Genomic DNA, 55983 nt, shown 5'->3' with positions numbered 1-55983 from the left:
TCTTCACCACGACGTTCGACGGAACGGTTCACGCGCTGAACACCCGGACGGGCCAGGAGGCCTGGCAGGCGACCCTGCCGGCCACGTCGAACTCGCCGGTGGCGATCCACGGGGACACCGTGCTCGCGGCCGGCGGCTGGCCGCAGGGCCCCGGCCAGACGGCCGAGATCGTCGCCTACCGCCTCGGCGCGACCGGCCTCTCCCGCTGATCGGCGCACGCCGTCGCAGCGGATACCGGGCCCGCTGCGACGGCGTGCGACCGCGCTTCGCTCACCCCGCTTGCCCGTCGGACGCGGCGGCGACGCCCCGGTGGTCAAGGCGACCGCCGGTGCCCTGAGTCGACGGGTGTCATCTCCCGGCCGCGCCGGGTTTCCCGCTGATGGACTCCTGATAGATGTCCGCGTAGGTGCGCGAGTCCTTGACCAGGTCGTCGCAGAAGGCGGCGACGTCGCTGCCGATGAGTTCCAGGACTCCCTTGCCGGCCGCGACGCCCTCCTCGAAGAAATCGACGATCCCTGAGAGCAGGGACCCGCCAAGCAGGTCGATCGGTCCAACCTTGAAGAGGTACCTCTGAATCTCCTTGTAGACGATCTGGTAGTCCGGCGGGAGCGCCTTGACCCGCGCCGTGTGCGCCCGCCACTGCTTCTTGCCCTCGATGATGTCCTGGATGCCCACGTCAGCCTCCTAGCCGACCCAATTTCCTTGCGATGTTCCTGTTCAACTGCTCGCGCCACCGGTCGCGATGGCTCCGGCCCCCTTCTCCGCCGGCCAGCGCCGCGCAGAAGCCCTGGATGTCGTCGCCCAGCACCTCGTGAATGCTCTGCCCATCGGCCGCCGTCTCTTCGAGCAGCCCCAGAGCACCATCGAGAATCGGCATCAGGTTGCGACCCGTGAAGTCTCTGTAAGGGAAGAGGTGGGCCTTGATCTGTTCCCACGCCGCCCGGTAGTCGGCCGGCAATGCCTCGGCCCGGGCTTCGAACGCCTTCCATTCCCTGGTGAGATCGCTGCCGGTGATGGTCTCCCAGAAGTTCATCTCCCGCCCTCCTTGAGCTTGTCGATCCGCGATGTGATGTACTCCCATTTCGCCCAGAACGTCGTGAGTTTCTCGCGCCCCGCGTCGTTGAGCGCATAGAACTTGCGCGGCGGACCCAGCCCGGACGGTCGTTTCGTCACCTGGACGAGCCCGTTCTTCTCCAGTCGCAGCAGGATGGTGTAGACCGTCCCCTCGACGACATCGGCGAAGCCGAGTTCGTTCAGCCGACGCGTGATGGCGTACCCGTAGGTTTCCTCGCTGCCGATGATTTCAAGCACGCAGCCCTCAAGCGTGCCCTTCAGCATCTCCGTCAGGTCGTCCATCGTGGGTCCTCTTCACTCTCTTGGTACTCGGTGCTACCGAGTACCACTACACGGTACCACGGAGTAGATGGCCAATGGCAGGCAAGTGGTGAGCACCGACCACGGAGGCGATTCGCATCATCGGCGCCGCGCTCGTCCTCAACGCCGTCATCGCCCGAATCCGACAATTGTCAGATACGCCCTGTTTCGCACTCGGGAAGATGCACGCCGAACCGGACCCCGTCCACGATGATCGGCATGTCCGCACTCAGGAAGATGTGTGCCGAACCCGATCCCGCCGCCGTTGGAGCGATACATGTGCCCGATCCGGCATGCGGCGGCCACGCCGGGTCGGTGTCGTGCGACCGCCGGACAGGTGAGAGATCACAGCCGGATGGCGCTCTGCCGAGCGCTTCAAGCCACGCCGACGTCGCGACACCGGAGAACGGAAGATGTCTGCCGCGGACGGCAGGACGGCCGAGGGGCCGGTGCGCCGCGGCCATCGGACCCTCCGGTCCTCTGTGAACAGCCCGGTCCGGGGACGCCGGACGCCACGTGTCACCGGATGAGCCACCGAGGGGCCGGCCGTGTTCCGGCATCCCCGTGAACCGTGGTGCGGACCACGGCCCACGCGCTTCTTGACATCCTCCCCTTCCTGAAGGAAGGGGACTCTCACGGTCACCCGTGAGGTTTCCCGCTTCACCGCCGGTCGCCCGCCCGGAAGGATTTCCGTTGAGGTCCTACACCAGCTCCACAGGCGTTTCACGTCTCCGCCAGCCCGGCGGCGAGGGTGTTGCCGATCACGCAAGCAGCGGCTCGATCATCGCCACCGCCGAACAGGTCACCGAACCGCGCGCCGCCACGCCGCGTTCCCTCTCCCGCCCGAAGGCGCGGGTATCCACGCTCAAGGAGATGTGATGAGCCTTGACGATACACATCAGGGGAAAACGCAGGGTGTCATCGCAGCGAGCGGCGAGGCCGCACACCCGATGACATCGAACAGACGAAACCTGGTCGCCGGGAAGTTCGACGGGGCCCGACGCCGACCTCCCGGCGACGACTGCCTGCCGGAACTGCTCTGGGAGCAGGCACGGTCACAGCCCGACCGTACGGCCTGCGTCTACGGCGACGAGCGCCTCACCTACCGCGAGCTCACGAAGCGCAGCGCGGACCTGGCCACCCACCTGCGCCGTCTCGGCGTCGCCGCCGACGACTGCATCGGCCTGTTCCTTGAGCCGTCGATCGAGCTGATGACGGGAGTATGGGGAATCCTGTGCTCCGGCGGAGCCTACCTGCCCCTTTCCCCGGAGTATCCGGAAGAGCGGCTGCGCTACATCATCGAGGACTCCCGGACCACGGTCGTCCTGACCCAGCAGGGACTCGTGGCACGGCTGACGGAGCTGGCACCGCAGGGAACGAAGATAGTCGTCCTGGACACGGCGGACGCGTTCGCGCCCGCCGCGCCGCCCGCCGCGCCGCCCGCCGAGTCGCCCGCCGAGTCGCTCGAAGGGGCCGCCGCCCGGGAGAGCGGCACCGGCATCCGCCCCGGCGATTCGGCGTACGTCGTCTATACCTCCGGCAGCACGGGCAGGCCGAAAGGGGTGGTGATCGAGCACCGCGCCATCGTCAACCAGATGCGGTGGCTGAACACCGTCCACCGCATCGACCGGAACCGGATCATCCTGCAGAAGACCCCCATGAGCTTCGACGCGGCGCAGTGGGAGATCCTGGCACCCGCCTGCGGCAGCACGGTCGTCATGGGAGGCCCCGGTGTCTACCGTGACCCCGAGCAGCTCGTCGACACCGTCGTGGCCCATGGCGTGACCACGTTGCAGTGCGTCCCGACCCTGCTGCAGGCGCTGCTGGACACCGAGCGGCTGGGCGAGTGCACGTCGCTCACCCAGCTCTTCAGCGGTGGGGAGGCCCTCTCCCGGGCCCTCGCGCTGCGCTGCCTGGAGGTGTTGCCGGACTGCGAGCTGGTCAACCTGTACGGGCCGACCGAGTGCACCATCAACTCCTCCAGCTTCATCGTCGACCGGGACTCCGTCGCGGACGGCGTCCAGACGATCCCGATAGGCACGCCGGCGCACGACACCCGGTTCTACGTTCTCGACGGCGATCGTTCGCCGGTGGTCCCCGGCGAGGTCGGCGAGCTGTACATCGGCGGTGTCCAGCTCGCGCGGGGATATCTGCACCAGCCTGACCTGACCGCGGAGCGGTTCGTCGACAACCCGCTCCACACGGATCACGGGTTTTCCAGGCTCTACCGGACCGGCGACCTGGCCTACTGGAACGCCGACGGCACCCTCCAGTTCGTCGGCCGCGTCGACAACCAGGTGAAACTGCGGGGTTTCCGGATCGAGCTGGACGAGATCAGGCTGGGCATCGAGAGACACGACTGGGTCAGGAACGCGGCGGTCGTCGTCAAGGACGACTCCGTCACCGGCTTCCAGCAGCTTGTCGCCTACGTCGAGCTGAACCCCAAGGAAGCGGCTCTGATGGACCAGGGCGAGCACGGCACCCACCACCTGTCGAAGGAGAGCAGGCTCCAGGTGATGGCGCAGCTGTCGGACGGGGGGTGCCGGGACGACGCGGAGACCAAGGGCAAGACGGTGGTCGACCTGCCCGGCAGGACGCCGGCTCCGGAGCAGCGCAGGCGGGTGTTCGCCCGCAAGACCTACCGCTTCTTCGAGGGTGGCGATGTCACGAAAGACGACATAGTACGGCTGCTGGAGAGGAGCGGCTCGGGTGCCCGTCCGCGTGGCCTGGACACGCTCGGCTTCGCCGAACTCGGAGAGATCCTGCGATATTTCGGGCAGTTCTCCAGCGCCGACCGGCTGCTGCCGAAGTACGGCTACGCCTCCCCCGGTTCCCTCTACGCGACGCAGATGTACCTCGAGATCAGTGGTCTCGACGGCGTGCGGCCCGGATATCACTACTACCACCCCGTACGGCATCAGCTGATCCTGATACGGGAGAAGCCGGCCGCGGCGACGGCGCAGCTGAAGATCCACTTCATGGGGAAGCGCCGGGCGATCGAGCCGATCTACAAGAAGAACGTCCGGGAGGTCCTCGAAATGGAGGCCGGCCACATGGTCGGCCTGTTCGAGGAGATCCTCCCGGAACACGGTCTCGACATCAGGGCCCTCGGCTACGCGCCCGAAACGAGGGAACAGCTGGAGTGTGCGGACGAGGACGACTATCTCGGCACGTTCGAGGTGGTGCCGTACGCCGGACCCCGGCCGGAGGACTCGCTCGACGTCTACGTGCAGGCCCACCCCGGAAAGGTGGCGGGGCTGACCGAGGGGCTCTACCGGTACGCGGCCGGCGACCTGCACAGATTCTCCGACGACATGATCCTGAGGAAGCACGTCGTGGCCATCAACCAGGTGGTCTACCAGCGGTCCAGCTTCGGGGTCGCCCTGGTCGGGCAACCGGATCCGCACTGGCCCGGCTACGTCGACCTCGGCCGGAGGCTCCACCGCCTGCAGATGAACGACATGGGCTTCGGGTTCATGTCCTCCGGTTACAGCTCCCGAACCGGCGACGACCTGCCGTCGGCGCGGCGGATGGAGAGCATCCTGCGTGCCTGCGGCGGGGAACCGGGCCCGTTCTACTTCGCCGTCGGCGGTCGCGTCAGCGACGAGCAGCTACTGAGCACGGGGATGAAGGAGGACTCCGTCCACATGAGGGGCCCCACCGAGATGATCAGAGATGACCTGATCGGGTTCCTGCCGGACTACATGCTGCCGAACAGGGTCGTGATCCTCGACGGACTGCCGCGCACGGCGAACGGGAAGATCGACTCAAGGGCGCTGGAAGCGCGGGACCTGACCGACATGGTTTCCGCCGACGGGCCTTTCGTCGCCCCCCGGACGAAGGCCGAGGAGCGGATCGCCCGCGTATGGAGGAGGGTGCTGAAGCGGGAAAAGGTCTCGGTGCGGGACGACTTCTTCATGTCCGGGGGAAACTCGCTGGTCGCGATGGCGCTCGTCAGCGGGATAAACGAGGAGTTCCGCTGTTCGCTCCCGATGCAGGTGGTGTTCGGGTCTCCGACCGTGGAGAAACTCGCGATCGCGGTCGGTGCCGACGGCGGCGAGCCTTCCTCGCGTCTGGTCGGGCTGAACACCACGGGATCGAAGAATCCCATCTATTGTTGGCCCGGCCTCGGCGGCTATACCATGAACCTGAGACCGCTGGCGGAAAAGACCGGTTTCGATCGGCCTTTCTATGGCGTCCAGGCTTACGGGATAAACGAAGACGAGGTTCCGTATTCCACCGTCCAGGAGATGGCCGCGGAGGATGTCAGGGCCATAAAGCGGCTCCAGCCGGCCGGGCCGTACATGCTCTGGGGATACTCCTTCGGCGCACGTGTCGCCTTCGAGGCGGCCTGCCGGCTCGAACGGATGGGTGAACAGGTCGAGGGCCTGCTGCTCATCGCCCCCGGGTCGCCACAGGTCCGCGCGACCGACGACCCCGGCGGCCACGACGACCCCGTCTACGCCAACCGGAAGTATCTGACGATCCTCTTCTCGGTCTTCGCCGGCGGCATCGACGGGCCGCTGCTCGACGACTGCCTGAGGGATGTCGAGGACGAGGACGGCTTCATTTCCTTCGTGGGTGCGAATTTTCGAGGGCTCGACCCGGATCTGGTGCGAAGAATCGTCAGGACAGTGCGCAGAACATATCAGACGATATATCATCTCGGAGATCCGGCGGGGCGGCGGATCAACGCTCCGATCACGATACTGAAAGCCCGTGGTGACGAGCCTTCGTTTATCGAGAAGGGCGGCGGAAGTTTCTTTGAGTCGCCGACGGTCGTCAACCTCGAAGCCGATCACTACAGCATTCTCAAAGAGCCTGGCCTTGACGAACTGCTGCGAACCGTCCGTCACGCGCTCGGCGCGTGACGTTTTAGTCGACAACCTGTGCCGGGCGGAGATGTCCCACTCGCCGGGGCGGATATCGAGGAGCCGAAGATGCCGCATGTGAATATCAAGTATTTTCCGCTGCCGTTGAGCGGCGAACAGGAGTCCGCGCTGGTCGCCGCAGTGAGCGGAGCCGTACGGGACGCCTTCGGATGCGACGAGGGTGTCATATCGATCGCTCTCGAACCGGTCGCGGAAGAAGAGTGGAACGGGCGCGTCTACGTGCCGGAGATCGTCGAACGCGGGCACCTGCTGCGTAAGACGCCGAACTACTGATGACCGACGGCGAAGCGCTGATGCCGCGTGGAGGGCGGCCGCAGGGACTGCTGCGCCTCCTGGCGGAGGACCTGCGGACGATCGTCGAGCGGGACCCGTCCGTCCGCAGCCGGCCGGAGGCGCTGCTGCACCCGGTGCTTCCGGCGATGTGGCTGCACAGGGTCGCCCACCTGCTGTACCGGGGCGACCGGCGACTGCCGGCCCGGCTGCTGATGCTCTTCGCGCGCGGGATCACCGGGGTGGAGATCCACCCCGGCGCGGTGCTCGGGCGGAGGGTGTTCGTCGATCACGGCGCAGCCGTGGTGATCGGGGAGACCGCCGTCGTGGGCGACGACGTGACCATCTACCACCAGGTGACCCTGGGGGCGATCGGCTGGTGGCGCGACAACCGGCGGATCGGCGGGGAACGGCGGCACCCGGTGATCGGCGCTCGCGTGGTACTGGGCGTCGGCGCGACCGTTCTCGGGCCGGTGCACGTGGGAGACGACGCCGTCATCGGGGCGCGGGCGCTCGTCCTCGGGGACGTGCCCGCCGGCGCGCACGCCCTCGCCCCGGAGGGGGACGTGTCACCACGCCGCACCACCGCGCCGCCCGGCGCCGAATCGGTTCCCCGCCCGCGCCCACCTGTCCCGACCACCCGAAAAAAGGAATGGATCGATGAATCCCGACAGCACGGTCCTGATAGTCGGCGCCACCGATGAGACCGTACGCAAGGCCAAGGAGCTCGGCCTGAGCGTCCTGTTACTTCAGCACCCCACCAAGGTCAGCGCCGAGCAAGAGGAGCTCGCCGACGTCCTCCGCGTCGTGGACTACACCGACTGGGCGGCCGTCGAGCCCGTCGCCAGGCAATTGCGGGAGGCGCCGGGGTTCCGCGTCGCGATCTCCATCACCGAGCCCGGGCTGGAGAACGCGGGACGGGTCAACGACCTGTTCGGGCTGGACGGCACCGGCTACCAGGTCACCAGGAGGTTCCGCGACAAACTGGCCATGCGCCGGCACCTCGCGGAGCACGACCCGTCGGCGGTGGCCGCCGCGCCACTCCTGCGCCGTGCGGACCTGGACTCCTTCGGAGCCGTCCACGGCTACCCGTTCATCGTCAAGCCGACCGACGCGACCGCCAGCATCGGCGTCTTCCGGGTCGGCGGGCCCGAGGACACCGAGCAGGTCTGGGCCACCGTGGAGGGCCTGCGCGGCACGCGGACCGACCGGATCTCGACGATGTACCTCCTGCAGGAATTCCTGATGGAGGAGTATGTCGAGGGCCCGGAGTTCAGTGTCGAGGCGTTCAGCTTCGCGGGCCGCCACGTCGTCGTGGCGATCACCGAGAAGTTCGTGCACCATGATCGCTTCGCCGAGCTCGGCCATGCCCTGCCGGCCCGGCTGGAGGAGCCCGCGCAGGAGCGGATCCGCACGAGCGTGAGCCGGTTCCTGGACCAGATCGGGCTCAGGGACGGCGTCTCGCACACCGAGGTACGTATCGGCGCGCGCGGCCCGGTGATCATCGAGAGTCACAACCGGGTCGCCGGTGACGCGATTCCGGTGCTGGTGCAAGGCGCCTACGGCATCGACATGATCAAATACGCGCTGGGCTGGCCGTTCGGACTCGTCGCCGAGCTGCCCGACCGGCCCGAGGCGCACGCCGGGGCCAGCGTGCGGTCCCTGGTGAGCGAGCCGGGACGGGTCGAGTCGGTCGAGGGCGCCGACGAGGCCGCCGCGCAGGACGGCGTGCTGTACGTCCACCTCACCGCCAAACCCGGGGACACCGTGCACTCGATACGCGACAACTGGGACCGGCTCGGCCTGGTGGCGGTGACCGGCCCGGACACGACCGCGGCCATCCGGCGCGGCGCGGAGGTCATCGAGGACGTCATCCGGATCCGGGTGACTGGCGAGGACGGACGGACCTGGTTCGCGCACGCGGCCGAGGCCGGATCGCCGGCGGAGGTGCAGGCATGAGCGTCCTCATCGTGCACCGGAGCCCGCTGGAGCCGTTCCCCTATCACCGCTGGCTGCACGACTACGAAGGCCCGGTGGTGATCCTCGCCGCCCGCGACAGGTTCGAGCCGTTCGGCGAGCAGGTGCCGGTGGGGAACCTCGGCTACACGCACCTGGAGATCTTCGACGACGACGACCAGGTGGCCGAGCGGGTCGTACGGCTCGCCGCCGAGTACGGCACCACCCACCTGATCGGCGAACACGAGGCCGACGTGCTGCGCGTGGCCGCGCTGCGCGAGCAGCTCGGGCTGCCCGGTCCCCGGGTCGCCGACGTGCTGCCGTTCCGGGACAAGGCTCTGATGAAGGAGCACGTGGTGCGAGCCGGCGTGGAGGTCGCACCGCACACCGTGCCGCACACCGAGGCGGAGGTGCGGGCCTTCGCCGAGACCCACGGGTTCCCCCTGGTGTTCAAGAACAGGACCAGCTTCAACTCCATCGGCCTGCGCATCCTGCGCGACCCGGACGCGCTGACGGCCTTCCTCGCCGAGGCGTACGGCTCGCCGCGGGACGACCTGCTGCTGGAGGCGTACATCCCCGGCCGCATGTGCCACGTCGACGGGCTGGTGGTGAACGGCGAGACCGTGCTGGCCTGGCCCTCCCAGTACCAGTACGAGCTCGCCTCGTTCGGCACCGACACCGGTTCCCGGGTCGACCTGGCGCTCGACCCCGACGACCCGATCACCGACCGCCTGCTGGAGCTGACCGAGCGGACGCTCGCGGGATTGCGGCTGCCCGGCGGCCACCTGCGCGACCACGCCTTCCACGCGGAGGTCTTCCACACCCCCGACGACCGGTTGGTGCTGTGCGAGATCGCCTGCCGGTCCAGCGGCGGGAAGGTCCGCGAGGTCTTCCACACCCTGTTCGGGATCAACCTCGCCGAGTACTCCCTGCGAGCCCAGCTCGGCCTGCCGTTGCCCGAGGTGGAAAAGATCGTGCGTTCCGGGCGGCGGCCGACGCCGGCCCGGATGGCCGGTCAGGTGCTGATGATGAAGCGGCCGGGGCTGATCCGCGCGCTGCCCGAGGCCCCGCAGGAGCCCTGGGTGGAGCACTTCTGGCTCTTCGCCCGCACGGGCCAGGTGGTCCCGCCCGCCTCGGGATCCGCCGACTTCCTGACCGTCGCCATCGCCTCGGCCCCGACGCGGGCGGAGTGCGAGCGCAGGCTGCGCTCGCTCGGCGCGCGGCTGGAGGAGCAGGTGCAGGTCGTGGCGGTGCCGTCGTGAAACGCCCGTCGACTCAGGTGCGTTACATGGCCGGGATGGTGATCGACGCCACCGGCAACGGCATGTACCTGCCCCTGTCCCTGCTGTTCTTCCACCACGTCACCGGGCTGCCGATCGAGCGGGTCGGCGTCATCATGACCGCGGCGGCGCTGCTCAGCCTGGTCAGCAACCCGATCGCGGGCGTGCTCGTCGACCGCTTCGGCCCGCGAGCCGTCGTCGTGGGCGGCTACCTGGTGCGTGCCGTGGGTTTCGCGACCTACCCGCTGGTGGACTCACCGGTGACGATGTTCCTGGCGGTGGCGCTGGTGGCGCTCGGCGACGGTTCCTACCCGCCGTCGATCCAGTCGTTCGTCGCCGCGATCGCACAGGGCGCGGACCGGGACAAGCTTCTCGCCGCGCAACGCAGCCTGCGCAACGCCGGCCTCGGCGCAGGCGGCCTCATCGCGGGCGCCGCGCTCGGTCTGGGCAGCGACGCCGCCTACCGGGGGATCGTCCTCGTCAGCGCGGCCGCGTTCGTCGGTGCCGCGCTGATCCTCCGCACGATCCCGGTTCCCCCGGTGACCGTGCGTACGGAGACGACCGCCGCACCCCGGAAGGGGGGATACCGGCTCGTCCTGCGCGACGTGAAGTTCCTCGTACTGACCTTGCAGAACGTGCCCACCGCCTTCGGCTACATGGTGCTGTCGGTGGCGCTGCCCGTCTACGTCACCCAGGCACTGAACGCCCCGGAGTCGCTGGTCGGCGTACTGTACGCGGTCAACACCGTCGGCATCGCGCTGTTGCAGATCCCGGTGACGCGGCGGCTGATCCGCTACCGGCGCACCCGCACCACCGCGGTCGGCGCCCTGACGTTCGCGGTGTCGTTCACGGTGTTCGCCGCGCTGTCCATCATCCCCTCCGAGTCGGTTCAACTGGTCGGGGTCTTCGCCGCGACGGCGCTGTTCACGCTGGGAGAGATGCTGCACGGCGCACCGCTGTCGGCGCTGGTGTCGAGCGCGGCGCCCGACGAGACCCGCGGCAGGTACATGTCGGTCTACCAGTTCTCCTGGGCCATTCCGACCGCGCTGGCTCCGGCCGTGCTGACCGCGCTGCTGACCCTGTCGGTCACCTCCATGTGGCTCGTCCTCGCGGCAGGCGTCGTCTGCTCGGCCCTCACCCTGCTCCGCCTAGAACCCCGGCTGCCCGTTCAAGCAGTCCATCCGAACGTTCCGACCGTGCCGGAGTCTCAGGAAGGGCAGGTGCCCTTGGTAGTCGCGGAAAATTCGAGCGAAAGGTTGGCGTGAACTGATGGGCAGATCGAGTTGGCACGTCCTGCTGGGAGAGGACCCTGTCTTCGCGCTCCCGGAGGCCGCCGGCCAGTGCGGCTGGGTCAGCCAGTTGCGGCCGTTGATCGTCGAGATGAGCCGGCCGGGTGACGTCGTGCTCGACCCGTTCGCCGGCTGGGGGACCACGCTGGTCGCGTGCGCGGTCGAGTCCCGGAAGGGAATCGGCCTGGAAGTCTCACCCGAGCGCGCGGAACAGGCACGTCGGCGTCTGAAGGACTATCCCGATCAGACGATGTTGTGCGCGGACGCCCGCACCCCGCCGTTACCGGAGGAGTCGGTGGACTTCGTGCTGGCCGACCTGCCGTACTTCGGCACCGACCTGGACGCGGACTCCACCGTGGAAGGGCAGTTCTACGCGCTTCGCGACTACGACGAGTACCTGAGCGTGGTCGACGACGCCTTCGCCGCCGTGGCGAGGGTCATGCGCCCCGGCGCGCGGGCGGTGCTGGCTGTGCAGAACCGCCGGCTGAACGGCGCGTTCGTGCCGCTGGCCTGGGACGTCGCCCGGGTGCTCGGCCGGCATCTGACCCTGGGCGACGAGCGGATCCACTGCTACGACCGGCCGGTGAGCGACGACGACCCGATGGTGACCAACCGCTCGCACGAGTATCTGCTGGTCGCCGCGAAATAACGGCATCGCGCCGGGTGGCCGTGGAGTCGGGTGCCTCCGACGACCGCCCGGCGCGTCCGTGGGGCCTGCGCGGCCCTCCCGATCGGATCAGGCCGGCCACCAGCTGAGGTAGCGCTCACCGGTGTCCGGGAAGATCGTCACGACTGTCCTGCCCGACAGGTCACGGCGGCGGGCGAGCTCGACGCAGCCGTACGCGGCCGCTCCCGATGAGACGCCGACCAGCAGCCCGGTGGTGGTGGCGATGGCCCGGGTCATGTCGGCCGCGTCGTCATCCGACACGCTGATGACGTCGTCGATGATGGTGACGTCCGTGACGGGGCTGATGAAGCCGCCGTTGAGACCGGGAATCCGGTGCGGTCCGGGCGCGCCGCCGGACAGCAGGGGCGACCCCTCCGGCTCCACCGCGACGATGCGCAGTCCGGGGTTGCGCTCGCGGAGGTAGCGGCCCGTTCCGGTGAGGGTGCCTCCGGTCCCGACTCCGCATACCAGCACGTCGACGGCGCCGCCGGTGCCCTCCCAGATCTCCGGGCCGGTGGTCGTGTAGTGGGCCGCGATGTTGGCGGTGTTCTCGTGCTGGCAGGCGTACCAGGACCCGGGGGTGGCGGCGTGCAGTTCCTTCGCCCGATCGACGCATCCCTGGAAACCGAGGACGTGGTCGGTGAACTCGACCCGGGCGCCCAGCATGCGCAGGGTCAGCAGCCGCTCCCGGGACGCGTTGTCCGGCATGACGACGACGCACGGGTAACCACGGCTGACCGCCACCGCCGCCAGAGCGATGCCGGTGTTGCCCGAAGTGGACTCGATCACGGTCATTCCGGGAGTCAGCTCACCGGACGCCTCGGCCTCTTCGACCATGCGCAGAGCCACCCGGTCCTTGATACTCGACAGCGGGTTCGCCGCCTCCAGCTTGGCGAGCAGAGTGGTGGTCGAGGGCAGGCCGTCAAGGGCGAGGCGGAGCATGGGGGTGTTGCCGATGAGGTCGTCAATCTTGGTGGCGACGTCGCTGCCAGTCAGGGGTAGCATCCAGACTCCTCTGTGCGGGGCCGTCTTCCCGAGGCCGCGAGGACTGCGGGGAGCCGGTCGTGGGGGGCATGGCTGGTTCGAGGGTGCTCAGGCGGTGCGACAAGGTGCGGCGCGGCACGGCGCGGTCCGGCGGTGCCGAAGGCCAGGTCCGACGCCTGACCGCGATCGAGCCGCGGATCACGGGTGCTCTACCGGTGGGCGAAGTCGCACAACGGTACTCCGCCCGCACCGCCGGAGCATCCGCTGATGTGCTCTCTTGTCCGCCCGAAATCGTGCGTCTTGTATACGCTCCACCGAGGACAGCTGCTTGTCTGACCCGGTGACCCACGTGCTCGATCTGGTGGTGCGGTCCGCCAACCGCCGATGTCACTCGTTCCCGGAATGGCACGCGTTGGGCGCATGACGACATAGGACGGGGAGACTGCTTGCCGCGTCCAACACCACGCGATCATCCAGCGAACCGTCAAGCCTGACGACGTCCTGGCCGAACCGGCCGACGCCCGCGCACATGCCGCTGCCCTGATCGGGGACGTCGAGCCCCAGAACCACCGTATCCGACTCCTCGCTGACGCGCAGGCTGACGTCGAGCGCTTCGCCGCTACAGGAGCCGTACTCATAGCTCACCAGCAGCGTGCGTTCGTCGAGCACTTCGAAGTCCGTGACCCCGTCGCCTGAGATGTGGTTGCCGATGGCTTCTTCGACGGTACCGACCGCATCTTGATCGACCGCGACGTAGTCAATCGGGCCAGGCAGGTTCGAGAAGTACAGCCGCCACGCAGGCACGGTCGCCATACCGCGTACGGTCTTCAGCCGCATCGTTGTGAAGGCGGCGCCGGTCAGCTTGTACGCCTCCCCTTCGGGGAAGGTGTACTCCTCGGGCCAGGGGGAGAGAGCCAGCAGCGCCTCTCGCGGCCCGATCACGGGGACCCGCATCGTGGACCCGTCGTCCCAGCGGACCTGCGCCTCGGCCGGCGGAGCGGGGAGCGGGCCGGCCACAACCCAGCCGTACTCCTCATCGTGCTGGATGCGCTTGCGCACCTTCGGCGGCATCGCGCTCAGACTCCCGACCGGGACGAAACCCTTGCGCCAGATCTCCTCGGCGCCGCTGGTCCGCCAGATCCAGACGGCTTGCGCGGCGTGGTCTTCAAACGTGCGCGGTCCTATCAGGAGATGGCCACCGCTGAGGAGCAGCACCATCGCCAGAAGTATCATGACTAATCGCAGCATAAGGCGATCTTGACAGCGTGTCGCTTCGCCGCTGCCGACTTCAAGCTGCCGGATGTCCCTTGAATACGGGAGAAATCCCGGCCGGGCAGATGTCGGGGCATAACCCTTTCCCAAGGGGAGAAGACGTTGTCGGCACCGGAGATCAAACTGTCGCGCGCCCGGCCACCCGTACTGAGTCAGCCGGCTACTGGCCGATGTGCACGAGCCGGCTCATGCGACCCGCAGTCGGCTCGCCGATCGCGAGTGGTTCTCGTCACAGTCGGCAATGACCGTCCAGCAGATCGCTGCTCACATCGGCCATTGCAAAGTACCTAATTCCTACAGGTAATATCGGCAATACGTAAACATGGCTGGTGTGCTGCGCCTTCGCGACGGCGCGACAAGGCGCATCGATAAGGAGAACGTTATGTCCGTGAGTGATGACACCGCTCCGCCCCCATCGCCCACGCCATCGTACACAGCCACGCCTTCACCGACTCCCACCCCCAACCCGACGGACCCGAGCCCCACGCCAAGCCCCACGACACCGACGCCCACACCCACACCCACACCCACACCCACACCGAGCCCGACGGACCCGAGCCCGACACCTACTCCCACGCCCACGCCCACACCCAGCCCGACGGACCCCAGCCCCACGCCAAGCCCCACGACACCGACGCCCACACCCACACCGAGCCCGACGGACCCGAACCCCACCCCCACCCCCACGACACCGAGTCCGACGCCCACACCGACTCCCCCTGCTCCCGTGTTCCCCCCTCCCACCCCGTCACCGACCTCGCCTGGTCTTGCACGCCCAGGTGAGCCGAACACCGATGTCCACGGGAGCGACTTCATGAAGGCGGCCGACGGGTTCGTCGCCGAGCACAATGACCTGGAGAAAGATGTCCGCGGGATTCTCGACGCCATCGCTGCACTGGGCGACTTCATCGGCGTAGATGAGACGGGGAACACGTTCAGGAAGGACTATTCCACCGTATTCGAGAAAGTCACCACGTATGTCGACGCGCTATGCGACATATATCCGACGATCGCCGTACGGCTGGCCGGAATGAAGACCACTTTCGACGTCGCGAACTGGGCCAACATCCAATCACTGCCGAAAGTGTCCGAGCCTCCGGAATTCTCGGAATCGGACAAGAAGCTCAAATACTAACGTTTTTTGGAGACCTGATGACCACACCAGACGGCGGCGTCCCCTTCCTCGACGCAGAAATGAATCGCTTTCTCGCCCAGTTCCAGGCCGACACTCGGCCGCTGGAAGAATTGCAGGAGAGTCTCAAGGCCGTTCGCGGCCGAGGTGAGGCGGCTAATGGCCAGGTGAAGGCAGAGGTGCTGGCGAGCGGCGCGCTCGGCAGCCTGCAGATCGACCCTCGAGCGATGCGGCTCGGCGCGGACGCTTTGGCGGAGGCGGTGCTTGCCGCCGCGAGCAACGCTGCTGCGGACCTGACCACGCAGCTGGCGGGGATGATGATGGACGGCCTGACCCCGTTCGCCGACGAGGTCAGGCGTTTCAGCCAAGACTAACGGTCCGCTCCTCATTGGAAGTGCAGATTCCCACTGGCCCGGGGCGCCGAAAGCGGGAAGACCGCCCCGGCGGCCTCGGGGTCTCGACCGTCGGTCCGCGACCTCCGTTGAGGAACGTCGCGCTGTTATCTGCCCAAGCGCCTGAAATGGTCCTGGCCTGCGGCGACACCCAGCTTGGCGAGCATCTGCTCCCATGTGGGCACCAGGCTGAGCGGATCGTCGATCACGTCGCCAGGTCTGTTGAGTACGTTCCCAGTGATGGTGAAGACGGTGGACCCGGTCATGAACATGACGGCGTTCCGCGCCGCCTCGTTCTTCGGCAGCAGATTCGCGGCCTTCCCAAAATTAGCCGGATCCACATGGTAGAAGACCATGGCCGACGCGAAGTTTATTGCCATGTAGGTACCACGGTCACCCCACGACCCCATGTCCTCCCCTCTCTTCCAGTTGATCCCGTCAACGATCAACTGGTCGAGGCCCGTGTAAGCGGCGCTGCCCCCCAAGGCGTAGATGAACCGCTGCCCCATGGCATGGTTGAACATCTTGAGCAGCAGTCCTGCCTGCCGCTTGCGCATCGCCCAGTTGATCAGCACCTGGACTTTCTTGTCGACCGCCGGCCAGCAGCAGAACATCAGCAGCTCAACCCATTGGGTCATGGCATCCGTCTTGAGCTTGTGCTGAACCTGTTCCAGCATGTCGGCGTAGTCGTCGATCGCATCGGCCAGCCCGCGGATGTACGCGGAAACCAGTGGTGGGTATGGCGCGACTTCGTCCCTGAAGTAGGTTCTGAAGGCATCGATACCCGCGCCGGAGTTGGGCGGCCGCCACAGCCTGCTCGCAACCTCTTCCACATCGTCCAGGCTGACGTCCACCCGAGTGGCCAATTGCCGCAGCAGTTGCGCTGCCTCACGTGCCTTGGCCGGGTCGCCATCAGGGTAAACGACCGACAGCATCTGCCGGACCACGTTGCCGATACCCAAGGCGGAGAACAGCAACCCTCCCACCGGGAGGGACTTCGAGAGGGACTTCGGGAGGGACTTGAGGGATGGACTCACGTAGCGGACCCTTTCTCCACCACCGGACAGCTTGATATCCGAGGTTCGGTTGACCAATCATCCTGCCTATATCATCTGCCACGCTAGCCCCATAGCTTGTGCGATCCTCTCTTTTCGAGCAGAGCGAACAAACAGCCCCAGATGGGTCAACTCCACCAAGGCGTCGCCATGGCCGAAAGTGCTGGAACCAGAGCCGCACGCATGGAGAAACTAGGGGCAGCCGTCAGCGACTTCGAACCGCTGCCCTTCGACGGCGGTGCCGCCGCCCGCTACGGGACCCTGGTGGCCCTCACGATCGCCGCCGATCGCGACCCACGCCCTCGCAGAATGGATCTGATGATCGCAGCGGTGGCATCCACTCGAGGACTGCCGCTCTACACGCGCAACGACGCCGACTTCACGGGGCTCGACAGCGTAGTGACCATAGTGCCTGTGTGAGGTTCCCGCGGAACACACCAAGGATCTGAAACCGCCATTGCCGCCGAACACAATGAAAAGCGCCCCGAAGCATTCATGCTGTTCAGAAGGGGTGATCAGAAGTAGGGTCGAACTGCCGCCCTTCCGCTTTCGCGGACGTAACCTCCTCGTCGCACCCGATGTGAAATATCACCCCAACGCACCTCACCCGAGGCGTTCTTCTGAATCGCCGTGGCCGACCACCTCATCCGAGGCGTCGGGACGAGCATCGCCACGCCGGCCCGAACCGGCCGGACTGGACCCGCCGTACGGTGCCTGCGGTAAAGGATGATCGAAGGCATGCTTTCACCGCTTGTCCGCCGCGCCACCTATCTGCAGTGGGCCTTTCTCGTCCTCGGCGGAGCGTTGCTGATGCCGTACATGATGGCTGGTTCCCTGATCGGCGGGGTGATGGGGGTGTCGGCCGCGTCAGGCGACCCGATTCAGCCGCTGGTCTTCCTGGCGGTGCTGCCGTTGGTGGCAGCGACCGGGCTGGTTCTGCCCGTCCGGGTGCTGGAGGCGACGGCGGCGCGTAGCCTACTGGGCGCCGAGATCGCCCCACTGCCCGCCGAGTGGGCGTCCGGGAGGCGGAGTTGGAGTGAGCGGCGACGCACCGCCACCTGGTTCACCCTGCACCTGGGGGTCGGTGGCGTGATGGCGGGGCTGACCTTGGTGATAGTTCCATTCGTGGTCGTGGTGATCCTGCTACCGGTCACCGGTACCCCGTTCGACCTGGGGGTCGTGGAACCCTTACGGGCGGTCTGGTGGGGCGGCCCGTTGTTGGGCGTCGCCCTCCTGGTCGCGCTCGTCTACCTGATCGCCGGAGTGGGCGCGGTGCTGGCCCGGTCGGCGCCGAAGCTGCTTGGCCCCTCACCCGCCCAGCGGTTGGCGCTGCTGGAGGAGCGGGTCCGCCGCCAAGCGGTCCGCAACAGCCTGGCCCGTGAACTGCACGACTCGCTCGGGCACGCGCTGAGCGTGGTGACCATACAGGCTGGGGCGTCCACCCGGATCCTGGACCGCGACCCCGTGGCGGTCCGGGCCGCGCTGGGAGTGATCGAGGAAACGGCGCGCGCGGCGCTTGAGGAGCTGGACCAGGTGCTGAGGGTGTTGCGCGAGCAGGACCACGATCCGTCCACAGCCCCATCGCGGACTCTCGCCGACCTGGGCGACCTCGTAGACGCGACCGGTGCCGCCGCTGAGGTCGCCGGCGACCTTGCCGCCGTTCCCACCGTGGTCTCCCGGGAGATGTACCGGATCGCCCAGGAGTCGCTCACCAACGCCCTGCGCCACGGCAGCGGTCCGGTACGGCTGGCGCTGGCCGTGTACGACGACCATCTGGAGCTCGACGTGTACAACCCGGCGGGACGGACTCCTGGCCGGAGTGGCCGTGGCGTCGGTGGCATGCGCGAGCGGGTCACGCTGCTGGGCGGCGACTTCGACGCCGGTCCCGTGGGCGGAGAGTGGCACGTGTCGGTACGGCTGCCGCTCCGTCCCTGAAGGGCGGGGGGTTAGTGTCGGACGCATGCCGATTCGTGTGGTCATCGCCGATGACGAGGATCTGATCCGGACCGGTCTGCGGATCATCGTCGACACCGAGCCCGACCTGGAGGTGGTCGGTGAAGCGGCTGATGGAGCGGCGGTGGTGCCGGTGGTGCGCACGACGCGGCCCGACGTGGTGCTGATGGATGTGCGGATGCCCGCGGTAGACGGCATCCAGGCCACCCGGCTGCTGCTGGCGCTGCCTCAGCCGCCCAAGGTCGTCGTGGTGACCACCTTGGACAACGACGACTACGTATACGACGCGCTGCGCGCGGGGGCCAGCGGCTTCCTGCTCAAGCGCAGCCGGCCCGACGACCTGGTGCAAGCCATCCGAATCGTCGCCGCCGGGGAATCGCTGCTGTTCCCGACCGCGATCCGCGCGCTCGCCGCGAACCGTCAGACCCGGTACGCCGCCACCCGTGCCGTCCCCGGCCTCGGAAAGCTGACCGCACGGGAGGCCGACGTGCTACGGCTGATGGCCCGCGGCCGATCCAACACTGAGATCGCCGCCGAACTGGTGGTCGGGGCTGAGACAGTGAAGACCCACGTCGGCAGCATCCTGGCCAAGCTGGGAGCGCGCGATCGCACCCAGGCCGTCATCACGGCCTACGAGTCCGGCTTCGTCTCGCCCGGCTGAGCCCAGAGCACGATGAGATCGTCCGACTCCCCGGCACGGACACCCTTCCTCCGCCGCAGCGAAACCCTGCCAGAGGCGGCTCCGCCCGGACAGCCCGGCCGGAGCGATCAAGATGCCTGATGCTCCCCCTTATGGGGGAGAGGCTTCCCTCGCTCTAGCGATTCGGTGACCGATGCCCGGCGCCTACAGTCGAAAACATGATCGATTCAGTTCGTCCACGACGCTGGCCGGCGTACGCGCTGGCGCTGCTGTTTCTCAGCTACACCATGGGGAAGGCCGCCTTCGCCCTGCAGGCCCGGCTCGGGTTTCCGGGTGGCCCGCCTGTGTCAGACGCCGAGACCGCAAGTTACTTCCTTGCTCCTGCCGCGGCGCAGTGGCTCGCGGCCGCGTCCGGCCTGCTGGGCGCATGCGTCGTCCTCGCCACCGTCACGCCTTTGGGACGCAGGGCGCCGAGAAGCGTGACGCTGCCCGTTCTGATCGTGATGCTACTGGCCGTCGGCTACGGTGCCGGGGTCATGGTCGTGGACGGGTTCATCGGCATCGGCGTCGGCTGGCACTGGTACCACGGGGTGCTCGGCGTTGTCGTGATCGGGCTGTTCCTGGAAATGGTCCGCTCCTATGCTGTGGCGACGCGACGTGTCACGCGCTGACCAGGGGCGGATGGGGGCGTACGGAGCGGCCGCATGCGCTGTCGTCTACGGGGCAATGAAGCTGGCGCAGGCGCTGGGAGCCAACGCGCTGGCCGACAAGGACCCCCTGCCTCCGGAACTGCGTGAACGGCTGCTCGCCCGCGATCCCGTCTTCGTGGCGAGCCACTGGTTGCTGGCCGGTGCCGCGGCGATCGGCGTGATCGTCGCGTTGGCCACCGTACGGCCCTGGGGCGCCGCCGTCTCACGTCGGCTGCTGACCGCGGTGGCCTGGACGCTGGGCATCTTCATGATCGCCCGATCGGTGGGAGTGCTCGGGTTCGGCTTCGCAGGCGACGCGCTGCTGCTGACCGAGGTCCGTCCGGCACCTGCCGAGCACGTCGAACTGGTCCATACCCTGGCGCGCTGGGACCTGCTTGTGTGGTCGCCGTTCTTCCTGCTCTGGGGAGTTTGCTGGGCGACCGTCGGATGGCGGCTGCGCAGACGCTGCCGTCAGTGCTCAGCGGGGAACGATTTGTGCCCGCACGCCGGGTAGATCGTCGAACGCGGCAGACGAGTCCATCGTGATCACGGTTCTCGCGGTGGTCGCAGCCGTCGCGGCAATCAGCAGATCGTATGCTCCCCGCGTCTTTCCTTCTCGTCGCACATGTGCCATAAGACGAGCGTGGACCCTGGCCACATCTGTGGTGTACTCCTCGACCGGGATCAACGCAAGGACCTCGTCCACAAAGGCCTGCCGGCCGGGACGGCGTGCCGCGTCCGCCAACTCCACGCCGACGAGCAACTCGGCCACGGTGATCGCGGCAATCGCCACATCATCGGCATCCCCGATCACCGCGTCCACCGAAGCCCTGCCTCGCTCCGCGGCGATGAGCACGCCGGTGTCCAGGATCAGGCGTCGGGCCACGTTTCCCTCATCTCGTCGTCGGCCGTCTCCCGAGCTGCCGCGATGTCGGCCTCGAAATCGGCGTCCAGCGTTCCCGCGCTTCTGGTCAGAAAGGCCTTGACCATACGCCCTGGCGCGGTAGGCGCGGGGCCGATCATCGCGATTTGCCTACCCCCACGGGTGACCATGATTGTCTCCCCTCGCTCGGCCTCGTCCAGAACGGTCGCGAAGCTTCGAGATGCTTCGGTGGCAGTCATCACCTTCATGAAATCAGATTATCTGATTCTCGCTTACTCTTTGAGTAACCGGTAGGGCTACAGGGCCGTCGCCCTTGCTGTCAGCGTCGCCGTCACCAAAGATCAAAATCATTCGATGTGACCGAGCGCTTCGGTTGGCCTGAAAGGCCAACCGAAGCGCTTACACACGCCTGCCCCCGAGGGGCTTGCCGCTTTGTTCAATTGTGCTCGGGCTCCACCAGGAGCCCCAGTTCGGTGTCGGTGTCGGTCTCGGTCTTCTCCGGCGACAGGCGGGTGCGCAAGATCTCAGGGCCGGTGCGGGTGCGGTACGAGTTCGACGGGAACCACTCGGTGAACACGTCCCACAGCTTCTGGATGGCCTGCGGCGCCGGATGTACTCCGACAGCGGCATGCCCGCGAGCGCGGAGAACATCGGGTGATGGTGTTCGGCCTCTTCGCGTGATCTTGTCCGGCATGTCGTCGTGAAGCTGATGTGTTGTGGACAGCACTCGCCCGATGGTCGACAACGGCCGGCGCGGCGCTGCCGGACGTGCCGCTGCCCGGGCGCTGGTTCTCCGCCCGGTTCCGGGAACGGATGAAGCATGTCTACCCGGCGCTGCCGTCGGTGCCGTCCCCGTCCGGACCGGGGGTGTCCTGTCCCAGGCCCCGACGGATCGCGATCTCCACGGGTGAGTACGCGCCGTCGGCCCGCTCCAGTTCGTACGGCACGGCCGGCATCAGCGGCGGCTGGGCCATGAAGCGCGGCCGCACCCCATGGTGCGGTTGCGCCGCGTGCACCAGGAACGGATGGCACAGGAAGACGTCGCCCGGGGACCCGGTGGCGAGGGCGAGTGGCCGGTGGTCGGACGCCGCCACCAGATCGGGCGCAAGGACCAGCCCGCTCGCCCCGTCCTCCCCGTACTTCTCCAGCACCTTCGGCACGTCGAGGTGTGAGCCGACCCGGATCCGGGTCGGGGCGTCCTCCTCACCGACCTCGCTGAACAGGAACAGCATCAGCAGCGCCCGGCCCCGGGAGTGCAGATTTGTGAAGTACCAGCTCTCACCCTCCGGCAGATAGCTCCCCTCGATGTGCCAGCCCGCGTCGTCCGGCTCCTCCTCGTGCGGGAAGCGCAGCGGGAACGTGCCCAGCGAGTAGCGCGGCTCCCAGCGTCCCGCGCCGACGAGCAGGTCGTACGCGTGCTGCAGGAATGGGGAGTTGGGTGCGGCGGCGAACGGCCCCTGCGCCATGCCGGCCACCCAGTGCACGGGCTGCGTCCACGTCGCTGGATCGTCCGGGTCGCAGCCCGTCTCTCGCCACAGCAGCCGCGCGCAGTCCGCGGCCACGCGCGGCGCGACGGCGCCCTCCAACTTCACGAAGCCGTCGCGGAGGAAGCGGGATACCAAGGTCGTGTCATCCATGTCCCCATCGTGCGGCCACACCGGTCCCGATCACCCGACATTCTCCGCACCGCCTTTGTCGGGTGTTCACCGAGCCCCTTCTTGCCCCTCTGAGACCGGAAGCAACCGCCCTGCGGTCACAGGACCACATTGCCGACGACTGGCGAACACTCCGCGGATGAGTACCTCCGACCGAATCCAGGAAGCCTCATCAACATCTTGTGCCCGATCAAGTCGGGTACACGAGGCAGCCCGGAAAGTCGAGCGGCAGTGGTCGCGGCCCGGCTCGCTCTCCCTCTCAGCAAGCTCGGTGACGCTCTCGGGTAAGCCGACAGCTCATGTCTTCGTAGGCCATCGCCCCGACCTGGCGTGCGAGGCCATTGCTGTCATGGAGATCAAAAAAGCCCCGAACGGTGATCGTTCGGGGCGTCTTCCCTGCTCAGTTGCTGTGGTCAGGGGCGGGGTCGAACCGCCGACCTTCCGCTTTTCAGGCGGACGCTCGTACCAACTGAGCTACCTGACCTCGGTGGTGGATCGAACACCTACCAGAGCGGTCCTGACGGGACTTGAACCCGCGACCTCCACCTTGACAGGGTGGCGAGCACTCCAACTGCTCTACAGGACCTTGCTTTGGTCGGAAATTTTCGCTTCCGTCCTTCTTGCCTTGCTAAGCTTACCAGTTCTTCGGAGGTCTACGACCTGCCGTTTCCCTGGCGAGCCTTCGCTCGACCGTGCCCCCAACGGGATTCGAACCCGTGTCGCCGCCTTGAAAGGGCGGTGTCCTAGGCCACTAGACGATGGGGGCTCGGAATTCGCATTCCGTTCCATTGCCGTCTTCCGCTGGAGACCTCTGAAGCATAGGGGACTTTTGCCCCGATGCCAAAGCGGCTTTCCGGCTTAAGGCGACGTGGTTCCGCTGAACGATCCCGTCGGAGACGGGGCGCTCGTCGGCCCAGGAGAAATTGTACGGCCAGGGTCGGTCTCAACGTGACGTTCGATCTGAACCGACTGCTCGCCGAGGCCCCCCAGAGTGATGTCGTCCCAGGCCCGCAGGCGATGCGTCTTCCGGTCGAAGTACAGAACCGAGGCCGCGACGGGGGTGGGTTCGTCGTGCTCCAGGGCGCGCAGGCCGGCTCCACCGGTGGAACCCTGGACGAGCAGGCGGGTCCCCGAGGGGAGCAGTTCGGTGGATCGGGCGTGGGTGTGGCCCGAGAGGATCATCGGGACGGCGCCGGAGAACTCCCTGGCGATCGAGGGGTCGTGCACCGCCACGAGATCGACCGGCTTGAACGCCTGGCCGAGCCGTGTCGCGTGGGCATGGCCCAGCGCCGTGAGGGAGGTGGGATCGGAGCCGACGTCCACGCTTTTGTCGGGGGTGAAGCGGGGGTCGCCCAGGCCGTAGATGCGCAGCCCCGCCACCGACTTGACGGAGTCGTCGAGGACGACCGCGTTCTTCTCCTTGTCCACGGCTCGCTGGGTGGCCTTGGAGTCGTGGTTGCCCCTGACGAAGACGTACGGCACGTCGAAGCTGCTGATCTCCTCGACGAACCTGTCCTCGGGGCCGGTCCCGTGGTCGGTCAGGTCGCCGGTGTCCACGATCGCGTCGATTTTGAACTGCTTGGTGACCGAGTGCATGAGGTTCCATGCGATGGGGCTGAGATGGATGTCGGAGACGTGCAGCACCCGGATCGACTCGGGGTCGGAGTCGTAGACCGGCAGGGCGGACACCGTGTCGTAGAGCTGGGAGACGTTGTTGACCAGCTTGGCGAGCTGGACCCGGTAGGACTCGAACCTGGTCACGATCGACTCGGCGTCGCCCACCAGAGACGGCGCCCCGGCCAGCAGGCCGGTGTATTTCGGCTCCACCACCGAGTTGGGCCGGAAGGTCAACAGGGCGGCCACGCCCGTACCGGCGATCAGGACTGCGGCGCTCAGCAGGCCCGCCAGGGCAGGCCCGGGACGGCGGAAGACGATCAGCGAGGTGAGGAGCGCTCCGGCCAGACCGCAGAGGGCGGCACGCAGGATCAGTGTTTTGACCCCTTCGCGCAGTTCCTTCTCCAGCAGCGCGGGGAGCTGGTCGGAGAACCGGGAATCCTCCAGCAGCACGCCGGCCCGGTCGGTGTTGATGTTCTCAAGGGTGATGCGCAGGCCGATCGGGGCGTTGTGCGTGTCGAACAGGAGCGTGCCCAGCGGATGGGCGTCCACGACGGTCTCCCCCGACCAGGAGGGCTTGGCGGTCATGCCGACCTCGACGGGGCCGACGTTGGCGTGCACCGTGCCGCCGAGCGCGATGCCCAGCCAGGCCCCGCCTGCGGCGATGACGACGACCGTCAGGGTGCGTACGGTGCGCCCCGTCGCGAAGCGACGGAGTCTCTGGGTCCAGTGCGTGATGTCCATGCGGCTTCTCCCTTACCCGAAAGCACGGGCACAATGGCAGGTGTGATCGAGGTCTCGAGAGAGAAGTTCGAAGAGCTCGTGGCCGACGCCCTGGACACGATCCCTCCCAAGCTGACGGCAGTCATGGACAATGTGGTCGTGGTGGTCGTGGACGATCCACCGGAGCCGGATCTCCTGGGTCTTTACACCGGCGTGCCACTCACTGAGCGGGGGGACTGGTACGCAGGAGTGTTACCCGACCGGATTGAGATCTACCGCAACCCGATCTGTTCGATGTGCAACACCGAAGATGACGTGGTGCGAGAGGTGCGGATCACTGTTGTGCACGAGATCGCCCACCATTTCGGCATCGACGATGACAAGCTGCATGCCCTCGGCTGGTAGTCAAAGCCGTATTGCATATCAGATCTCCGTATGACCGATATTTACCAATTTATGGTTACGGCCTGCATGAGTTTGATGGCTTTCAGTTGCGCGTCGGCAATTCAACGGGCACCGTAGGTTACGCATCGAACACCTACAGTCAATGCTCCTGCAAGCCCCGCGGAGTCCTATGGCGGCCACCAGGCCCGGTCGACTACCCGGGCGGCACCGCCGCCCGACCGAACGCCAAGCTACCTATGGCGAGGTCATCGCCATCAGGGAGTTTCGCGCGCTCTGGATCGGCCAGGCACTCTCTCTTCTCGGCGACCAGCTCTCGCGGGTGGCGCTCTCCGTGCTCGTGTTCGAACGGACGGAATCACCACTGGCCACCGCGTCGGTCTATGCGCTGACCTACCTGCCGCCGATCATCGGCGGCCCGTTGCTCGCGAGTCTCGCCGACCGCTACGCGCGGCGGCACATCATGATCGTCTGCGATCTGGTCCGAGCGTGCCTGGTCGCGCTCATGGCCGTCCCCGGCACCTCGTTCACCGTGCTGTGCGTGCTGGTCTTCTGGGTGGTGCTGCTCAGCGCACCGTTCTCGGCCGCCAGGGCGGCGCTGCTCCCCGAGCTCCTCGAAGGCGACCGTTATGTCGCGGGCTCGGCTCTGCAGAACATGACCAACCAGGGTGCGCAGATGCTGGGCTTCGCCCTCGGCGGTGCCTTGATCATGGCGATGGGACCGTACCGCGCGCTGGCGCTGGACGCGTCCACGTTCCTCGCCTCCGCGCTCATCCTGGTCTCGGGAGTACGGCGGCGCCCCGCTCCTGCCGGCACCGGCGGCGACCGGCCCTCCATGTGGACCATGACCCGGGCCGGATCCAGGCTCGTCTTCGGCGATCCCCGGCTGCGGACGCTGGTGCTCTTCGCCTGGCTGTGCGGGTTCTACGTGCTTCCCGAGGGGATCGCGACCCCCTACGCCGCCACCCTGACCGACGATCCGCAGCAGATCTCGTTCGTCGCCGGTCTGCTGATGGGTGCGATGCCGACCGGGACGGTCATCGGCGCGTTCCTGTTCAGCCGGTACGTCACACCGTCGAGACGGCTCCGCGCGATGGGCGGGATGGCGATGCTGACCTGTGCGCCGCTGATCCTGTGCGCGATGGAGCCGCCGCTCACCGTGGTGCTGTTCTTGTGGTTCGTCTCGGGCATCGGTGGCGCCTACCAGCTCGCGGCGAACGCCGCGTTCGTGCAGTGCGTGCCCCCCGAACGGCGGGGGCTGGCCTTCGGGCTCGTGCAGTCAGGCCTGCTGGCCTCTCAGGGCATCGGCATCCTCATCGGCGGGGCCGTCGCCGACGAGATCGGCCCCGCGCACGTGGTGGCCCTGGCCGGCGCGGCGGGTCTGTGCGTCGCAGCCGCGCTGGCCATGGTCTGGATCGGGTCCTGCAAGGAGATCATCGAGAAGGTCCGCACAGAGGTGACCGTCTGAGTCATGCCTGGGGCTTCGAGTCACCGTCGTGCTGAGGGGAGGTGGTCTGCGGAGGCGTGGGGTACGGCTGGGCCGGATACGGCGTCTCCGGGTTCTGGTGGGAGGAGTACGGCTGCGCCGGGTCCTGGTAGGTCGGGTGGTGCGGAGCCCGGTCCTGGTTGGTGGCCTTGTTCCAGCTCTGCTCGGCCTTGGCCCAACCCTGCGCGGCCTTGGCCCTCGCGTCCTGCCAGACCGGGTTGTCCTTGTTGTTGTCGACCAGATCCTGGACGATCGACCTGTCCTTGCTCTCGTCGGGCAGGAGCAGCCAGCCGATCGCGTAGATCCCCACTCCGAGGCCGCCGAAGAAGGTGGCGATGGCGAGGGCCACCCGGATGATGTTGGGGTCGATTCCGATGTAGCGTCCCAGTCCGGAGGCCACGCCCGCGACGATGCGGCCGTCCCTGGTCCTGCGAAGCTGCTTGGTGCCCGAGAAGTCGTTTTCGCTCATGTCCTAAGACTGCCCGCTGAGGAGCTTCGGTCACATCGGGATTCTCCCTGGCCGCACCCTGACATACCACCCGGGAACACCGGCAATACCCTGACAGGGCCCGACGAGAGAGGAACATCCCATGGACGACCTTCTGCACATCGACGACGGACTCTCCGAGGAACAGCGACTCATCCGCGACACCGTGAAGGGGTTCGTGGCCGACAAGGTCCTTCCCCACGTGGGCGACTGGTTCGAGGAGGCCGTCTTCCCGGCCCGCGAACTCGGCCCGGTGCTCGGCTCGCTCGGCGTGCTGGGCATGCACCTCCAGGGATACGGCTGCGCGGGACTGGACGCCGTCTCCTACGGCGTCGCCTGCCGGGAGTTGGAGGCCGGGGATTCGGGCCTGCGGTCGTTCGTCTCCGTGCAGGGCTCGCTGGCCATGTTCCCGATCTGGAAGTACGGCTCCACCGAGCAGAAGGAGGAGTGGCTGCCCCGGATGGCCGCGGGGGAGGCGATCGGCTGCTTCGGCCTGACCGAGCCCGACCACGGCTCCGATCCCGCGAACATGCGCACCCACGCCAAGCAGGACTCCTCCGGTGACTGGATCCTCAACGGCGCCAAAATGTGGATCACCAACGGCTCCGTCGCCGACGTCGCGGTGGTCTGGGCCCAGACCGAGGACGGCATCCGCGGCTTCGTGGTCCCCACCGACACGCCCGGCTTCTCAGCGCCGGAGATCCACCGGAAGATGTCCCTGCGGGCCTCGGTGACCTCGTCCCTGTACTTCGACGACGTCCGCCTTCCGGCGGCGGCCGTACTGCCCGGCGTCCGTGGCCTGAAGGGTCCGCTGTCGTGCCTGTCAGAGGCCCGGTACGGCATCCTGTGGGGCGTCGTGGGCGCGGCCCGCGCCTGCCTGGAGTCAGCCGTCGACTACTCCAGGACCCGTGTGCAGTTCGACAGGCCCATCGGCGGCTTCCAGCTGACCCAGGAGAAGCTCGCCTGGATGTATGTGGGCCTGGGCCAGTCCCAGCTCACCGCTCTCCACCTGGGCCGCCTGAAGGACGCCGGCGCCCTCACCCCTCAGCAGGTCAGCTTCGGCAAGCTCGCCAACGTCCGCGCCGCCCTGGACATCGCCCGTCAGGCGCGCTCGGTCCTCGGCGGCAACGGCATCACCCTGGAGTATCCGGTGATCCGGCACATGAACAACCTGGAGAGCGTGCTGACGTACGAGGGCACCGAGGAGATCCACGTCCTCACCCTGGGCCGAGCGCTCACCGGCCTGGACGCCTTCCACTGACGCGGGGTCCGCTGAGGTTCCGGCGGCGCGGTGACCGCCGGGCAGACGCCTCGGCCACCGCTGAGGTTCCGCCGGCACGGCGGCCTCCGGCCAAGCGCCTCGGCCACCGTTGAGGTTCCGCCGGAACGATGACCTCCCGGGCAGGCGCCTCGGTTACCGCGGCCGGGCCTGCCGCTGCGGCAGGCCGCTGGGACGCCACTCAGGGGCCTGGACCGCCCTGTCGAGCTCGCTCTGCCAGGAGAGGCCCCGGCCCAGGTAGAAGCGGAACAGCTCGGCGGCGGCCTGGGCGTCGGCCAGCGCGGCATGGGCGTTCGAGAACGGGATGCCCGCCCGCTCACAGCAGGCTCCGAGGGTCCACTTCCCGTCAGAGACGACCTCCGGGGCGAGCCGCTGCGTGCAGAGAGTCTCGGTCAGCCAGTGGCTGCCCGGGAGGATTTTGAGGAAGCGCAGGTCGAAGGAGATGTTGTGGGCCACCAGGACCCGTCCGGCGATGCGCTGCCACACCTCGTCCAGCACTTCTTCGATCACCGGCGCGCCGGCGACCATCGCCTGGGTGATGCCGTGAACGTGCACCGCCCCGGTGCCCCGGCGAGGGTTGATCAGCGAGTGCCACTCGTCGACGGTCGAGCCGTCGGTGTCCAGGGAGATGAGTGCGATCTCACAGATCTGATCCCCCTTCGCAGGTGAGAAGCCTGTCGTCTCCACGTCGACCACGACATACCCCTGCCGCGCGGCCACGCGGGCGCCGCCGGCGGGCTCAAGCCCCGAGCTCGTCATACGGCCACTGTATGAGAGCCTGTTGCCACCCTGACTGCCATCGAGCAAACAGGTGGTCGCCCACAGGCCTGGCAACGGGCGTTAGTGGACACTATCCTCGGTACGCTGTCTTCAGCGGGGCGTTAGCTCAATGGTTAGAGCTGCGGACTTTTAATCCGTAGGTTCTGGGTTCGAGTCCCAGGCGCCCTACCACCCGCGAGCAGGAACTTAGGCCCTGACCTGGGCCTTCGTTCTTGCCGATCTTCACTGGCACATGCAGCTGGATGCAGTCGAATGCAGCTGCCTGCCAGTGGTCCCGGAATATACGCGGAATGGGACCACCGGCGTTTCCCCAGGTCAGCACGGGAGTTCCGGAAGCTCGCGGAACGATTCCGAGGGTGCGGGAGCCGACACGACAAAGGACCCCGAGAGCTACCGGGGTCCTGTCTGTTCCGTTGCCAGAGATGTCACGCCGTGAGCGCTTCCAAGATCGCTTGTTCGCCGCCTCGTGCTGTCCGTCGATGCGCTTGGCGTAGACCTTGAGCAGCACGTCCGCCCCGTGCCCCACCCGCTCCGCCACTTCCGGCGCGTGGACTCCGGCGTTGGGCCAGAGGGAGACCGCCGCATGGCGCAGGTCGTACGGCCTGCGCGCCAGCGGTGAGGCAACTTGGTCGGGAGTGAAGCGTACGACCGGGCTTGCCACCAGACCAGCAAGCGGCGGCGGCGCTGAGCGCCGCAGCGCAGGTGAGGTCCGGACACGACTCGCTGCCAACGCCACGTTCAATATGAAGTTCTCTGAAGCGCGCCGATTTGCGGAACCGTGTGCGCTCGTCGCATCCGGCCAGTTCCCACCTGGGCCGGGCCACCCGTAGGAGACCGGACCCGGACGGATCCATGCGGGACCAGGGACCTTGATCAGCCGCAGTGACCCAAAGGCGAGTACCACATTGTGCTGCCGTAGCTGCCGCCCCACGTGATGCACTCCCCTGGAGCGGAGAGCTTCACCGGGCCAGCGTAAATAAAGAAATTACCTGAGTCTTCCTTCCTGACCCCATTTTTTGCGACATAGGCATAGACCGCGATGTCGTTGCTGTAGACGTCCTTCCAGGTGACCACGCAGTTGGTGCTGCCGTTGTACATCAGATAGATGACGGCCTTGCCCAGGTCGTGCTGGTCGATCACGTGGTAAGAGGCGCCGCATACCGAGATCGGCGTTGCCGCCATCGCCGGGCTGCCGGTGGCGAAGGTTCCGGCGAGCGCGGCCACGGTGGCGACTGCCCTTCCTGTCAAAATGGACAGAGGTAGCAAACAGGTAGAAAACTCTGCGCTGAGGGCGGGGAAGGAGTCATCCCTTCGTGGGAGCACGTGAACAGGATCCGCAAGTCCCTGACCCCGAGGTGCGCGAGCGGGTCGGTGCCCGCCGCTACACCGCTGCTTACAAGGCCCGGATTCTGGAGGAGTACGACCGGCTCGATAAGGCCGGCAAGGGCGCGCTGATGCGCCGCGAAGGTCTGTACTCCTCGCTGATTTCCAGTTGGAGAACGGCACGTGACCATGGCGCCGAGCAGACGCTGGCCCGGCCGGTCGGCCGGCCGAAGGCCGACCCGCGGGACAAGAAGATCGACGCGCTGGAGGGGGAGGTCGAGCGGCTGCGTGCCGAGCTCGGCAAGACCCGCCAGGTGATCGAGGTGCAGGGAAAGCTCTTCGCGCTGCTGGATCAGCTCGCCACCGGCAGCGAGACGACGACGGGGCGGGGCGAGCGGTGAGCCAGATCATCGAGGCCGCCCAGGCCGAGGCGATCGAGGAACTCGCCCCGCTGCTCGGGCGGCGCAAGGCATGCCAGGCGGGCGGAGTAGCGCAGGCCACCTGGTACCGCAAGAACCGCCAGAGCTCTTCCCCAGTCCGTCCTGTCACGCCACGCAAGCCACACCCGTCGGCGCTGTCAACGGCCGAACGCGACCACGTCCGCACGGTGCTGAACGAGCGATTCGCCGATGCCTCCCCGGCGACGGCGTACTTCTCCCTGCTGGATGAGGGCCTCTACCTGGCGTCGGAATCGACGATGTATCGGATCCTGCGCGAGTACGGCGAGGTTGGCCGCGACCGGCGCCGTCAGGCCACCCATCCGCCCAAGACCATCCCCGAACTGTTCGCCGACGTCCCCAACCGGGTCTGGGCCTGGGACATCACCAAACTCCGCGGTCCTGACAAGGGCGTCTGGTACTCGCTCTACACGATCATCGACATTTACAGCCGCTACGTCGTCGGCTGGATGATCGCCTCTCGCGAGTCCGCCGACCTGGCCAAACAGCTCATCGCACAAACCGCTCGCAAGCACAGCATCGACGCAGGCACCCTTACCCTGCACGCCGATCGCGGCAGTTCGATGAAGTCCAAGACCGTCGCCGAGCTTCTCATCGACCTGGGCGTGGCCAAGTCCCACTCCCGGCCCAAGACCAGCAACGACAACCCACACGTCGAGGCGAGCTACAAGACCCTCAAGTACTGCCCCGATTTTCCCGGCCAGTTCGGCTCCATCGAGGATGCCCGACGGTTCTGCCAGGAGTTCTACGCCTGGTACAACCATGAGCACTACCACTCCGGGATCGGCTATCACCACCCGGCCGACGTGCACTACGGCCGCGCTGCCGCCGTCCGCGACCGGCGATCCGCCGTCCTGGCCGCCGCTCAATCCGCCCACCCTGAACGCTTCGTCACCGGCGGCACCCCCACACCGCCCGATCTACCCGGCCCCGCGTGGATCAACAAGCCCAAGGACGAGAACCAGAAGGAGACCACAAAGAAGCCGATACAGAATTAGCCCAGCTCAACTGCCTTGATCAAATTGACAGGTTCCGCTGCGAGCGCGGCTCCCTGCTTCAATCTGCGCACAGAAAACCTCCTAAGGGGTAGTCGTTCGGCGAAGCGAGATCTTCTACGGCCACGCAGCCTGCCGGTCGGCAGACGTCGAGGTACGCACATCCTTGCGGTGGCGCCCTGACAGAAGACGACCGGGCAGGGCCGGACCCGTGGCGGAGGTCGCCGAGTTCCACGGTCTCCGGGCGGCCGCACGTGATCTATTACATGCATGTTATATATTCGCGTTAGGTAATCGTCAAGCTATGTACGATTTGTTCTCATTGGCCGTCTCGTCTGTGCGAAATATCCGTTCGTACAGGTGAGAGCCCCTGACCCCTGCGGCTTGAACCCGAGGGGTGCCGTTCTCCTGCGAGTCCCATCTCCCCGGTCGTGATCGGCCGCCGTACAAGATCGGGGCGATTCGAGTCCCAGGCGCCTTGTCACTCGCGAGCAGGAACGTAAGACGTTGCCGGCTGATCGGCGGGCTCGACGAGCCTCGGTTCGGTCAGCGTGGGCAACGCTCTGAGCCTGATCGTGCGGTCCTGGCTTGTCGCGTGGTCGAGCCGATGGTTGATGCGGCCGCTGCAGTCGTGCGGGAATCGCGAGGCACCCGGGGGTCGTCTCCGGCCCGATCGCGGACCGCGTCGGCCCGGGGTACGAGTACGAATCACTCCGAGGGCTTGACCACGGTCGGGAGCCGAGATGCGCGGGCGGTGGTCTGGCGACTGGTTCGGTAGCGGCCCGGGGTGGTTCCGATGATGTCGGTGAACGCTGCGATGAAGCTGCTGGGGTTGGCCCATCCGCAGGCGTAGGCGGTTCGGGTGGTGTCGTGGCCGTCGGCGAGGAGCACGAGCGCGTGGTAGATGCGTAGCTGCGTGCGCCACTCATAGAAGGTCATGCCGAGTTCGTTGCGGAACAGCCGGCTGAGGGTGCGGGTGCCGGCTCCGATCGTCTTCCCGAGTTCGGCCAGCGTGGCGTTGTCCGCCGGCGTCTCGTACAGCATCCGGGCAATGGCTTGCAGCCGGTCGTCCCGTGGCTCCGGCAGGTGCAGTGGCTGTTCGTGTGCTTCGCGGAGTTCATCGACGAGGACGCGAAGGAGGCGAGAGCGCGCGGAGCGGCTGTAATCAGGCGCGGTGTCGTCGTGGTTGCGGGAGCCGGTCAGGGCGAGCAGGACTTCGCGGGCGAGGCCGGAGGCCAGGAACACGGCGGGATGGTCTGGTATGAGCCGGGCGAGGGATGGCGCGAGAAAGACGATCCGCATATCGGTGTCGCCGTGGGCGCGGTGGTAGTGCGTGAACCCGGCGGGGGTCCAGGCGACCCGGTTGGCGGGAACGATCGACGTGCCGCGCTCGGTGTGCACTGCCAGGACGCCGCTGGCTGCGTATACGAGGTGTCCCCGTGTGTGCGACTGCACCGTGCTTGCTTCGCCGGATGGCCACAGGTGGCGCCCGCCAGTGGGCCAGATATGTGACGTCACACCGGCGATCAGGGGAGGTTGGCGGCGAACAGGCATCGATTGGCATCCTATCGGTAGCACGCCACGCCCTGATCTGGCGACACTTTCTCCATGCGAAGCGGTCTTCAGTCGCGCAGAGTGCCCGACCGGACCACCTGTCATCGGGGCAGCGTGCCTCGATGCCGCGGCTTGAGAGAGAAGGAGAAACGCATGGCGACGTTCGTCCTCGTGCCCGGCGGTTGGCACGGCTCCTGGGCGTTCGAGGCGGTGGTTCCGCTGCTGGAGCGTGCCGGTCATGCCGTGCACGCTCTGACCCTGACCGGTCTGCGGCCGGACGACGACAACGCGACGGTCGCGACCGCCAACCTCGACACACACGCCGACGACGTGTTGCGGCTTCTCGATCGCGCTCACATCACCAGCGCGACGCTGGTCGGCCACAGCTACGGCGGGATGGTGATCGCCGCCGCCGCCGATCGCGCCGGCGGCCGGATCTCACGACTGGTGCATCTCGACGCCTACGTACCGCGCGATGGCGAGTCGTGCTGGTCGTCAACGACCGAGCGTTACCGGGAAGCGTTCGCCGCCGGCGCTGCGACCACCGGCTATGCCGTCCGACCGCCGGACGGCGGCGATCCCCGCCGCCGCCCCCATCCCCTCGCCTCGTTCGTGCAGACGATCCGGCTCACCAGCACGCTCGCCCCGGTCCCCCGTCGGGAGTTCGTCTACTGCTCGGGATGGGAAGACCGGACGCCGTTCGCCGAACTGCGCACCCGACTCCAGGCCGACCCCGAATGGCGGGTCCATGACCTCCCAACCGGCCACGACGCAATGCATGAGGCCCCGGAGGCCGTCGCTGCACTACTGCTCGGCGAATACATCGCGGATGCGTCGACGCACAGACGACAGGCTTGCCGTTGAGGCCACACAAGCCCGGTTCATCCGGCCCCCGATCGTTCATGCCGTCGTCCGGGGCCATGGCGTCCCGGGGGCACTTACTCCGCGTGCGTGGCCGAGATCGGGAGGCCGAGTCAGGGCCCCGGCAAGTTTGTGATTTGGTCGGTGTGATCACTTCGGTCCGAGGTTGAACAGGTCAAGGACGCGCTGGTGGTCGTAGCCGTAATCGCGGCGGGCATGGGCGATATTGACATGGCCCGCTCGGCGTAGGGTGCCGGTGGCGAGGTTGCGGAAAGCAGCCAAGGCGCGGGGCAAGGTGGCGGTCCGCGCTTGGCAGGCGTCCTCGGCGAAGGTGACGTCGCGGACGTGATGGACGCCGTTTTCGATGGCCTTCCAGTGGCCGCGGACGTAGGCGGCGAGCTGGGCCGGTCCGGCCTGCCGCGGAGTCAGATCGGTGATGCCGTAGCAGACTTCCTTGCTGTGACGTATGCCGTCCAGGCCACCTCGATGGCGCAGGATGCGAAAGACCTGAGCGGCATGGGGGAAATCGATGTCGCCGGCCGGGGCTGTGCGAAGGATGCGGTGCTCGGTGCGGCCGTGTCCGCGGTCGAACTCGCGGTGGGTGACGGTAATGAAGTTGGCGTCGGGGCCGGTCAGTGCGGTGATGGCGGCGGCGCGCAGAGTGGGCTGATTGGCTTTGACGATCATGACGTAGTGCGCGTGATGGTCGTCGATCAGCAGTCGTGCGGAGGCGCGCTGGGTGTGCAGGGCGTCGGCGGTGATGACAGCGCCGGTCAGTTCGGTGTCGGTGGCCTGACGCAGCAGCGCGTCCAGGGCGCTGATCTCGCTGCTTTTGGCGGGGATCTGGCGTTGTGCGTGGACGGTGGCGTCGAGGTGGGCGGCCAGGCTGATCAAGTGAACGCGGCCGCCGCCGGGGTGGTGGGCACCTTTGAGGCGCTTGCCGTCGACGGCGTAGGCCGGCAATAGGCCCGGCGTCTGCGCGGGAGATCGGCGAGCGGCGCGGCGGGCTTCGCGCTCGGTGCGCCGGCTCACCGGTGCTGGGGCGCGCTCGTGCGGTTCGACGGTGGGCGGCTGGCCGAGGAAGGTTGCCAGGCAGGCGTCGAGTTCGTCACCGTCCAAGCCGGCCAGGACGCGGCGGATGGTGCGTTCGCTGGGCGGCTGGTGCAGGCCGGTGAATGGATCGCGCCAGATGTGCAGGTCGGCCAGGACCTGCTGGGGGGCGTTGTCGGCCCACTGTTCGATCGCGGTCAGGCAGTCGCCGCCCACCGCCACGGTGGCACATGCCACGATCGCCAGGATCGAGGCCAGCGAGTGGCGTCGCCCTCGCGCTGAGCGTGGGTCGGAAATCAGGGCGAACCGGTCGGTGAGCTTCAGCCGGGCGGAAGAATCGGTATCCGTTTGCCCAACTTGCTCGCAGCCGACAGCGTTGATCAGCGATGATGGCGCGACAGGCACGGTTTCCTCATTCGATCAGGCGGCTTTAGACACCTCTGATCTTCGGGAGCCGTGCCTTTCCGTCGTTGCGGGCTTGGTATTTCCTTACCCGCCCCTACTTACGCCGCTGGACGAATACGAACGAATCCGTTCAAAACATCAACTTGCCGGGGCCCTGGAGGCCGAGTAGGGGTGTAGCGGACCCTCGGCTTGGCATCGGGACACTTATGGGGTTTCGTCGGTTGCGGCAAGACCTGTCGAGCCGGATGCCGTTCGGCCTGCCGGTTCGAGCACCGCATTACGGCGTTTGTGCTCAGCGAGAACCGCGCCGAGGCCGCCGATCCAGCCAAAAAGCACCGTGTAGCCGATGACGCTCTGCCAACTGAGGGCGGTATTCAGGGGCCAGAGATCGTTGTTATAGAGCCACAGCGCGAGGGAAAATCGTTTGACCGGTGCACAGCCGATGGAAACGATCAAGGAATGCACATCGAGTTTTTGAGATTCTCACTCCCCGACGTGGAACCGCTCGTCAATTTCCTGACCGAAGAGGAATGGCCGTACCACGTGGGGGCGCAGGACCGGGAGACGGTCAGGCGCCGGGCCGTCGAAGGCCTTTATGACAACGAGGAGACCAGCACGTTCTGGGTGCTCGTAGACGGCGAGCGCGCGGGGCTGGTCAAACTACAGGATCTCAACGACGACACGCCCCTGTTCGACCTGCGGATACGGCAGGCCTGGCGGGAGCGGGGCATCGGCACGAAGGCGGTGGCATGGCTGACCGGCTACCTGTTCACCGAGTTGCCCGGCATCTCGAGGATCGAGGGCACGACTCGCCAGGACAACCACGCGATGCGGGCGATCTTCCGCAAGAGCGGCTATGCGAAGGAGTCGCACTATCGGGAAGCATGGCCGGCCCCAGACGGCACCCGCTACGACTCGATCGGCTACGCGATCCTTCGGCGCGACTGGCTTTCCGGGACGGTCACGCCCCCGGACTGGCACGACGAACCCGCATGTTCAGACAGGTGATCGATTCGAGCCCTCTGATCGCCGTCTCGTAAGCGCCTCCGGATCGTAAACCGCCCGGATGGGCTTGGATCCGTCGGAGCACCCGCCATGACTGGAGTTGCCCTGGGACAACTCCAGCCTGAGTGCGACTCCCCGCCCACGCCATGTTCAATGTGAAGAACTTCGAAGCGCGCCGATCCGCGGGGAGCGGATGCGCTCGTCAAAACCGGCCGGTTCCCGCCCGGGCCAGGCCATCCCGCAGGAGACCAGACCCGGACGGACCCGCGCGGGACCAGGAGCCTTGATCAGCCGCAGTGCTCAAGGGGCGAGGTGTACTGCGTGCTGCCGTAGTCGCCGCCCCACTGGATGCACTTCCCCTTGGCGGAGAGCTTCACCGGGCCGGCGTAAGTCGAGAAGTTACCCGGGTCCTCGATCCAGTTCCCCGTGGTCCTGATCACGGCGTTGACGAAGGTGCTGTTGCGGCTGTCCTTCCAGGTGACCACGCAGTTGGTGGTGCCGTTGTACAGCAGGTAGACGGTGGCCTTGCCCAGGTCGTGCCGGTCGATCTCGTGGTAGGAGCCGCCGCCGCAGGCCCCGATCGGCGACGACGCCGCCATCGCCGGGCTGCCGGTGGCGAGGGTTCCGGCGAGCGCGGCCACGGTGGCGACTGCGAGCGCGGCTCCCTGCTTCAATCTGCGCACAGAAAATCTCCTGAGGAGTGGTCGTTCGGTGAAGCGCGATCATCTACGGCCGCGCAACCCGCCGGTCGGCAGACGTCGTGGTGCGCGCACCCTTGCGGTGGCGCCCTGACAGAAGACGACCGGGCAGGCCGGACCCGTGACGGAGACCGTCGAGTCCCATGGTCTCCGGGTCGCCGTAGTTGATCACTTGCATGCAAGTTATACATATCTGTTAGGTAATCGTCAAGGCCACCTAACACCTGATTGCCATCTACCGCTCTATCAGGGCAAAAGGTCTGTCCCGTGCGAGCTCCAGCAGCACGAGAAGCCTGCCCAGGACGCGGGCACGGTGGCCGCGGCCCAGTGGTGCAGATGGAAGGAATCAGCCGGGCTGTCACCTGGCCGGGGTGCGGGCGATCCACAAGAGCGGCCCAGGTGAAAGACGACACGGCCGGCTTCGTCTCGTGGCTGTGACGATCGAGACGGCTGTCTATCCGTGGTCTGGACTTGGTTGGGCGGCGTCGTTCGAGGGTGTTTCGAGTTTGGCATGGAGGACTTCGCGGGCCTGTTCGGCGGCGCGGGTGATGCTTTCGCCGATGAAGTCGAGGAAGCGGGCGACGTTCTCCAGGCGGGTGGCGGCGATGGTGTGGGGGCCGATGCGTCGGGCGATCTCGGCATAGGGAAGGCTGTCGGCCAGTCCCAGCGCGATCTGCTGACGGTCCTGCCGGGTGAGTCTGCCCCCCGGCATCGCGATCTCCTCGGTGATCCCTCGTAGCGGCTCCTGATCCCCCACCATAGCGTTCATCTCCTATTCATTGCAATGATCAGAGCATCTCGCGTTGCGTTATCCTTGAAGCCGTTGCAACAGTTTTATGGCATCTACCTGCATATATGTCCATTCTGCGCAACATGCCTGTTGAAGAATTTCGGAAAGCAACGTAGCTTTTCCGGTATCAGAAACAACGCACGAACGCAGGAGAGCACAATGCAGAAGTTCGACACCCCCGCCCCGATCTCCGCCGTCCTGGACATCCCCGCCGGACGCATCCAGTTCATCGCCGCCGACCGCGCCGACACCACCGTCGAGGTCCGGCCCGCCAATCCCGCCAAGAGCCGCGACACCAAGACCGCCGAGCAGACCACTGTCGCCTACGCCGACGGTGTCCTGCGCATCCACACCCCCGAGCCCAAGAACCAGCTCTTCGGCCCCTCCGGCTCCCTGGAGATCACCGTCCAGCTGCCCGCCGGCTCTCGCATCGAGGCCAAGGCCGCCAGCGCCGAGCTCCGCGGCGTCGGCCGCCTCGGTGACGTCGCCTTCGAAGGCGCGTACCGCCAGATCAAGATCGACGAGGCCGCGAGCGTCCGCCTCACCGCGATCGACGGCGACGTCGAGGTCGGCCGGCTCAACGGCCCCGCGGAGATCAGCACCGCAAGGGGCGACATCCGGATCACTGAGGCCGTGCGCGGCACGGTCGTGCTCCGCACCCAGTCCGGCGACATCTCGGTCACCGCCGCCGCCGGCGTCTCGGCCGCCTTGGACGCCGGCACCGACTACGGCCGTATCAGCAACACCCTCAAGAACGATGGCACCGCCGAGCTCGACATCCGCGCCACCACCTCCCGCGGCGACATCGCCGCCCGCAGCCTCTGAAGGAGCAGAACCAGGACCAGTCGGCCGGGTCCACCGCGATCGAGATCCTGTCGATCGTCGCCGACGACGCGACCGTCCGTCCTGAGGGGCCTGCGATCCATGTGCAGGGCCTGGGAGCACCTCTCAGGCAACCGGCAAACGTCTCGCGAAAATTTGGACGACGTCCGGCTAGTACTGTGCGAATCGCACTGGTCGGAATCTGCTGGCAGAGCTCGCGTCAGGTGCGGAAGGTGCCGCGGTCGGCGAAGGAGGCGTGTGGACGAGAGCGTGTCGTTGGCCCAGCTTGCCCATCGACTGGAAGAGGTGGTCGGTGAGCTACGCGGCATCCCCGTCGATGTCGAGCGGCTGGAGGACAGCGAGCTCGTCCGGCAGCAGATCGCGCAGGCCTCCCACTCGGCGGGCGAGCTGCGCGCCATGCATCCGGTGGGCTCACCGGAGAAGGGCCGCCAGGAGCAGCAGAGCAGGCGCAGCGTGCTCGACGCGCTGCGGCGGGGCATGGCGATGCGCACGATCGTTCACGCGAGTGTGTTGGACGACTCTCGTAAGGCGGCCCGGATCAGAGAACTGCATGCCGCCGGCAACCTCCACCGGGTCGTGGACGAGCCGATCCAGCAGCTGCTCGTCTTCGACCGTGCGGTGGCGTTCCTCCGGATCACCCCCGTCGCCTACTCGCCGGGCGCCCTGGTGATCAGGCAGCAGAGTCTGATCACCGCTCTCATCGACCTGTTCGAGCAGACCTGGACCAAGGCCAGGGAGGTCACCGAGCCGACGCACCGGCTGACCCCGCGCGAGCGCGAGGTGCTTGCTCTGATCTCCGAGGGGCGCTCCAACGGCGCCATCGCCCGCGCGCTGTCGATCACGGAGGCGGCCGTCGGTAAACACGTGGCCGGCGTGTTCGTCAAGCTCGAACTACCTGCGACTCAGGACGACAACCGGCGGGTGCTGGCGGTGCTCGCCTATCTGCGCGGAGCTGCGCGGTAGTGCCAGGCCTGCCGCGGCATGCCCGCTCTGCACGGTGCTGCGCGGCAATGCCAGGTCTGTGCTGAGCGGCGCGGTAGTGCCAGGCCGACCTCGTCCTCGCCCCAGCCCCCATGCGGACGGAGTCCGGCACGGACTTCAATGACGTCATGCAACGAATGACTGGATTACTGGTTGGTGCGGTCTTCGGCGCGGTCTTCGTCGTCGTCAACGCGCAGAGCCCGCTGAACACCGTGACTGCGAACTTCCTGCGGGTGGCCGCCTGCCTGGGGGCCGCGAGTGTTGTCGCCATGTGGTTCGCCACAGCCCGGAAGGAGCGGCCCACCGCAGGCCCCCGACGGAACATGTTCAACCGTGGCTACCTGATCGTCGTCGCCGCCGAGGCGATCCTGCTCTTCGGCGGAATCCGGGTGCTCGCCGCCTGGGAGCGTCCTGAGCAGACCAACGTGGCCTGGGTGGCGTTCGTAGTCGGTGTGCACTTCATCGCGTTGGCGCCGATCTGGAAGGACCGGAGCATCGCCGTGCCCGGGGTGGTTCTCACCCTGCTCGGTGCCGCCGGTCTTGTGCTGGCGTCGACGGCCGCCGTCGCCTGGGTACCGTTCGTCAGCGGTGTGCTGTCCGGGGTGGTGCTCCTGGCCGGTACTGCCGCCTTCGGCTGGCGCGCCATGACGGCTCGGACGGCTTAGCCGGGCCGCGAGCGAACCGCCCGGCGTTGCCATCGACCACGACCAGACCCGCCATGCGAACAACGAGCCTTCCTCGCACCGGATCGTCGAGGGCGCGGGTGTTCGAGGAACCGATCGGTCAGGGGCTGGGTGACGGGTAGGGCGGACCGAGGCTCCACACGCGCACCGTTCCGTCTTCGCTGCTGGAGACGGCCACCGGCCGGCCCCCCGGCTGCGCCACCGCCACCGACCAAACCCAGTTGGTGTGGTCGGTGAACGGCTTGCCGACCAGGGCGCCGGTGGCCAGGTCCCACACCCGCACCGTCTCGTCGTCCCCACCGGAGACGACCACCGGTCGGCCTGCCAACTGCGCCACCGCCACCGAGTTCACCGGTTCGGTGTGGCCGGTGAACGACTCGCCGACCGGGCTGCCGGTGGCCAGATCCGACACCCGCACCGTCTCGTCTTCGCTGCTGGAGACGACCACCGGCCGACCCCCCAACTGCGCCACCGCCACCGACAACACCGCGTCGGTATGACCGGTGAACGACTCGCCGACCGGGGCGCCGGTGGCCAGATCCGACACCCGCACCGTCTCGTCGTCCCCGCCGGAGACGACCACCGGCCGACCCCCCAACTGCGCCACCGCCACCGACAACACCGCGTCGGTATGACCGGTGAACGGCTTGCCGACCGGGGCGCCGGTGGCCAGATCCGACACCCGCACCGTCTCGTCGACGCCGCCGGAGACGACCACCGGCCGACCCCCCAACTGCGCCACCGCCACAGCGGTGACCGAGTTGGTGTGGCCGGTGAACGGCCTGCCGACCAGGGTGCCGGTGGCCAGGTCCCACACTCGTACCGTCTCGTCCTTACTGCCGGAGACGACGACCGGCCGACCCTCCAGCTGCGCCACCGCCACCGACCAGATCCAGTCGCCGTGGCCGATGAACGGCCTGCCGACCGGGGCGCCGGTGGCCAGATCCGACACCCGTACCGTCTCGTCCTTACTGCCGGAGACGACGACCGGCCGACCCTCCAGCTGCGCCACCGCCACAGCGGTGACCGATGTGGTGTGGCCGGTGAACGGCTTGCCGACCGGCATGCCGAAGGGGACGGTGCTCGGGGTCCGGACAGGCGACGCCGGATTCTTACCCGTGGTCGGACCGGTGGCTGCCGGCGAAGCAGAGGTAAGGCTTTCGAGGGCGTCTTTCCCCAGCCAGAGGACTGCGGAAATCAGGCTGACCGCCACAACGGCCGCTACGGCCGCCACCCGCACGCGACGCGGGACGGGGCGGTCCTGCTTCTCGTGTCCGGTGACGGGCTCTTCGCGGGTGAGGGTGGTGAGCAGGTCGGCGACCGTAGGCCGGGCGCCGGGCTCTTTGACCAGGCAGGCGGCCAGCAGCGGGCGCAGGTGGTCGGGCACGCCGGTGAGGTTGGGCTTACGGGTCAAGACGGCGTTCATCACCACCGCCGGAATACTGCCGGGGAAGGCCGGGTGCCCGGTGGCGGCGTACACCATGGTGGCGGCCCAGCCGAACACATCCGACGCCGCGTCGGCTTCGTGCCCGTTGAGCTGTTCGGGCGCGAGGTAGGCGGGAGTGCCTACCAGCGCTGATCGCGTGGTGGTGCGGTCGAGCACCCGGGCGATGCCGAAATCGATGACCACGGGCCCTTCCGGACCCAGGATCACGTTGCTGGGTTTGAAGTCCCGGTGGATGATGCCGGCCCGGTGGATCGCGGCCAGTGCCGTCAAGGTGGTGACTGCGAGCCGGTCCAGACCGCTGCCGGCCCGCGGCCCGTCGCCGGTGACCAGACCCAGCAGGGACGGCCCGGGGATGTACTCACTGACCAGGTAGGGCCGGTCACCGATGATCCCGGTGTCGAAGACCGTGGCGGTGCAGAAAGCCGCGACCCGGTGAGTGACCTCCGCCTCGCGCAGGAACCGCTCCCGGATCTTGGGATCGGCCGCCATCCGGGCATGCAGCACTTTGACCGCCACCCGGCGTCCCGACGGTGTCTGGCCGAGATAGACCACACCTTGACCGCCCTCGCCCAGCACCCCGGTCAGCCGATAGCCGCCGATCTCTTCGGGATCACCTACGGCCAGCGGGCCAGGATCCGGCATTGCGCACCTCTTTCCACGACCTTGCCGGCAGACAACCCTGGCCGTCCCCGAGTAGAGAAATGACGATAATCGTCACCCTGCCGGGACGGAAGCCGTTTGACCTGGGTCGTTCAAGGTGACGTGCGGGCAGGGCCCGTCCGGCTGTCGTCGGCATGCCGTACAGTCCCGCCATGACGTCAAGAATCGATCTGACATTCGACTGCACGGACGCGCGGCTCCTCGCCGAGTTCTGGAAGACGGCGCTGGGATACATCGACGAACCGCCGCCCGCGCCCTTCAAAACCCGCGCGGAGTGGTTCGCGCAGTTCGACCTGCCGGAGGACGACTCTGTGGACGACGCGGCCTGGCTCTGCGATCCGGACGGCGTGGGCCCCCGGCTCTCCATCCTCAAGGTCCCCGAGCCGAAGGCGGCGAAGAACCGGCTTCACATCGACGTCCGGGTGCCGGTGCACGGGAGCCCCGAAGAGCGGTGGGCGCGGATCAGGGCGGAGTCCGAGCGGCTGGTGGAGGCGGGCGGGAGCGTCCTGGCGGAGTTCGACGGCCACCACATCATGATGGCCGACCCCGAGGGCAACGAGTTCTGCGTCGCCGCGGTCTCGGCCTGAGAGGAGCCGCCTCGGCCCGAGGACCACCCGCCTACTGCGCCTCGTCGGCCACCGACGACCGCTCGGCCATTCCGCGGGGCATCAGCAGGAACACCTTGGGCGACAGGCGGTCCATGTCTCCGCCCCTGCCGAACACCAGGCCGGCGGCGAAGTCCACGAACTGCTTGGCCTCGCTGTCCGGCAGCTTGGTGAGGTCCATCACCACGGGGGTGCCCGTACGGAAGAAATGCCCCACGTAGAGCGCCTCGTTGTAGTCCCGGGGACACAGCGTCTTGATCATTGCATCAGTCTCCACCTCCCACGACGGCCGTCAAGCCGTCTTCCGTATTGACGACGCGGCGCCGGTGTCACCGCACGGCGCCGGCGCGGCCGACGGTGTCCTTGACGATACGGCCGCCCGCGACGACGAGCGGGGGATCCAGCAGCGCGTCGACGCCGGCACGCGGGTCGGCGTCGACCGCGATCAGGTCGGCCAGGTAGCCGGTTCTGATCGCACCCGCCCCGGTCAGTCCGGCTGCCCGCATCCCGGCCTCGGTGGCCGCCGCCAGCGCCTGCCGTACGGACAGGCCCGAGGCGACGAGGCCGTGCAGCCCGTCGACGACCCCGCCGACGTGCGGGTGCCGGGGGATGCCCGAGTCGGTCCCGGCGAGGATCGGCACCCCTGCGGCGTGCAGCCGGGCGACCCAGCCGCCCCTGACGTCGAGGGAGATGGGATGGGCGTGCGCGCCGGCGAGCCCCAGCGTCGGACAGACCGCGGTCCCGGCGCTCACCAGGTCGCGGACCACGGCCTCGTCATAGCCGTCCCCGCCCTCAGCCGAGATGAACGTCGCATGCTCGACCGAGTCGACCCCCGCGGCGGCCGCCGCCCGGACGCCCACCGTCGACAGGGCGTGTGCGGCGACGGTGGCTCCGAGCTGGTGCGCCTCGTCGACGATCGCGGCCAGGGCCGCCTCGGACACCTCGAACCGCAACGGATCCGTGCCCGGGGTCATCCGCCCGCCGGTCACCATGACCTTGACGAGATCCGCCCCGGCTCCGATCTCCTCCCGCACGGCGGCTCGGGCCTGTTCGGGCCCGTCGATCTCGTTGCCCATGAACCAGCAGTGCCCGTTCGGCCGGGTCAGGGGCCGACCGGCGACCATCAGGCGCGGGCCCGGTGTCGTCCCGTTCCGGATCTCGTCGCGAATCCGCACGGAGAGCCCACGCGGTGCGCCGAGGTCTCTGGCGAAGGTCACTCCGCTCTCCACCAGTTGCCGCGCCGAGAGCCGCATCCCGTCCAGTTGCGCCTGCTCGTCCTTGGCGAGCATGCTCGCCACCGGATCGGCTCCCGCGTCGAAGGCCAGGTGCACGTGCGCGTCCATCAACCCGGGGAACAGGACGCGCTCGCCGAGGTCCACGACCGTCGCCCGCTCGTGGGGCGGCGCGTCGGCGGCCGGTCCGACCCAAGTGATCCGGTCGTCCTCGACGAGGACGACCGCGTCGGCGACGGCACTGTCGGCGAGCACGTCCGTGATCACGGTGGCCGCCCTGAACGCGATCATCATGTGGTCTCCCGTTCCCCGTCGATGCCGCCTTCGCGGTATCCCAAGCTCTGTGACACGGCCGTGGCGGTGTCCTGGACGGCGGCGGAGACGCTGGCCAGCCGCCGCTCGTCCACCGCCCGGTCCCGCATCGTCACGCAGACGCAGTACCTCACCGATCCCTCGGTGTCCCAGACCGGCGCCGACACACCGACCGTGTGCGGGGTGATCTCCCCGTCGCTGACCCAGACCCCCTCGGTTCTGATCCTGGCGAGCAGCTCGCGGATGACCTCCGGGTCGGTCGGTGTCCGGTCGGTGTAGCGCGGCAGGGGCGCGGCGAGAACCTCTTGGAGGAAGCGCTCGTCCTGGAACGCCAGCAGGGTCTTCCCCGCCCCGGCGTTCAGGCCGATGGTGTCACCGATCTCCACGGTGACCGCGGTCTCCGCGTTGATGTCCAGTCGCTCGACACAGACGTAGCGGTGGCCTCGGAGCGAATAGAAGAGCACGACCTCGCCCGTCTGCTCGGCCAGGCGGATCAGGTGCCGCCGGGCGGCCGTCCGCGGTGCCCGCCGCCCGGCCGCCCGGCCGAGCGCCACCGCGGCCGGGCCCAGAGAGTAGGAACCGCGTGCTTCGGCCTGCTCCAGGAACTGCCGCACCTCAAGGGACCGGACGATCCGGTGAGTCACCGCCTTGTGCATGCCCAGGTGCTTGGCCAGATCGGAGACGCGCCACTCGGCCTGCCCCACGAAGGCCTCCAGCACGGTCAGCACCCGGTCCACGCCCTGCAACGATGCGGGCTTGACGGGCTCCTCTGTCACGTCTTCCTCCAACCGCGAGTCAACTCCGAGGATCATCGCGTCCATTCTCGATCACTGCTGCGGGCTCTCGGGCTCGTTCATCGGAGCCCGCCTACCAGCGAGCCGACGCGCTCGATCTCCGACTCCGTGTTGTAGTAGTGCGCCGATGCCCGGACCACACTGGCCAGCCCCCGTGAAGGCAGGTCCCACTGCGAGGACGTGGACTTGGAGACGCTCACGTTGACCCCGTTGCCGGCGAGGACGCGCTTCACGTCATCGGGCGCGAAATCTTCGACGGTGAACGACACGATCCCGCACCGGCTCCGGCCGAGGTCATGGATCCGCACCCCCTCGACATCGGTGAGCGTCCGGCGCAGCAGGTCTCCCAGCGCGAGGACGCGGGCCTCGATCGCGTCCATCCCCAGGTCCAGGGCGTAGTCCACGGCGGCACCCAGGCCGACGACCGCCGCGAAGTTCTTCTCCCACGTCTCGTACCGGCGAGCGTCAGGGCTCATCTCGTACTCGGTGGGTGAGGTCCACACCGCGGAACCGTTGTCCAGTACGGCCGGCTCGAATGCGTCCATGGCGTTCTCGCGCACGTACAGGAAGCCCGTTCCGCGCGGCCCCCGCAGGTATTTGCGGCCGGTGCCGGTCAGCACGTCGCACCTGAGTTCGGTGACGTCCAGGTCCAACTGCCCCACGGACTGGCAGGCGTCCAGCAGGAAGGGCACCCCGGCGGCCTCGGCCAGCGCGCCGACCTCCGCCGCCGGATTGATCAGGCCGCCCTGGGTCGGGATGTGCGTCATCGACACGAGCTTGACGCGGTCGTCGTCAAGCTTCTTCTCAAGCAGTTCGAGGTCGATCTGCCCGCTGGGATCGTCGTCGACGACGCTGACGTCGAGGCCGAGGCGCTTCGCCTGCTGCAGATAGGCGATGACGTTGCTTCCGTACTCCGACCGGCAGGTGAGGATCCGGTCCCCGGGGGTGAGCCGCATGCCGTAGAACACCATGTCCCAGGCACGCGTCGCGTTGTCGGCCAACGCGATCTCCGACGGCCTGGCGCCGATCAGGGAGGCGAGCGAGGTGTAGGTCGCCGCGATCTGTTCGGATCGGTCCCTCTGGGTCTCGTATCCGCCCCGCGACGCCTCGTTCCGCAGGTAGTCCACCGTCGTGTCGACGACGGCCGCGGGAGGCAGGGCGCAGCCGGCGTTGTTCAGATGGATCAGGCTCCGGCAACCCGGGGTCTCATCGCGCACACGCGCGACGTCGATGCCGTTGTTCACTGTTTCGTCAGCCTCGCTTCAGGAAGTCTCGTGCCCGCGCCGTCTGCGGATTGGCGAGCACGGTGTCCGGATGGCCTTCCTCGACGATGACGCCGTCGTCCATGAAGCACACGTGATCACCGACGTCGCGGGCGAACCCCATCTCATGCGTGACGACGATCATCGTCATCCCCTCGGCGGCGAGGTCGCGCATGACCGACAGCACCTCGTTCACGAGTTCGGGGTCCAGTGCCGAGGTCGGCTCGTCGAAGAGCATGACCTTGGGCTTCATCGCCAGAGCCCGGGCGATGGCGACGCGTTGCTGCTGCCCGCCCGACAGCTCGTTGGGATAGTGGTCGCTGCGCTCGGTCAGGCCCACCCGGTCCAGCAGTTGCATGGCCAGTTCGCGGGTCTGCGCCTTCTGGGAGCGGTTGACGCGGAGCGGCCCGGACATGACGTTCTCCACGGCGGTCATGTGCGGGAAGAGGTTGAAGCGCTGGAAGACCATGCCGATCTGGCGCCGCTGGTCGGCGATCTCCTTCTCCGGCAGCGGGATCACATGGTCTCCGTCGATCCGCAGGCCGATCAGCTCGCCGTCGACCCAGACCTCGCCCTCGTCCGCGGGCTGCAGCCCGTTGATGCAGCGGAGCAGGGTGGACTTCCCCGAGCCCGACGGGCCGATGAGGCAGCTGACCGAGCCCTTGGCCACCGAGTAGTCGACTCCCTTGAGGACGTGCACGGAGTCGAACCGCTTGTGTATCCCACTCAGGACGATCATCGGAGTCTCCACTATGCCTCCTTCGGCGCGACGGCGTCGCCGGTCTCGGTCCTGGCCTCCGGGCGCGATCTCGGCGCGTAGCCCTTCGAGTACCTGCGTTCCAGAAGTGCCTGGAAGTAGCTGAGAAGTGAGGTCAGGAGGAGGTACCAGAAGGCGGCGACGATGAGCAGCGGGATCGTCTGGTAGTTCAGCGCGTAGACGACCTGGGCGCTGTGCAGGAGATCCGCCAGGCCGATGACGCTGACCAGCGCGGTGTTCTTGAACGTGGTCACCAACTGGTTGGCGGTGGGCGGGATGATGGTGCGTACGGCCTGCGGCATGATGATCCGGAAGACCTTGCTCGGCCGCATGCCGAGTGCCTGAGCCGCCTCGTACTGGCCGCGGTCGACCCCCAGCAGGCCACCGCGCACGATCTCGGCCATGTACGCGCCTTCGTTCAGCGACAGCGCCAGCACCGCGGCGGTCCATGGCGTGACGAGGGCGTTGGCGTCGAAGCCGACCAGCGTCGGGCCGAACGGCACGGCCAGCTCGATCTGCGGGAAGAGGGCCGCGATGTTGAACCAGAAGATGACCTGGATCAGCAGGGGCGTGCCGCGGAAGAACCAGATGTAGGCCCACGCGCCCCGGGCCACGAACTCGTTCGCGGACGTCCGCATGATCGCCAGGATGACTCCCAGCACGGACCCGACGACCATGACGACCGCGGTCAGCTCCAGCGTCAGCAGGAGCCCTCTGAGGATGACGGCGCTGAAGAGATACTGCCCCACGACCGGCCAGCCGAAGTTGGGGTTGGTCAACGCCACGTCGGCCAGCGACACCACCAGGAAGAGGATCACGGCGATGGCGACGTACCGCCACGGACTTTTTCTGGGATTGCGACGGGTCCGCTGCCGGGACCCCGCGGTGGTGCTCACGGGTTCGGTCACCTCAGCCCTTGAGCCGGCCCAGTTCGGTGGCCGGGAGCGCGTAGCCGGCCATCCCCCACTTCTCATAGATCTTCTGGTACTCGGGAAGCCCGTGGAGGACCTCCATCGCCTTGACCAGCAGCGGCGTCAGCTCGGAGCCCTTGACGACGGCCATCCCGCCGGTCGAGGTCAGGCTGGACTCGTCCTGCAGCACCTCGAACTTGGTGTTCTGCGTCTTCTGCGCGTAACCCAGCACCGGGCCGTCGGCCATGGCCGCGTCGACGCGGCCGCTCGACATGGCCAGCAGCACCTGGCTCTGATCCGGCAGTTCCACGGCCTTGATGGCCGGTTTGCCGTTGCCCGTGCACGTCTCCTCGCTGAGCTTCGGCAGCCGGGTGGTGGCCTGGAAGGACCCGACGGCGACACCCACCTGGAGACCGCAGAGCGCCTTGGAGCTGAGGCCCTTCGGGTTGCCCGTGGGAACGGCCACCGCGGAGCCGCCCTTCGTGAAGGCCACCATGTCGAGGACCTGGAGCCGCTCCGGGCTCGGCGACATGGAAGCCAGTGCCATGTCGTACTTCTTCGACTGCAGTCCGGGGATGATGCCGTCGAGCGGGATGGACACGAGTGTGGGCTCGACTCCCATGGTTCGGGCGAGCGCTCGCCCGATGTCGGCGTTCAGTCCCATGCTCGTCTTTCCGTCGGGCGAGATGAAGGACGTCGGCGGGGCGCCCGCGGTGACGACGATTGTGATCTTCTTCGACGCCTTCATCCCGGCGGGGAGCAGGGCTTCGACCTCCGGGTCCGGCTGGATCTGGGGGAACGCGTCGACCTGTCCGACGTCCACTCCGCCGGTCTTCGCCTGATCGCCTTGAGGGGCGTCGGTGGGCGTCGAACAGCTGACGAGCGCGGCTGCGGACACCAATGTCGCCGCTATGACCTGAACCCTTTTCACGGGCGTTCACATCCCTCAAGACAGTCTCTCTGAGAGAGACAACGTATCGCAGAAAGAGACGCTAACGGAGCCAAGCCGGCCCGGTCAAGGGACGACCAAGGGTTGGGCAATTGCCCTGCCACCGCCAAAGCACGCATGACCTGCGGCGTTATCGAGTCGGCGCATTCTCGGCAAGGGCATTGGGGCCCGCGGGACACCAATCGGCCCGTAGGCCGAGCGGACCGATCGGAACGAGCCATCAGCCGTAGCGGCGCGAGCAGGCCGTCGTGATGGCTTTGAAGCCGGGTGACCGATTACCGGTGGTCGCGAACAGCGCTCCGACGCGCCCGGCACCCGGATCGTGGCCCGCAGTCCGTGGCGTGCAGCACACCACGGTGCTCGGCACGCCCGCGCTGCGGGCCACGATCCTTCAACGGTCGGCCGGAGGCGCTACGGCCCGTACGCCTTGACCTCCAGGAGGCCGACGGAACTGGTTCCGGTGCCGGTGAGCAGCACCCTCAGCCGGGTGGTGCTCGTGGCAGAGAAATTGACGGTGTTGTACTGGTTCTTCGTCAGGGTGTAGGCGCCGGCGCCGGGCACGTCGACGTAGGCGCTGCCGTTCCAGTACTGCAGCTTCCACGAGGCGGGCATGTCGATTCCCTGGTCGTCGTCGAAGAAGTACACCTCCGCCTTGTTCAGCGACTTCGCCGAGGACCAGGTCAGGTCGACCCACTGCTGACCGGTCTCCGGCCAGCAGCCCCAGCGCGGGTTCACCCCGTCGTTGGACGACGGCGGATCGATCCCGTCGTTGACCGCGGCGACGCTCTCCCACGCCGAGGTGAAGGACGCCGACGGCGTCGCGGACGAGGCCAGGTTGCTCGGGGGCTGGACGCCGCCCCGGTTGTAAATCTTGATCTCGGTGAGTCCGGTCTTGGCGCCGGAGGCGTTGGTGGCCAGCACCCGCACCCGCTGCGCGCTCAGCGCCGGGAACTGCACCTTGTTGTAGTTGGCCCGGGGCGCTCCCGGACTCTTGGTCTGGCCGGGCACGCTCACCCAGGAGCTGCCGTTGTGGTACTGGATGTCGTAGGCGGACGGCGCCCGGTAGGTGCCACTGGCCGGGCGGCTGTCTTTGAAGTAGAGGCGGACCTCGTTGAGCGTCTTGGCGGAGCCGAGGTTCAGCTCGTACCAGTCCTGGCTGTTGGCGGAGCCGCCGGCTCCCCAGAACGGTTCGTTGATGGAGAATCCGTCCACCGCGCCCGAGACGCTGCTGCCGGATCCGGTGTACGAGGCCGATGCGGTGGCCCCGGTGGCGAGGTTGGTCAGGTCGGCCGTCAGGTCGACGCCCGCCTTGGCGAGCATGTCCACCATCCGCGTGCCGCTCTGCACCACCTGGCCGGGGGAGCGCAGACCGGAGACGGCCGTGTTGTAGGTGACCGTGCCGCTCGTGGTGACGCTGCCGGTGGCCGGGTCCCAGGTGAAGGGCACCAGCGAGCCGACCGTGGCGGCCCGGCTGCCGTTGATGTAGATCGAGTAGCCTTCCGGCACGCCGGGGTAGCGCACGACCCCGTCGGCTGGGTCGTCCCAGACGATGGTCAGGTCGGCGTTGCGGTAGCGCAGGTTGTTGACGGTGAAGTGGGTCCAGCCGATGTTGATCGGCGAGAGCTCCACCTTCGCGTCGTTGCGCGGTCGCAGGCCGGCGACGTCCTCGACCACCGTCCAGTTGCTGCTGCCCAGGATGTTGTGGTGGATCCAGGAGCGGTAGGTGATCGCCGAGCCGTTCCAGTCCGCCCAGAACTCGTTGGCGTCCGGCCATTGGGTGTTGCCGCCCACGTACTGCGCCCAGGTGTTCCAGTACAGCAGCTTCTTGTAGTCGGTCGCGGTCATCCAGGAGTTGGCGTAGTTGCGCAGCACCGACGAGTACAGCCGGAACTGCACGGTGGAGTTGATGGTGGAGAAGTTGTTCGAGCCCGGGTTGCCCGCCGCCGCCGCGGCCGCTTTGTCCACCTGGTTGGCCGTGTAGAAGGGGAAGATTGGATACTCTGCCGGGTTGTCGTACAGGCGCAGCGCCTGCTTGTAGGCCGTGGTGTCGGGGACGGCGCCGACCGCGAACGGATAGTAGTTGTTGATCTCCTTCCAGGGCACCCACTCGTTGGTCGACTTCAACCGGTGCTCGAAGAGTTGCCGGTTGGGGTTCCACAGCACGTTGAGGATGGCGTTCTGGATCTGCGTCGCCAGCGTGCGCATCTCGGTGGCCTTGGCCGTGTTGCCGATCGCCTCGTAGGCCTGCGCGGCGGCCAGCGCACCGCTGTACTGGTAGGCCGCCTCGGCGCGGTCCATATTGCCGCTCTTCCAGTGGAAGGAGACGGCGTCGGCGTCATTGCCGGTCATGGCGCCCCAGTCGTACTCGATGAGCTTGTTGTTGTCGTGGTCGTAGGTGGCGAGCTGGCCCTTGACGTCCTGCTCGGCGTAGCGGGCCAGGTTGCCGGCGATCGCCGGCTGGCCGCCGTGGATCTGGTAACTCTTCCACGCCGCCTCACCGATGTACTGCGTGTAGCTGTTGGACCAGTTCTCCGGGTCGCCGGGGTTGTCGAGGAAGCGGCCGTTCTTCGAGGTCTGGCCGACGCTGAGCCAGTCGCCGTAGGCGTAGATCGGGTTGCGCAGATACTTGAGGTCGTCGATGTGCATGGGCTGGGTGAGCGCGATGGCGTTGTTGTAGCCCAGCACACCCTCGGTCGACGTCGGGAACTGGAACGTCTGCCCCGGGATGTCGGCATCGAGGTTGTTGAAGCGCATCAGCCACCAGCGGTAGTAGACGTTCTTCTTGATCGCCGGCTCGGGTACGTCGATGTAGGGCACGTTCTGCGCCCACCACAGGTTGTACGCCCGGACGTGGGTCGCGAACGCGGTCGCGTTGGAGTAGCCCGCGTAGGCGTTGTACTCCGTCAGCGACTCGGGGATCTCGTTGGCGACGAAGCCCATCACCACCTTGGCCGTCACCGTCGCCCCGGCCGCGATCGTGATCGATCTGTTGAGCCCGCCGCTGGAGACGGCGAAGCCGTCACCGGTGAGCCGCGGGTAGAGGGTGGTGAGGTTGTTGTACGCGTTGACCTGCCCGGTCAGCTCACTGCCGCTGCCGGAGGTGGCGTAGGGAGAGGTCGCGCGCAGCTGCAGCGTGGTGGAGCCGCTGCCGCCGTTCGTGATCGACAGGTTGGTGACGGCGACGTTGTTGTCGGTGATGAACTTCGTCTGGTTCACCGTGACCGAGCCGCTGGTGTGCACGCTCTTCCAGTGGCTGGGCACCTGCCGCCGCTGACTCACCTGCTCGGTGAAGGTGCCCGGCGTGATCGCCACCGAGTAGGCGTTCTGGTTGTTGATGCTCTCCCAGTAGGCGGCCTGGCCGCCGAAGCCGAGCACGGCGGGGTTGTGCGTCTTCATGAAGAGCGCCCGGCCGCGGCTCATCAGCCAGGTGCCCGCCGGGTCGTCGCCGGAGCGGGCGAGCAGCCGGTCCATCCAGAAATCGGTGCCGGAGCTCTCGGCGTCGTAGATGGACTGCATCATGTTGCCGGAGGTGTAGGAGACCGGCGGGGCCGGGATCGCGGGGCCGTTGAAGGTGGGGAATCCGATGGTCTGTGCGGCGTGCGCCGGAGCGCCTGCGGTGAGCAGCCCCGCTACGAGCAGCAGGGCCATGACGATTCTTCTCATGGGCGGGTGATCCGATCGAGGTCCGGGGCGTAGACGGAAAGGGGGGGTGCGGCGGATCGTGTCGGGGCCCGTCAGCCTGCCGATGCGGAGCCCGGCGACTGGAAGGCCATCCACTCCAGGACGCCCGTCGAGAACCCGGGCTTCGAGGTGATGTTCAGCCGTAGCCTGGTGGTGCTGACCGGGGTGAACGTGGTGACGTTGTAGGTGTTGCCCGCGACGCCGCAGGCCGACTGGCCCGGCACGTTCACGTAGGCGCTGCCGTTCCAGTACTGGACCTGGCAGGAGGCGGGCAGGTCGATGCCCAGGTTGTCGTCGAACCAGTAGGTGGCGACCCGGTCGACGCTCTGTGCGGTGGGCCACTGGTAGGTGATCGACTCGGTGCCCTGGTGGTCCCAGTTGCCGTAGGCGCCGTGGCTGTGATCGGCCGAACCGGTGGGCACGAACCCGTCCTTGATCGCGCCGAGGGTCTCCCACGAGGAGACGAAGGACGTCGAGGCCGTGGCGCCGGAGGCGAGGTTGGTGCCGGTCGGCGGCTGGCCGCCACCACCGGGACCGGTGGTCTGGATCACCTTCTGCATGGTGCCGTCGGCGTTCCAGTAGAGCTTGTCCAGCGTCACCGAACGCCGGAAGTTGCCCCCGCCGGGAGCGGCGGCGTTGTGGTAGACCATGTACCACTGGCCCTTGAACTCGATGATCGCCGGATGGTTGGTCGTGGAGGTGACCTGGTCCAGCACGATCCCGCGGTGGGTCCACGGCCCCAGCGGGTTGCTCGCGGTGGCGTAACGGATGCACGCGTAGCCCGGTGCCGCGCAGCCGGAGTCGTTGGCGGCGTAGGCCAGGTAGTAGACGCCGTTGCGTTTGAACATCCAGGGCGCCTCCCAGAAGTTCGTCACGCCGCTCGGGGTGGTCACCGAGCCGTTGATCGAGGTCATGTTGGAGTTGAGCTTGGCGGCGCGCAGCCCGTAGTAGGAGCCCCAGTACAGGTAGACCTGGCCGTCGTCGTCGGTGAAAACGGTCGGGTCGATGTTGAGCGGCGAGGAGTTGGGCGTGCTGTCGCTGACCAGCGGCCCGCCCTTGGCGTCGGTGAACGGTCCCAGCGGGCTGTTGCCGACGGCCACCCCGATGTCCATCCAGCCCGCGCCGTTGCCGTTGACCGGCACGTACCAGTAGTACCTTCCGTCGGCTCCCCGCTCCACCTCGCCCGCCCAGGCGTCGGCGCCCGCCCAGGAGAAGTTGGAGATCGACAGCTTCGCCCCCTGGTCGGTGAAGGTCGTCGCGTCGGCCGAGGTGAAGACGTGCCAGTCGCGCATGACGAAGTTGGTGCCTCCGGCGGGCGCCTCGTCATGGCCGGTGTGGAGATACAGGGTGTCGCCGACGACCAGCGCCGCCGGGTCGGCCGTGTAGATCGTGGTGGTGATCGGCACCGCCGCGGGCGCGGGTTGTCCCGTGGCGAGGACGAGCACGAGTGCTCCTGCGAGGGCTGCCGTCCATCGTGGTCTCAAGGTGCGCTCCTACCGTTGTCCGACCTGGCGATTTCCTTTGTTAACGCTCACATTTACCGCCCGGCAGGCGGACGCGACGCTGCCGCCGTGGCATCGGAGTGACCGGCTCTTCATCTTCACTTCCTCCGCATCCCCGAAGTGCGCCGAAGTCGTATGAAAGGTTTTCGGAAACGTAAGCCCAATATGGGGGGCTGTCAATCAAGCCGATGTCCTTGTTCACTTGCCATCTCCCAGGCTCGCCACTCCGTTCTGCGGAAATCGATCAGAGGCGCCGGGATGAAACTTACATTTTTGCGAAAAGCTTTTCGGTACGGCATGCTCTCCGCCCACGCCGGGACCAGCTCCGCGCGGCGGAGACACGCCGCCCCTCCGGGATTGGGTCTTGACAGCCGGAACCACGGCGCCAACACTCGGGGCACTTGACCATGTGACATAGCGCTGTCACCGACCGGACCCTTAGCGCTGACCTGAGTCGGCACCGGCTCGGAGCCGGCGGGAGCGTCACGGCGAGACCGTTCCGCTCCTTCACCCCCACCCCGGGCGAGACCGTTCCGCCCTCTCACCCTCACCCGTCCGCCCCGATCCCCCTGGTCGCGGGTGGCACGCCGTACCTCCTCACCGGCACTTCCAGGCGCCGCCGCTTCGTCAGGCATGCGCGAGCGGCCCGGGGTCACTCGGCTGACGCGAACACGTGGGCCGGCCGGCGGTGCCGTGGCCAGGCCCATGCCTGACACGGGCGACCCGGCGGAGCCGGTCATCACCCCGACCGGTCACCACCCCGAGGAGAAACCGGTGCCCGAACGCGCCCAGGGACCGAGCCGAGCTCCGCGACGGCCGGCACGGTGCGGTCGTGGCGGCCACCGCCCGCCCGGTTCCCCGTCCACCGCACCGACGACCACGGAGGTACGATCATGAAACGATGGTGGATCACCACCGTCCCCGCGCTGATCCTGAGCCTGATCATGTCGCCCGCGGGCGCGACGCCCGCCGCCGCCGCCGACGTCAACCTGGCCCGATCGGCCACCCCCAGCGCCTCCTACACCTCCTCCTGGGAGAGCGTCAACGCGATCAACGACGGCATCGACCCGC

General features: G+C 67.5%; 56 protein-coding genes and 4 tRNA genes (2 of these 60 running past the window's edge). 28 read left to right on the top strand and 32 right to left on the bottom strand.

All coding sequences use genetic code 11. The features are described 5' to 3' along the window. Positions 1–209 carry the end of a PQQ-binding-like beta-propeller repeat protein gene (locus OHA77_RS22755; RefSeq protein WP_406311549.1) on the top strand. 1420 nt of this gene lie to the left of the window's left edge, so the window shows 209 of its 1629 coding nt (coding positions 1421–1629); the start codon falls outside the window, past its left edge; its stop codon occupies positions 207–209. A 139-nt stretch (positions 210–348) separates the two neighbouring features. Here OHA77_RS22755 and OHA77_RS22750 read toward each other — a convergent pair whose 3' ends face one another. The 3 genes from OHA77_RS22750 to OHA77_RS22740 are packed head-to-tail and all read right to left on the bottom strand — an operon-like array spanning position 349 to position 1356. Continuing rightward, a complete protein-coding gene (locus tag OHA77_RS22750; RefSeq protein ID WP_406311548.1) occupies positions 349–675 on the bottom strand; it encodes a DUF1048 domain-containing protein in 327 nt (108 codons plus the stop codon). Position 676: 1 nt separating this feature from the next. Continuing rightward, positions 677–1033, bottom strand: a complete 357-nt coding sequence (locus tag OHA77_RS22745; RefSeq protein ID WP_406311547.1) for a DUF1048 domain-containing protein — start codon at positions 1031–1033, stop codon at positions 677–679. After that, entirely contained in the window at positions 1030–1356 is a 327-nt protein-coding gene (locus tag OHA77_RS22740) for a PadR family transcriptional regulator (RefSeq protein WP_326826262.1), read from the bottom strand. Before OHA77_RS22740 ends, OHA77_RS22745 begins: the two co-directional genes overlap by 4 nt. A 711-nt stretch (positions 1357–2067) precedes the next feature. Between OHA77_RS22740 and OHA77_RS22735 the strand changes: the two genes are divergently transcribed. The 8 genes from OHA77_RS22735 (at position 2068) to OHA77_RS22700 (ending at position 11710) form a co-directional block, all read left to right on the top strand. Next, entirely contained in the window at positions 2068–2253 is a 186-nt protein-coding gene (locus tag OHA77_RS22735; RefSeq protein ID WP_406311546.1) for a hypothetical protein, read from the top strand. Continuing rightward, positions 2253–6245, top strand: a complete 3993-nt coding sequence (locus OHA77_RS22730; protein WP_406311545.1) for an amino acid adenylation domain-containing protein — start codon at positions 2253–2255, stop codon at positions 6243–6245. The genes OHA77_RS22735 and OHA77_RS22730 overlap by 1 nt, the downstream gene beginning before the upstream one ends. A gap of 69 nt (positions 6246–6314) precedes the next feature. Beyond that, the gene (locus OHA77_RS22725) at positions 6315–6539 is read left to right on the top strand and encodes a tautomerase family protein (protein ID WP_326826265.1); all 225 of its coding nucleotides are present in this window, start codon (positions 6315–6317) and stop codon (positions 6537–6539) included. Continuing rightward, the gene (gene epsC / locus OHA77_RS22720; protein WP_406311544.1) at positions 6539–7240 is read left to right on the top strand and encodes a serine O-acetyltransferase EpsC; all 702 of its coding nucleotides are present in this window, start codon (positions 6539–6541) and stop codon (positions 7238–7240) included. Before OHA77_RS22725 ends, epsC begins: the two co-directional genes overlap by 1 nt. Continuing rightward, positions 7197–8495, top strand: a complete 1299-nt coding sequence (locus tag OHA77_RS22715) for an ATP-grasp domain-containing protein (protein WP_406311543.1) — start codon at positions 7197–7199, stop codon at positions 8493–8495. Before epsC ends, OHA77_RS22715 begins: the two co-directional genes overlap by 44 nt. Continuing rightward, positions 8492–9754, top strand: coding sequence for a hypothetical protein (locus OHA77_RS22710; RefSeq protein WP_406311542.1), 1263 nt, complete (start codon positions 8492–8494; stop codon positions 9752–9754). Before OHA77_RS22715 ends, OHA77_RS22710 begins: the two co-directional genes overlap by 4 nt. A 26-nt stretch (positions 9755–9780) precedes the next feature. Beyond that, positions 9781–11037, top strand: coding sequence for an MFS transporter (locus tag OHA77_RS22705; RefSeq protein WP_406311541.1), 1257 nt, complete (start codon positions 9781–9783; stop codon positions 11035–11037). A gap of 4 nt (positions 11038–11041) precedes the next feature. Then, positions 11042–11710, top strand: coding sequence for a DNA methyltransferase (locus OHA77_RS22700; protein ID WP_326826270.1), 669 nt, complete (start codon positions 11042–11044; stop codon positions 11708–11710). Between the two features lie 87 nt (positions 11711–11797). On the opposite strand, the gene OHA77_RS22695 is transcribed toward OHA77_RS22700, so the two are convergent. Beyond that, positions 11798–12733, bottom strand: coding sequence for a PLP-dependent cysteine synthase family protein (locus OHA77_RS22695; protein ID WP_406311540.1), 936 nt, complete (start codon positions 12731–12733; stop codon positions 11798–11800). 366 nt (positions 12734–13099) lie between these two features. Further along, on the bottom strand, positions 13100–13930 hold the full coding sequence (locus tag OHA77_RS22690) for a hypothetical protein (RefSeq protein ID WP_406311539.1): 831 nt from the start codon (positions 13928–13930) through the stop codon (positions 13100–13102). 868 nt (positions 13931–14798) lie between these two features. Here OHA77_RS22690 and OHA77_RS22685 point away from each other — a divergent pair. Further along, on the top strand, positions 14799–15119 hold the full coding sequence (locus OHA77_RS22685; protein ID WP_406311538.1) for a hypothetical protein: 321 nt from the start codon (positions 14799–14801) through the stop codon (positions 15117–15119). A gap of 17 nt (positions 15120–15136) precedes the next feature. Then, positions 15137–15490, top strand: a complete 354-nt coding sequence (locus OHA77_RS22680; protein WP_406311537.1) for a YbaB/EbfC family nucleoid-associated protein — start codon at positions 15137–15139, stop codon at positions 15488–15490. Between the two features lie 125 nt (positions 15491–15615). On the opposite strand, the gene OHA77_RS22675 is transcribed toward OHA77_RS22680, so the two are convergent. Further along, complete coding sequence (locus OHA77_RS22675) at positions 15616–16485, bottom strand: hypothetical protein (protein WP_406311536.1); 870 nt, start codon at positions 16483–16485, stop codon at positions 15616–15618. Positions 16486–16746: 261 nt separating this feature from the next. On the opposite strand from OHA77_RS22675, the gene OHA77_RS22670 reads away from it, so the two are divergent. The 5 genes from OHA77_RS22670 (at position 16747) to OHA77_RS22650 (ending at position 20359) form a co-directional block, all read left to right on the top strand. Further along, positions 16747–16983: a hypothetical protein gene (locus OHA77_RS22670; protein WP_406311535.1), complete on the top strand. Its 237-nt coding sequence runs from the start codon at positions 16747–16749 to the stop codon at positions 16981–16983. A 318-nt stretch (positions 16984–17301) separates the two neighbouring features. Next, positions 17302–18498: a sensor histidine kinase gene (locus OHA77_RS22665; RefSeq protein WP_406311534.1), complete on the top strand. Its 1197-nt coding sequence runs from the start codon at positions 17302–17304 to the stop codon at positions 18496–18498. Positions 18499–18523: 25 nt separating this feature from the next. Next, on the top strand, positions 18524–19177 hold the full coding sequence (locus OHA77_RS22660) for a response regulator (RefSeq protein ID WP_406311533.1): 654 nt from the start codon (positions 18524–18526) through the stop codon (positions 19175–19177). A gap of 197 nt (positions 19178–19374) precedes the next feature. Then, positions 19375–19827 carry a hypothetical protein gene (locus tag OHA77_RS22655; RefSeq protein WP_406311532.1) on the top strand — a complete coding sequence of 151 codons (453 nt, stop codon included), beginning with the start codon at positions 19375–19377 and terminating at the stop codon, positions 19825–19827. Beyond that, entirely contained in the window at positions 19814–20359 is a 546-nt protein-coding gene (locus OHA77_RS22650) for a DUF3995 domain-containing protein (RefSeq protein ID WP_406311531.1), read from the top strand. The genes OHA77_RS22655 and OHA77_RS22650 overlap by 14 nt, the downstream gene beginning before the upstream one ends. Here OHA77_RS22650 and OHA77_RS22645 read toward each other — a convergent pair. The 8 genes from OHA77_RS22645 to OHA77_RS22610 all read right to left on the bottom strand — a co-directional run bounded on the left by OHA77_RS22645 (position 20324) and on the right by OHA77_RS22610 (position 24741). Then, positions 20324–20731, bottom strand: coding sequence for a PIN domain-containing protein (locus tag OHA77_RS22645; protein WP_406311530.1), 408 nt, complete (start codon positions 20729–20731; stop codon positions 20324–20326). The genes OHA77_RS22650 and OHA77_RS22645 overlap by 36 nt on opposite strands. Beyond that, entirely contained in the window at positions 20716–20976 is a 261-nt protein-coding gene (locus tag OHA77_RS22640; protein ID WP_406311529.1) for a type II toxin-antitoxin system Phd/YefM family antitoxin, read from the bottom strand. Before OHA77_RS22640 ends, OHA77_RS22645 begins: the two co-directional genes overlap by 16 nt. A 188-nt stretch (positions 20977–21164) precedes the next feature. Next, on the bottom strand, positions 21165–21305 hold the full coding sequence (locus OHA77_RS22635) for a hypothetical protein (protein WP_406311528.1): 141 nt from the start codon (positions 21303–21305) through the stop codon (positions 21165–21167). Positions 21306–21552: 247 nt separating this feature from the next. Further along, entirely contained in the window at positions 21553–22365 is an 813-nt protein-coding gene (locus tag OHA77_RS22630) for a phytanoyl-CoA dioxygenase family protein (RefSeq protein WP_406311527.1), read from the bottom strand. 428 nt (positions 22366–22793) lie between these two features. Beyond that, positions 22794–22867, bottom strand: a tRNA-Phe gene (locus OHA77_RS22625). A 28-nt stretch (positions 22868–22895) separates the two neighbouring features. Beyond that, positions 22896–22969, bottom strand: a tRNA-Asp gene (locus OHA77_RS22620). Positions 22970–23076: 107 nt separating this feature from the next. Next, positions 23077–23149, bottom strand: a tRNA-Glu gene (locus tag OHA77_RS22615). 92 nt (positions 23150–23241) lie between these two features. Continuing rightward, positions 23242–24741 (bottom strand): metallophosphoesterase, encoded by a 1500-nt coding sequence (locus OHA77_RS22610; RefSeq protein WP_406311526.1) that lies wholly within the window; start codon positions 24739–24741, stop codon positions 23242–23244. A 33-nt stretch (positions 24742–24774) separates the two neighbouring features. Between OHA77_RS22610 and OHA77_RS22605 the strand changes: the two genes are divergently transcribed. Beyond that, positions 24775–25125: a metallopeptidase family protein gene (locus OHA77_RS22605; RefSeq protein WP_326826282.1), complete on the top strand. Its 351-nt coding sequence runs from the start codon at positions 24775–24777 to the stop codon at positions 25123–25125. 169 nt (positions 25126–25294) lie between these two features. Beyond that, complete coding sequence (locus OHA77_RS22600; RefSeq protein ID WP_406311525.1) at positions 25295–26590, top strand: MFS transporter; 1296 nt, start codon at positions 25295–25297, stop codon at positions 26588–26590. A gap of 1 nt (position 26591) precedes the next feature. Here OHA77_RS22600 and OHA77_RS22595 read toward each other — a convergent pair whose 3' ends face one another. Then, positions 26592–27077 (bottom strand): PspC domain-containing protein, encoded by a 486-nt coding sequence (locus OHA77_RS22595; RefSeq protein WP_406311524.1) that lies wholly within the window; start codon positions 27075–27077, stop codon positions 26592–26594. Between the two features lie 121 nt (positions 27078–27198). Here OHA77_RS22595 and OHA77_RS22590 point away from each other — a divergent pair, with 121 nt between their 5' ends. After that, positions 27199–28356 carry an acyl-CoA dehydrogenase family protein gene (locus tag OHA77_RS22590; protein WP_406311523.1) on the top strand — a complete coding sequence of 386 codons (1158 nt, stop codon included), beginning with the start codon at positions 27199–27201 and terminating at the stop codon, positions 28354–28356. 153 nt (positions 28357–28509) lie between these two features. On the opposite strand, the gene OHA77_RS22585 is transcribed toward OHA77_RS22590, so the two are convergent. Further along, positions 28510–29133: an exonuclease domain-containing protein gene (locus OHA77_RS22585; RefSeq protein WP_406311522.1), complete on the bottom strand. Its 624-nt coding sequence runs from the start codon at positions 29131–29133 to the stop codon at positions 28510–28512. A 116-nt stretch (positions 29134–29249) separates the two neighbouring features. Between OHA77_RS22585 and OHA77_RS22580 the strand changes: the two genes are divergently transcribed. After that, positions 29250–29325: transfer RNA gene (locus OHA77_RS22580), tRNA-Lys, on the top strand. Between the two features lie 702 nt (positions 29326–30027). On the opposite strand, the gene OHA77_RS22575 is transcribed toward OHA77_RS22580, so the two are convergent. After that, positions 30028–30378 (bottom strand): hypothetical protein, encoded by a 351-nt coding sequence (locus OHA77_RS22575; protein WP_406311521.1) that lies wholly within the window; start codon positions 30376–30378, stop codon positions 30028–30030. An 89-nt stretch (positions 30379–30467) separates the two neighbouring features. Here OHA77_RS22575 and OHA77_RS22570 point away from each other — a divergent pair. Beyond that, positions 30468–31933 (top strand): IS3 family transposase gene (locus OHA77_RS22570; protein WP_406311520.1). Its coding sequence is split into 2 segments (ribosomal slippage): positions 30468–30807 and positions 30807–31933, totalling 1467 coding nucleotides; the frame shifts between segments, so codons are not numbered across the junction. A gap of 705 nt (positions 31934–32638) precedes the next feature. Here the strand turns inward: OHA77_RS22570 and OHA77_RS22565 are convergent. Further along, positions 32639–33385, bottom strand: coding sequence for an AraC family transcriptional regulator (locus tag OHA77_RS22565; RefSeq protein ID WP_406311519.1), 747 nt, complete (start codon positions 33383–33385; stop codon positions 32639–32641). Positions 33386–33637: 252 nt separating this feature from the next. Here OHA77_RS22565 and OHA77_RS22560 point away from each other — a divergent pair, with 252 nt between their 5' ends. Further along, on the top strand, positions 33638–34348 hold the full coding sequence (locus OHA77_RS22560; protein WP_406311518.1) for an alpha/beta fold hydrolase: 711 nt from the start codon (positions 33638–33640) through the stop codon (positions 34346–34348). A gap of 147 nt (positions 34349–34495) precedes the next feature. Here the strand turns inward: OHA77_RS22560 and OHA77_RS22555 are convergent, their stop codons facing one another. Beyond that, positions 34496–35800, bottom strand: coding sequence for an ISAs1 family transposase (locus OHA77_RS22555; RefSeq protein ID WP_406311517.1), 1305 nt, complete (start codon positions 35798–35800; stop codon positions 34496–34498). 204 nt (positions 35801–36004) lie between these two features. Next, a complete protein-coding gene (locus OHA77_RS22550; protein WP_406311516.1) occupies positions 36005–36256 on the bottom strand; it encodes a hypothetical protein in 252 nt (83 codons plus the stop codon). Positions 36257–36259: 3 nt separating this feature from the next. Here OHA77_RS22550 and OHA77_RS22545 point away from each other — a divergent pair, with 3 nt between their 5' ends. After that, positions 36260–36808: a GNAT family N-acetyltransferase gene (locus OHA77_RS22545; RefSeq protein ID WP_406311515.1), complete on the top strand. Its 549-nt coding sequence runs from the start codon at positions 36260–36262 to the stop codon at positions 36806–36808. 284 nt (positions 36809–37092) lie between these two features. On the opposite strand, the gene OHA77_RS22540 is transcribed toward OHA77_RS22545, so the two are convergent. Continuing rightward, the gene (locus tag OHA77_RS22540; protein ID WP_406311514.1) at positions 37093–37488 is read right to left on the bottom strand and encodes a spore-associated protein A; all 396 of its coding nucleotides are present in this window, start codon (positions 37486–37488) and stop codon (positions 37093–37095) included. Between the two features lie 469 nt (positions 37489–37957). Continuing rightward, a complete protein-coding gene (locus OHA77_RS22535; RefSeq protein WP_406311513.1) occupies positions 37958–38272 on the bottom strand; it encodes a hypothetical protein in 315 nt (104 codons plus the stop codon). A 180-nt stretch (positions 38273–38452) separates the two neighbouring features. Here OHA77_RS22535 and OHA77_RS22530 point away from each other — a divergent pair, with 180 nt between their 5' ends. The 3 genes from OHA77_RS22530 to OHA77_RS22520 all read left to right on the top strand — a co-directional run bounded on the left by OHA77_RS22530 (position 38453) and on the right by OHA77_RS22520 (position 40782). After that, the gene (locus OHA77_RS22530) at positions 38453–39118 is read left to right on the top strand and encodes a DUF4097 family beta strand repeat-containing protein (RefSeq protein ID WP_326826296.1); all 666 of its coding nucleotides are present in this window, start codon (positions 38453–38455) and stop codon (positions 39116–39118) included. A gap of 255 nt (positions 39119–39373) precedes the next feature. Further along, positions 39374–40099 carry a LuxR C-terminal-related transcriptional regulator gene (locus OHA77_RS22525; RefSeq protein WP_326826297.1) on the top strand — a complete coding sequence of 242 codons (726 nt, stop codon included), beginning with the start codon at positions 39374–39376 and terminating at the stop codon, positions 40097–40099. Positions 40100–40254: 155 nt separating this feature from the next. Then, positions 40255–40782 carry a hypothetical protein gene (locus OHA77_RS22520; RefSeq protein ID WP_406311512.1) on the top strand — a complete coding sequence of 176 codons (528 nt, stop codon included), beginning with the start codon at positions 40255–40257 and terminating at the stop codon, positions 40780–40782. 118 nt (positions 40783–40900) lie between these two features. Here the strand turns inward: OHA77_RS22520 and OHA77_RS22515 are convergent, their stop codons facing one another. Beyond that, entirely contained in the window at positions 40901–42889 is a 1989-nt protein-coding gene (locus OHA77_RS22515; protein WP_406311511.1) for a serine/threonine-protein kinase, read from the bottom strand. A gap of 170 nt (positions 42890–43059) precedes the next feature. On the opposite strand from OHA77_RS22515, the gene OHA77_RS22510 reads away from it, so the two are divergent. Next, entirely contained in the window at positions 43060–43494 is a 435-nt protein-coding gene (locus OHA77_RS22510; protein WP_406311510.1) for a VOC family protein, read from the top strand. A gap of 31 nt (positions 43495–43525) precedes the next feature. Here OHA77_RS22510 and OHA77_RS22505 read toward each other — a convergent pair whose 3' ends face one another. The 9 genes from OHA77_RS22505 to OHA77_RS22465 all read right to left on the bottom strand — a co-directional run bounded on the left by OHA77_RS22505 (position 43526) and on the right by OHA77_RS22465 (position 54894). After that, positions 43526–43774, bottom strand: a complete 249-nt coding sequence (locus OHA77_RS22505) for a cell division protein SepF (RefSeq protein ID WP_406311509.1) — start codon at positions 43772–43774, stop codon at positions 43526–43528. A 67-nt stretch (positions 43775–43841) separates the two neighbouring features. Next, the gene (locus OHA77_RS22500; RefSeq protein WP_406311508.1) at positions 43842–45038 is read right to left on the bottom strand and encodes an amidohydrolase family protein; all 1197 of its coding nucleotides are present in this window, start codon (positions 45036–45038) and stop codon (positions 43842–43844) included. After that, the gene (locus OHA77_RS22495; protein ID WP_406311507.1) at positions 45035–45868 is read right to left on the bottom strand and encodes an IclR family transcriptional regulator; all 834 of its coding nucleotides are present in this window, start codon (positions 45866–45868) and stop codon (positions 45035–45037) included. The genes OHA77_RS22500 and OHA77_RS22495 overlap by 4 nt, the downstream gene beginning before the upstream one ends. Before the next feature lie 41 nt (positions 45869–45909). Then, complete coding sequence (locus tag OHA77_RS22490; protein WP_406311506.1) at positions 45910–47067, bottom strand: aminotransferase class V-fold PLP-dependent enzyme; 1158 nt, start codon at positions 47065–47067, stop codon at positions 45910–45912. 34 nt (positions 47068–47101) lie between these two features. Then, positions 47102–47851 (bottom strand): amino acid ABC transporter ATP-binding protein, encoded by a 750-nt coding sequence (locus OHA77_RS22485; RefSeq protein ID WP_406311505.1) that lies wholly within the window; start codon positions 47849–47851, stop codon positions 47102–47104. Between the two features lie 11 nt (positions 47852–47862). Then, positions 47863–48765 (bottom strand): amino acid ABC transporter permease, encoded by a 903-nt coding sequence (locus OHA77_RS22480; protein WP_406311504.1) that lies wholly within the window; start codon positions 48763–48765, stop codon positions 47863–47865. A gap of 13 nt (positions 48766–48778) precedes the next feature. Further along, positions 48779–49711 (bottom strand): transporter substrate-binding domain-containing protein, encoded by a 933-nt coding sequence (locus OHA77_RS22475; RefSeq protein ID WP_406311503.1) that lies wholly within the window; start codon positions 49709–49711, stop codon positions 48779–48781. Positions 49712–50140: 429 nt separating this feature from the next. Then, entirely contained in the window at positions 50141–53392 is a 3252-nt protein-coding gene (locus tag OHA77_RS22470) for a discoidin domain-containing protein (RefSeq protein ID WP_406311502.1), read from the bottom strand. Between the two features lie 71 nt (positions 53393–53463). Then, positions 53464–54894, bottom strand: a complete 1431-nt coding sequence (locus OHA77_RS22465) for a glycoside hydrolase family 43 protein (RefSeq protein ID WP_326826312.1) — start codon at positions 54892–54894, stop codon at positions 53464–53466. 911 nt (positions 54895–55805) lie between these two features. On the opposite strand from OHA77_RS22465, the gene OHA77_RS22460 reads away from it, so the two are divergent. Further along, positions 55806–55983 carry the 5' end (the start) of a hypothetical protein gene (locus tag OHA77_RS22460; RefSeq protein WP_406311501.1) on the top strand. Its footprint extends 1082 nt past the window's final position, so 178 of the gene's 1260 nt are visible here — the first part of the coding sequence; it begins with the start codon at positions 55806–55808; its stop codon lies beyond the right edge, outside the window.

Source organism: Streptosporangium sp. NBC_01639 (assembly GCF_045209755.1).
Classification (GTDB): Bacteria; Actinomycetota; Actinomycetes; order Streptosporangiales; family Streptosporangiaceae; genus Streptosporangium.
This window is presented reverse-complemented; position numbering and strand designations above follow the sequence as displayed.

Excerpts from the sequence above, each read along its gene's own strand:
- OHA77_RS22745 (WP_406311547.1), bottom strand. The coding sequence starts at position 1,033 with ATGAACTTCTGGGAGACCATCACCGGCAGCGATCTCACCAGGGAATGG.
- OHA77_RS22740 (WP_326826262.1), bottom strand. The coding sequence starts at position 1,356 with ATGGACGACCTGACGGAGATGCTGAAGGGCACGCTTGAGGGCTGCGTG.
- OHA77_RS22730 (WP_406311545.1), top strand. The coding sequence starts at position 2,253 with ATGAGCCTTGACGATACACATCAGGGGAAAACGCAGGGTGTCATCGCA.
- OHA77_RS22725 (WP_326826265.1), top strand. The coding sequence starts at position 6,315 with ATGCCGCATGTGAATATCAAGTATTTTCCGCTGCCGTTGAGCGGCGAA.
- epsC (WP_406311544.1), top strand. The coding sequence starts at position 6,539 with ATGACCGACGGCGAAGCGCTGATGCCGCGTGGAGGGCGGCCGCAGGGA.
- OHA77_RS22715 (WP_406311543.1), top strand. The coding sequence starts at position 7,197 with ATGAATCCCGACAGCACGGTCCTGATAGTCGGCGCCACCGATGAGACC.
- OHA77_RS22710 (WP_406311542.1), top strand. The coding sequence starts at position 8,492 with ATGAGCGTCCTCATCGTGCACCGGAGCCCGCTGGAGCCGTTCCCCTAT.
- OHA77_RS22705 (WP_406311541.1), top strand. The coding sequence starts at position 9,781 with ATGGCCGGGATGGTGATCGACGCCACCGGCAACGGCATGTACCTGCCC.
- OHA77_RS22700 (WP_326826270.1), top strand. The coding sequence starts at position 11,042 with ATGGGCAGATCGAGTTGGCACGTCCTGCTGGGAGAGGACCCTGTCTTC.
- OHA77_RS22695 (WP_406311540.1), bottom strand. The coding sequence starts at position 12,733 with ATGCTACCCCTGACTGGCAGCGACGTCGCCACCAAGATTGACGACCTC.
- OHA77_RS22690 (WP_406311539.1), bottom strand. The coding sequence starts at position 13,930 with ATGGTGCTGCTCCTCAGCGGTGGCCATCTCCTGATAGGACCGCGCACG.
- OHA77_RS22685 (WP_406311538.1), top strand. The coding sequence starts at position 14,799 with ATGAAGGCGGCCGACGGGTTCGTCGCCGAGCACAATGACCTGGAGAAA.
- OHA77_RS22680 (WP_406311537.1), top strand. The coding sequence starts at position 15,137 with ATGACCACACCAGACGGCGGCGTCCCCTTCCTCGACGCAGAAATGAAT.
- OHA77_RS22670 (WP_406311535.1), top strand. The coding sequence starts at position 16,747 with ATGGAGAAACTAGGGGCAGCCGTCAGCGACTTCGAACCGCTGCCCTTC.
- OHA77_RS22665 (WP_406311534.1), top strand. The coding sequence starts at position 17,302 with ATGCTTTCACCGCTTGTCCGCCGCGCCACCTATCTGCAGTGGGCCTTT.
- OHA77_RS22660 (WP_406311533.1), top strand. The coding sequence starts at position 18,524 with ATGCCGATTCGTGTGGTCATCGCCGATGACGAGGATCTGATCCGGACC.
- OHA77_RS22655 (WP_406311532.1), top strand. The coding sequence starts at position 19,375 with ATGATCGATTCAGTTCGTCCACGACGCTGGCCGGCGTACGCGCTGGCG.
- OHA77_RS22640 (WP_406311529.1), bottom strand. The coding sequence starts at position 20,976 with ATGAAGGTGATGACTGCCACCGAAGCATCTCGAAGCTTCGCGACCGTT.
- OHA77_RS22630 (WP_406311527.1), bottom strand. The coding sequence starts at position 22,365 with ATGGATGACACGACCTTGGTATCCCGCTTCCTCCGCGACGGCTTCGTG.
- OHA77_RS22610 (WP_406311526.1), bottom strand. The coding sequence starts at position 24,741 with ATGGACATCACGCACTGGACCCAGAGACTCCGTCGCTTCGCGACGGGG.
- OHA77_RS22605 (WP_326826282.1), top strand. The coding sequence starts at position 24,775 with ATGGCAGGTGTGATCGAGGTCTCGAGAGAGAAGTTCGAAGAGCTCGTG.
- OHA77_RS22600 (WP_406311525.1), top strand. The coding sequence starts at position 25,295 with ATGGCGGCCACCAGGCCCGGTCGACTACCCGGGCGGCACCGCCGCCCG.
- OHA77_RS22595 (WP_406311524.1), bottom strand. The coding sequence starts at position 27,077 with ATGAGCGAAAACGACTTCTCGGGCACCAAGCAGCTTCGCAGGACCAGG.
- OHA77_RS22590 (WP_406311523.1), top strand. The coding sequence starts at position 27,199 with ATGGACGACCTTCTGCACATCGACGACGGACTCTCCGAGGAACAGCGA.
- OHA77_RS22585 (WP_406311522.1), bottom strand. The coding sequence starts at position 29,133 with ATGACGAGCTCGGGGCTTGAGCCCGCCGGCGGCGCCCGCGTGGCCGCG.
- OHA77_RS22560 (WP_406311518.1), top strand. The coding sequence starts at position 33,638 with ATGGCGACGTTCGTCCTCGTGCCCGGCGGTTGGCACGGCTCCTGGGCG.
- OHA77_RS22545 (WP_406311515.1), top strand. The coding sequence starts at position 36,260 with ATGCACATCGAGTTTTTGAGATTCTCACTCCCCGACGTGGAACCGCTC.
- OHA77_RS22535 (WP_406311513.1), bottom strand. The coding sequence starts at position 38,272 with ATGAACGCTATGGTGGGGGATCAGGAGCCGCTACGAGGGATCACCGAG.
- OHA77_RS22530 (WP_326826296.1), top strand. The coding sequence starts at position 38,453 with ATGCAGAAGTTCGACACCCCCGCCCCGATCTCCGCCGTCCTGGACATC.
- OHA77_RS22520 (WP_406311512.1), top strand. The coding sequence starts at position 40,255 with ATGACTGGATTACTGGTTGGTGCGGTCTTCGGCGCGGTCTTCGTCGTC.
- OHA77_RS22515 (WP_406311511.1), bottom strand. The coding sequence starts at position 42,889 with ATGCCGGATCCTGGCCCGCTGGCCGTAGGTGATCCCGAAGAGATCGGC.
- OHA77_RS22510 (WP_406311510.1), top strand. The coding sequence starts at position 43,060 with ATGACGTCAAGAATCGATCTGACATTCGACTGCACGGACGCGCGGCTC.
- OHA77_RS22505 (WP_406311509.1), bottom strand. The coding sequence starts at position 43,774 with ATGATCAAGACGCTGTGTCCCCGGGACTACAACGAGGCGCTCTACGTG.
- OHA77_RS22500 (WP_406311508.1), bottom strand. The coding sequence starts at position 45,038 with ATGATGATCGCGTTCAGGGCGGCCACCGTGATCACGGACGTGCTCGCC.
- OHA77_RS22495 (WP_406311507.1), bottom strand. The coding sequence starts at position 45,868 with ATGATCCTCGGAGTTGACTCGCGGTTGGAGGAAGACGTGACAGAGGAG.
- OHA77_RS22485 (WP_406311505.1), bottom strand. The coding sequence starts at position 47,851 with ATGATCGTCCTGAGTGGGATACACAAGCGGTTCGACTCCGTGCACGTC.
- OHA77_RS22470 (WP_406311502.1), bottom strand. The coding sequence starts at position 53,392 with ATGAGAAGAATCGTCATGGCCCTGCTGCTCGTAGCGGGGCTGCTCACC.